The following is a 57,671-nucleotide window of genomic DNA, read 5'->3' as shown; positions in this document are numbered from 1 at the left end:
TCTCGTCGTAGTTCTCGTCCTCGTAGACGTGGACGGCGAGGAACGGGCCGAAGTACTCGGTCGTGAAGACCTCGTTGGCCGGGTCCGTGCACTCGACGACGGTCGGGCGCACGAAGTAGCCGACCGAGTCGTCGTAGGTGCCGCCCGCGACGATCGTGCAGGTGTCGTCCGCCTTGGCGCGGTCGATGGCCGCCTTGTTCTTGGCGAACGCGCGCTCGTCGATGACGGCGCCGATGAAGTTCGTCAGGTCGGTGACGTCACCCATCTTGATGCCGTCGACCTCGGCCGCGAACTCCTCCTTGAAGCCCGAGTTCCAGATGGAGGCCGGGATGTACGCGCGCGAGGTCGCGGAGCACTTCTGGCCCTGGTACTCGAAGGCACCGCGGGTCAGCGCGGTCTTGAGGATCGCGCGGTCGGCGCTCGGGTGGGCGACGACGAAGTCCTTGCCACCGGTCTCGCCGACGAGACGCGGGTAGGTGCGGTACTTCGCGATGTTCTCGCCGACCGTCTTCCACAGGTGCTGGAAGGTCGGGGTCGAGCCGGTGAAGTGGATGCCGGCCAGGTCGCGGTGGTTCAGGGCGACCTCGGAGACGGCGATGCCGTCACCGGTGACCAGGTTGATGACGCCCTTGGGCAGCCCGGCCTCCTCCAGGAGCTGCATGAGCAGCACGGCGGCGTGGGTCTGCGTCGGGGACGGCTTCCACACGACCACGTTGCCCATCAGGGCCGGGGCGGTCGGAAGGTTGCCCGCGATGGCCGTGAAGTTGAACGGCGTGATCGCGTAGACGAAGCCTTCGAGCGGGCGGTGGTCCAGGCGGTTCCACACGCCGGGGGCGTTCGCCGGCGGCTGCTCGGCGAGCAGGTCACGGGCGTACTTGACGTTGAAGCGCCAGAAGTCGACGAGCTCGCAGGGGGTGTCGATCTCGGCCTGCTGGGCGGTCTTCGACTGACCGAGCATGGTGGAGGCGGCCAGCGTCTCGCGCCACGGGCCGGACAGCAGCTCGGCGGCGCGCAGGATGATCGCGGCGCGGTCGTCGAAGGACATCGCGCGCCACGCCGGGGCGGCGGCCAGGGCGGCGTCGATCGCGTCCTGGGCGTCCTGCTGCGTGGCGCCGCGGCCGGTGCCGATGACGGCCTGGTGGTTGTGCGGCTGCACGACCTGGAAGGGCTCGCCGCCGCCGAGGCGCTTGACGCCACCGATGGTCATCGGCAGCTCGATGGGGTTCTCGGCCAGCTCCTTGAGCTTGATCTCCAGGCGGGCGCGCTCGGGGGAGCCGGGGGCGTAACCGTGCACCGGCTCGTTGACCGGGGCGGGGACCTGAGTGACAGCGTCCATGAGTTCCGTATCTCCTTAAAAGGGTCGAGGGGGGTGGGAGCTCAGCCCTTGGTTCAGTCCTTGGTGAGGATGGAGCGGGCGAAGAAGAGCAGGTTCGCCGGCTTCTCCGCGAGACGGCGCATGAAATAGCCGTACCAGTCGGTTCCGTAGGCCGTGTAGACGCGCATCCGGTGGCCCTCGGCGGCCAGCCGCAGGTGCTCGTCGCTGCGGATGCCGTACAGCATCTGGAATTCGTACTCATCCAGTTTGCGCCCCGCACGCCGCGCGAGCTCCTGTGCGATGGAGATCAGGCGCGGGTCGTGGGACCCGATCATCGGGTACCCCCCGCCCTCCATCAGGATGCGCAGGACACGGACGTACGCCTTGTCGATCTCGGCCTTGTCCTGGTACGCGACCTCGGCGGGCTCCTTGTAGGCGCCCTTCACGATACGCACACGGCTGCCGTTGGCGGCGAGGCGGCGGGCGTCGGCCTCCGTACGGAAGAGGTAGGCCTGGATGACGCAGCCGGTCTGCGGGAAGTCCTCGCGCAGCGCGTCGTGGATGGCGAACGTCGAGTCGAGGGTGGTGTGGTCCTCGGCGTCCAGGGTGACCGTGGTGCCGATGGCGGCGGCGGCCTCGACGACGGGGCGGACATTGGCGAGGGCCAGCTCGTGGCCGCCCTCCAGCGATTGGCCGAACATCGACAGCTTCACGGACATCTCGGCCTTCGTGCCGAGGCCCAGGTCCTTCAGGCGGTCGATGAGCTCCAGGTAGGCGTCGCGGGCCGCGTGGGACTGCTCGACGGTGGTGATGTCCTCGCCCACCACGTCGAGGGTGACCTCAAGGCCCTTGTCGGCGGCGTCCACGATGATCGGGACGACCTGGTCGACGCTCTCACCGGCGATGAACCGGGCCACGACCTGCTTGGTGCCGGGGGCCGCCGAGACGAAACGGCGCATCTTGTCGCTGCGTGACGCGGCGAGAATCACGGGACCCAGCACGGGGCACCTCCACGGGTGTACGAAATCGAGTGCCCTACCGCCATAGTCCTACGGGGAGGTGACTCGGCGGTACGGCACGGAGAACCACCGTGAAATCTAAGGATCACCCCCGCCCCGAACCATCGACACCTGTCACGCATCCGTGCCCTGGATCTCATACAGATGTCTGAGAAACCGGGCGCCCTGGGCGAGAATGGACAGGTGAAGGGCGACTACCAAGAACTGGTCGACGAGATCTCGGCGCTGCTCGGCGCTCCCGCGACCCTGGAGAACCGCGATTTCGAGCTGATCGCCTTCGGCGCGCACGACGGCGGGGGCGACGGGGACAGCGGCTTCGACGCGACCGCCCTCGACCCGGTCCGCACCCGCTCGATCCTGACGCGCCGCTCCACGGCCGAGGTCCGCGCCTGGTTCGAGGGCTTCGGCATCACCCGCGCCACCGGCCCGGTCCGCATCCCGCCCACCCCCGAGGCGGGCGTCCTGCGGGGCCGGATCTGCCTGCCGGTGCGCCATCGGGGCTTCGCCCTGGGGTACGTATGGCTGCTCGACGACGAGCCGGGCCCGACCGAGCGGCAGCTGGGCGCCGCCATGGAGGTGACGGCCAGGATCGGCGCGCTGCTGGCCGACGAGGCGCAGGCGGGCGCCGATCTGACCCGGGAGTTCCGCGCGGTCCTGACCGCCGAGCGCGGCTGGCAGCGGGACATGGCGGTGGCCTCCTTGCGCACCGCTCTGGGCTCCGGCGCCGACGGGCTGCACGCGGTGGTGTGCGTGGCCCCCTGGCCGTCCGCCGACCCGGAGGCCGCCCCCGCCGTCCGCACGGTGCCGTCCGCCGCGGCGATCTGCACGGTGCCGTGGGGCACGACGGGCCAGTCCCTCGCGGCGCTGGTCCGCCTCCGCTCGGCCGACGTGCTCTCCCCCGCGCACACCGCGGCCGCGCGCCTCCTGGAGACCGCGCGGGGCGCCGCTGCCGGGAGTGCCGCCGGGATCGCCGGGGCCCGGCAGGGCCTGGAGGACCTGGGCGCCGCCTGGTGGGAGGCGTCCGGGGCGGCCCGCGCGGCGCTCGCCGAACGGCGCTTCGGGCCGGTGGCGCAGTGGTCGGACGTGGGTCCCTACCGGCTCCTCACGGCCCTGCCCCCGGAGGCGGCGCACGATCCGGTGGCCCGCGCGCTGCTGTCCCCCGCCCACCGCGAACTGGCCCGCACCGCCGAGGCGTTCCTGGACTGCGCGGGCCAGGCGGGCCGCACGGCGGCGGAGTTGGGCATCCACCGGCAGACGCTCTACTACCGCCTCTCGCGCGTGGAGCAGCTCACGGGCCTGGACCTGGACGAGGGCGAGGACCGGCTGCTGCTGCACATGGTCCTGAAGTCGTCACGACTGTGATTACGGGACAGCCCGGGTGGTCGTCATGAGTCGCAGACAGGTCTTGGGGATTGACCCGGCAGGTACAGCGACCATTCCTGCTGGGTGAGATCGCGGACAACTGCCTTGCAGATCTTCCGAATCGACTCGGCGGGACGCGGAAGGTGGACATCCCACAGTCGAACCGGGGTCGAGTTGCTGTCACTGGTGGCGAGAGTACGCCCGTCCGGACTGAAGAACAGGCCGTTCGTGGTGCCACTGTCATGCAGGGTGGCCCAGACGTGGTCGATGGTGATGTCCCACAGCAGCACGTCACGATCGGTCTGGACGGCCAGGATGCGGCTGTCCTTCGGATGGAATGCCACACTGCCGCTGCTGCTTGTTCCCTTGAGCGCCCGGCCCTTTCGAGACTCCGCATCCCATAACCGGACTCCCTTGTCGGCTCCCCAGGTGGCCAGGGTTTTTCCGTCCGGGCCGAACTCCAAGTCGGTCTCGCCCTTCGTTTCCGGAAGGGTCCAGGCTTTTTGGGTTCCCAGGTCCCAGATGCGGGCCCCCTTGCCGTCTGCCCAGGTGGCCAGGGTTTTTCCGTCCGGGCCGAACTTCAGGACGGTCTCGTCGTCCGTTTCCGCAAGGGTCCAGGCCTTTTGGGTTCCCAGGTCCCAGATGCGGGCCCCCTTGCCCTCTGCCCAGGTGGCCAGGGTTTTTCCGTCCGGGCCGAACTCCAGGACGGTCTCGTCGTCCGTTTCCGCAAGGGTCCAGGCCTTTTGGGTTCCCAGGTCCCAGATGCGGGCCCCCTTGCCCTCTGCCCAGGTGGCCAGGGTTTTCCCATCCGGGCCGAACTCCAGGACGGTCTCGCCGTCCGACCCCCGCAGAGCCGAAGCCTTATGAGTTTTCAGATCCCACAGCCGGACGTCCACACTGTTGGAAATGGCCAGTGTGCGGGCAACCTTGGGGTGGAAGGCAAGAGCCGCGGTCCCCGGAGGGAGCTTCTTGCTCTCGCCGCTGACCGCACTCCACAGGTGTACCTCATTATTCACTTCTTTTTTTGCGTAGGTCGGCCCGGTCGCGACGAGGCGACCGTCGGGGCTGAACTTCGCCGGCGAGCCGCCGAAAGGGCTGCCCTGCGGCGTGAGGCGCCCCAAGGGGCGGCCGGCATATGCGCCTTCGCTGTCACACCGTCGCTTTTTAGGGAATTGCTCCGAGTGGTATTCCCACAGCGTTACAGCGCTCATTGAGGGGCCTGTGCTGTAGGCAGGGGTTGAGGGAACGGTGGCAAATGTCTTCCCGGTCGAGCTGAAAGTCACCCAGTTGCTTTCGGTACAGGGAAGAACGCCACGGGCCTGGTGGATGCCGGTGTTCCAGATCCGCACCATGGCGCGGTCTTCGTCAATGGCGGCAAGAGTGCGCCCGTCCGGGCCGAACGTGACGGAACCGAAAGGTGTGCGGCTGAGAGTGGTCTGGAGCTGGCCGGTTGCCGAGTTCCACAATTGGACTCCGCTCTCGCCGCTGGTGGTCACGGTCCTGCCGTCCGGGCTGAACGCCACCGAGACGAAGCCGGTGGCGTCCAGGGTGGCCGTGCTCAGACCGATGGTGGCATCCCACAGCTTCGCCTTCCCTCCCACCGCTCCGCCGGGTCCGGTCGCGAGCTTCTTTCCGTCAGGGCTGAACGCGACAGATGCCGCGGACCCTTCGGAGTCCTCCCCCGGAGATTCGCTCGACAACACTTCTCCGGTCGCGACATCCCATAGCCAGGCCAAATCGTTACCTGCGGCAAGCGTGCGCCCATTGGGGCTGAAGGCCACAGATTCGATGGTCCCGATTAACGAAGCTTCTGAGAAGTCGAATCTCCGGATAAAACTCCCGGTGCTTATGTCCCACAATTCGGCTTCGCCGTCGACGCTTCCCGTGGCTAAGGCATTCCCCTTCGAATCCACGGCTACAGCGGTGATACTCTTGCTGCGAGCGACGGTTCTTAGAACTTTCCCAGTGACCGTGTCCCTGATCTGCACCCCCTTGGACCCGGCAATGGCAAGGAATCGACTGTTTTTGGGGTCGAACGCAATTGACTTAACGGTGTCGCCGTAGGTGAAGGTGCGCAAGGTTTCACCGGTTGCCGCATCCCGTAGTTGCACACCGGTGTCGCGAGCAATCGCGAGGGTGTTTCCGTCGTGGGGGTCGAAGGCCACCGAGTGGGCGTCCTTGGGGACACCGAAACTCCGTGTCAGAGGGAATTGGGATGCGCTCTGAAGGCTGGCGATCGCCTCGGCCGTGGGGCTCACGCGATACGCCTGGACGGCCAACAGCAACGCGAGATCGGCGTTCTCGGTGAGGAGGCTTGCCGATTGGGCGGAGAGCTGCCGGGACAGGGCCTGCCGCTCTGCGGTGGCGGCGCTGCGCTGTTGCTGGAAAGCGATGCCCGTGGCGACCAGTGCGAGGACGACCAGGACGATGAGAGCGACGTTGATGCGCCGCGTGCGACGGATGGTTCTTTGGTGGTGGCGCCGACTGGCCGTGACGATCGCGGAGACATCGGCCGGCAGCGGCCGCTGTCCGACCCACTGCAGGCCTTCGGCCAGTAGGGAACCGTCCAGAAGATCACCTGGCAGGCCACTGCGGGAATAGCGGATCTGATGTTCGGCGACACGGTGCAGCCAGAGGTGGAACCGCTGATCGCGGGCGACCCACTCACGGAGGCCGGCCCAGTCCCGGACGAGCGCGTCGTGGATGAGTTCGGCCGCCGGTTCCCCCGCAGTCTCACCACGGGTGGTGGTGACTCCGGTGATGACGATCCGGTAATGGGTGAGGGATGCCAGCACTGCTTCGAAGGCGGTCTCGGCGTCCGGACCTCCCCGGTGGGCGTCGACCACCAGGGAGCGCAGACGGCTGAGAGGGACGAGGTGGCGTGTGGCGGGGATGCCGCCCGACTCGTCAGCGGGCCGGACCAGCGAGGTCAGGAGCCGTTGCGCCATGGGTCGCTGATCGGCGGGCAGTTGATTGAGAGCCGTATCGCACCACGTGGTCATGCTGCCGGTGACCTGGCCGGTTCTCTCGTACGCGGCGTGAGTCAGCCGACCGTCCTCACGGCGCCGCCACAGCTCCCGCAGAGCGAGCTCCAAGGGCGGCAGCAGGGTCACCGGTGCCTGCCGCCCCGTGGACTCGGCGTCGAGAACGTCGTTGATGATCCGCTCGGTCAGGCCCTTCTCGATACGCAGGCCGACGGCCTCGGCCGGCTTGGTGACAATCGCCTCGAGTTCCCGGCGGCTCACGGTCGCGGGCACGTTCAGCAGTCCGGGAAAGGCGGCTCGCATGAGATGAGGGGCGAAGGCGTCGAGGGGAGCATAGAAGTCGTTACGCATGATCAGCAGAATGGTCACGGCGACCGGGGAGTCACTCAGCTCCACGAGTTGAGTTGCCGCGCTCTGCCGCCTTTCGGACGCCCCGCCACCGGATGCGGGGCCCGGCTGCGTGAGAAGTTCCTCGAACTGGTCGACGACCAGCAGCAGTCGATCGAAGTCGGGCTCCGCCGCGAGGCGGGCCTCGACCGCCGCCGTCAGGCCGACGGTGGCAGCGCCGGGCAACCCCGCACCGTCCAGTTCCGCGAAGAAGTCCGGACCGGGCCGAACAACCACGGGCAGCCAGCGGTCGCTGCCCGGGAGCGCCCCGTCGGCCAGGGCGGGCAACACACCTGCGTTGACCAAAGAGGTCTTTCCTGCTCCGGAGGAGCCCAGCAGCATCAGCATCCGCCGATGCCCTCCAAGCGCCTCCAAGACCTCCTCCACCGCCGCGTCGCGGCCATGGAACCAGCCGACGTCCCCAGCGGTGAACGGCTCCAGCCCCAGGTACGGGCACACCTCGTGCTCAGCCAGCTCGGGCCGGACCTGGCGCAGCACATCGACCGGCGTGGCATACGCGATGCCCATCCCCCTCAGGTGGGCGTCAGGAGTGGTGATGGCAGTAACCATGCCGATCACCAGCCCGGTCGCCCCGTCCACGACCGGCCCGCCGCTGAACCCGGTCGTCAGGCTGTTGGCCCCCGTCAGCTGCAACAGCTCGCCCGTACCGGTGCTGTCGGGCAACAGATCACCGACCGTGCCGAAGCCGAAATGGCCGCCGGGGGGCGCCTGGGCGGGGAACCCGAACGAGGAGACCCTGTGCCCCTGGCACCCCGCCCCCGACCCCAGCGGTAACGCCCGTACGCCTGTGGGAACACTGCTCAGCTCCACGAAGGCGATGTCTTCGGCCTCCGGTTTCCGCCACTGCTCTGCTGGTACCTCACCCCACACCCGCGGCGCACTCGGCAGGTGCGGGAAGGCGAGTTCCACCCGGCCGCCCGGTACCTGTCCGGCCGCGCGCACGACATGCGCACAGGTGACGACGACACTCTCACCAACCAGGAAACCCGCCCCGGCCACCTCGCCGTCCGTTGCCAGTACCTGGACCACCGAATCCGGCATGGACCCAGGTGCCTCACCGGGGGTTGTCGGGTGGGGGGCGGCCCCCACGGAGCGGTTGCGGCCTCCGTCTGCCGGCAGGCCTTCATCGGCCCTCATGCTCCGGCGTCTCCCGCGGCGGGCGCGGGCTCATCCTTTTTCCAGAGCAACCGGATCTTCAGGTGAACGGCTGCGCCGCTCTTGATGATGACGGCGCCGGCCTCCGACGAGAGATTGACCCCGAACTCCACCTCGGCCTCGTCCGGCCCCGCCTCTTTCAAGTGCTCCAGTACCACCCGCGCGGTCTCCCGAACCGGCACCAGAGCGGCCTGCAGTGTCTGCGGCAGCTCACGGATCGCATCCCCGACCCGCCCCGCCTTCACTGGCCCGCCGAGTTCCAGTTCCGGCCCGGCTTCGAACAGGATCACTCCGCCGCCCTCCAGCGGCACCCGCGTCAGACCTTGCATCAGATGCCTCCCCGAGAAGTCGGAACGTGCCACCCCCACGCTGCCTGACAGTCGAACACATCAGCTGTCGCGGGAGAGGCCGAACCGAAGAAGAAGGAGCAGACGCCCTCCTTGGATTTCGTGCGAACAGCCTTCATGCACGTTGCGCATCACACGGGGATTCCGGAGTTTCCGCAGGAACCACTGCTCACGATCAAGCGGAACTCACAGGGGCGGGTAACGAACTGCCGCTGCGGTGGTCTCGGAGCTGTACGTCATGCCGAATGACTACAACATCAGGGGTTACGTCCCGGCCACCTGCATGGACTGGTAGTCGCCCACACGGCGTTCCCCTCGCGCGCACCCGCGGCCGCACCTCGGCCGGCCGCCGGGTGCGCGCACCCGTTTCAGGCCTCGCCCCGCGCCCGCTCCATCACCCGCCGCAGCCCCTCGGTCAGCTGCTCGGCGGTGGTCGCCGAGTCCGGGTCGAAGAGCCACTGCACCATCAGGCCGTTGAGCAGCGTGGTGTAGAAGCGGCCCTCGCTCTCCAGCACGTCGTCGGGGAGCGCGCTCTCCTCGATGCCGGTGAACAGCGCCGCGAGTCCGCTGCGCCCCTGCTTCTGCGCCTCGATCAGCAACTCGCGGATACCCGCCAGGCGTTCGCCCTGGGTGATGACCTCCAGCGTCATCATCCAGATGGGCCGCGCCTCGGGGACCGAGCGGATGAGATGGCCCCAGACCTCCTGGAACCGCTCCAGACTCCCCTTGCCCGCGCTCCCCTCGATCCGCGAACTCTCGAAATCGTCCGCCACCGGCTCGATGAGCGCGATGTACGCCTGCGCGAGCAGCGCGTCCTTCGACCCGTAGTGGTAGCCGATGGACCCGAGGTTCGTCCCCGACTCCTTCACGATGTCGCGGGCCGTCGTCCGCGCGAACCCCTTCTCCAGCAGGCAGCGCTTGGCCCCTTCGAGCAGATCTTCACGGTGTCCCATGCGGGCAGCCTAAGCCGTTCCATACAGGTGTCCCATACCCGCGTCTTACACGGCCGATTTATACGACCGTACTAGACACCCGTATAAGACATCCGTACAGTCGCCGCCATGCAGACGAACCCGCACGCTCCCGCCCGTGCCACCCGCAAGGAGTGGACCGCCCTCGCCGTCCTGATGCTTCCGCTGCTGCTGGTCTCGATGGACGTCTCCGTCCTGTACTTCGCGATACCGCAGATCAGCGCCGACCTCGACCCCAGCGGCACCCAGCAGCTGTGGATCTTCGACATCTACGCGTTCGTGCTCGCCGGACTGCTGATGACGATGGGCTCGCTCGGCGACCGCATCGGCCGCCGCAGGCTCCTGCTGTTCGGGGCCACGGCCTTCGGCGCCGCCTCGGTCGTCGCCGCGTACGCCGACAGTGCCGAGACGCTGATCGCGGCCCGCGCGGTGCTCGGCATCGGCGGCGCCACCCTGATGCCGTCCACCATGGCGCTGGTGCGCGCCATGTTCCACGACGCGGGTCAGCGCGCGACGGCGATCGGCATCTGGTCCGGCGTCCTGATCGCCGGTATCGCGCTCGGCTCGGTGATGAGCGGCGTCCTCGTCGAGTACTTCTGGTGGGGCTCGGTCTTCCTGGTCAACCTGCCCGCGATGGTCGTGCTCCTGCTCCTCGCGCCCCTGCTGATCCCGGAGTCCAAGGACCCGGCGCCGGGCCGCTTCGACCTGCTGAGCGTGCCACTGTCGATGGCCGCGGTACTGCCGCTGGTCTGGGGCCTGAAGGAGACGGCCGCCGAGGGCATCCGGACCGAGTACGTCGCCTCGGTGGCCGTGGGCCTGGTCTTCGCCGCCCTGTTCGTCCACCGCCAGCGCACCACCGCCTCGCCGATGATCTCGCCGGACCTCTTCCGCGGGCGCGGCCGTACGTTCGGCGCCGCCGTCTCGCTGAACCTCGTCTCGGCCCTGGCGGTGATGGGCTCGACGTACTTCACCACCCAGTACCTCCAGTCCGTCCTCGGCAAGAGCGCCGTCGAGGCCGCGCTCTGGGCGCTGCTGCCCTCGGTGCCGATCGGCTTCGCGGCGCCCGTCGCCACCGCGCTGGTGCGGCGCGGCGTGGACCGTGCGCACGTCGTGGCCGCCGGTTTCGTCGTCGCCGCCGGTGGCTGCGGTCTGCTCGCCCTGGCCGGCACCGACTCCCTGTGGGTGGTCCTCGCCGGCGCGGGCGTCATGGCCTGCGGCTCGGTCGTCGTCGGCTCGCAACTGACCGACCTGGCGCTCGGCGCCGCCCCGGTCGAGAAGGCGGGCTCCGCCTCGTCACTCCTGGAGACCGGACAGGAGTTCGGCGGCGCGATGGGCATGGCGCTTCTCGGCTCCATCGGCAACGCGGTCTACCGCGACGCCATTCCCGGCTCCGCACCGGCCGAGGCCCGCGAGACGCTCGGCGGCGCGGTGTCCGCCGCCCACCACCTGCCGGGGCGGGCGGCGGACACGCTCCTGACGACGGCGCGCGAGGCGTTCACCAACGGCATGCACGCCGCGGCGCTGACCGGCGCGGTGATCCTGCTGGCGGCGGCGACCGTGGCGGCGGGGGCGTTGCGCACGAAAAAAGCCGGACGAGCCGGGGAAATATCCCCCGGCCCGCCCGGCACATCCAGCCCGTCCGGCACGTCCAGCCCGTCCGGCACATCCAGCCCGTCCGGCGTCTGAGGACGAACTCGGCGAAGCCGGTGATGACGGGGCCCGAAGCTCCAGGGCCCCTAACCCCTAGTCCGTGAGGTTCACCGCGCGCGCGGACTCCGCGCCGATCTCGGCGGCCAGCTCGGTCAGGACCGACTGCGGGACCGTGTCGTCGACGGTGAGGACCGCGAGGGCCTCGCCGCCCACATCGGCGCGCGCGACCTGCATGCCGGCGATGTTGATGCCCGCCTCGCCGAGGACGCGGCCGACGGTGCCGACGACGCCGGGGCGGTCGGCGTACCGCAGGACGACCATGTGCTCGGCGAGCGCCAGGTCGACGTCGTACTCACCGATGGCGACGATCTTCTGGAGGTGCTTCGGCCCGGCCAGGGTGCCGGAGACGGCGATCTCCTCGCCGTCGGCGAGCGTGCCGCGCACCGTGACCACGTTGCGGTGGTCGGGCGACTCGGAGCTGGTGGTGAGGCGGACCTCGACGCCGCGCTCCTGGGCGAACAGCGGCGCGTTCACGTAGGAGACGGTCTCGTCGACGACGTCCTCGAACACGCCCTTCAGCGCGGAGAGTTCGAGCACCTTGACGTCGTGCTGGGTGATCTCGCCGTACACCTCGACGTCGAGGCGGGCCGCGACCTCGCTCGCGAGGGCGGTGAAGATGCGGCCGAGCTTCTCGGCGAGCGGCAGGCCGGGGCGGACGTCCTCGGCGATGACGCCACCCTGGACGTTCACCGCGTCGGGCACGAGCTCACCGGCGAGGGCGAGACGCACCGACTTGGCGACGGCGATGCCCGCCTTCTCCTGCGCCTCGTCCGTGGAGGCGCCGAGGTGCGGGGTGCAGACGACCTGGTCGAACTGGAAGAGCGGGGAGTCCGTGCAGGGCTCCTTCGCGTACACGTCCAGACCGGCGCCCGCGACGCGGCCCTCCTTGAGGGCGGAGTACAGCGCCTCCTCGTCGACGATCCCGCCGCGCGCGGCGTTGACGATGCGGACGGTCGGCTTGACCTTGTGCAGCGCCTCGTCGCCGATGAGACCGAGGGTCTCGGGCGTCTTGGGGAGGTGCACGGTGATGAAGTCGGAGACTTCGAGGAGCTCGTCCAGGGACAGCACCTTCACGCCCATCTGGGCGGCGCGGGCGGGCTGCACGTACGGGTCGTAGGCGACGACCTTCATGCCGAAGGCGCTCATGCGCTGGGCGACGAGGGCGCCGATGCGGCCGAGGCCCACGACGCCGAGGGTCTTCTCGGCCAGCTCGACGCCCGTGTACTTGGAGCGCTTCCACTCGCCGTTCTTCAGGGCGGAGTTGGCCTGGGGGATGTTGCGCGCGGTGGCCAGGAGCAGGCCGCAGGCCAGCTCGGCGGCCGTCACGATGTTCGAGGTCGGGGCGTTCACGACCATGACGCCGGCCTTGGTGGCGGCGGACACGTCGACGTTGTCCAGGCCGACGCCGGCGCGGGCGACGACCTTCAGCTTCTTGGCGGCGGCGATGGCCTCGGCGTCGACCTTGGTCGCGGAGCGGACCAGGATCGCGTCGACGTCGGCGATGGCGGGCAGCAGCTCGGCGCGGTCCGCGCCGTTGCACTGCCGGATCTCGAAGTCCGGGCCCAGGGCGTCGACAGTGGCCGGCGACAGCTCTTCAGCGATGAGTACGACGGGTTTGCCGGTGGCAGCAGTGCTCACGTGAGTCCTCACAAGTCCCTTGCGGACGGCCGTCCCGACGGCCGCAGGCGGAGTCGCTTAGCCGCGTGGAAGACGCACGACGCTGTGGGCCCGACGCGAATGTTGAACAGAAGCATAGTGGCGCCGAACGGATCAGCATGCGCCTCTGCGGAAGGATCACCCGTCCGTGGCTGGACGGGGTGGACAAGGGCCGGGGCTTGCGCCCCGGCCCTGTGCCGTACGACTTACGCGTCGTCGTCGTTGACCCAGCTCATGAGCTTGCGCAGCTCCTTGCCCGTGGTCTCCAGGAGGTGGTTCTCGTCCTGGGTCTTGTACTCGTTGTACTTCTTCAGACCGCCGTGGTACTCGTCCATCCACTGCTTGGCGAACGTGCCGTCCTGGATCTCCGCGAGGACCTTCTTCATCTCGGCCTTGGTGGCGTCGGTGATGATCCGCGGGCCGGTGATGTAGTCGCCCCACTCGGCGGTCTCGGAGACCGACCAGCGCATCTTCTCCAGGCCGCCCTCGTACATGAGGTCCACGATCAGCTTCAGCTCGTGGAGGCACTCGAAGTAGGCGATCTCCGGCTGGTAGCCGGCCTCGGTCAGCGTCTCGAAGCCCGCCTTGACCAGCGCGGCGGTGCCGCCGCAGAGCACGGCCTGCTCGCCGAACAGATCGGTCTCGGTCTCCTCGGTGAAGGTCGTCTTGATGACGCCCGCGCGCGTGCCGCCGATGCCCTTGGCGTACGAGAGCGCCAGCGGGAAGCCGTTGCCGGTGGCGTCCTGCTCGACGGCCGCGATGCACGGGACGCCGCGGCCCTCCTCGTACTGACGGCGGACGAGGTGGCCTGGGCCCTTGGGGGCGACCATGCAGACGTCGACGCCCTCGGGGGCCTTGATGAAGCCGAAGCGGATGTTCAGGCCGTGGCCGAAGAACAGCGCGTCGCCGTCCTTGAGGTTGTCCTTGATGGACTCCTCGTAGACCTGGGCCTGGATCGGGTCCGGCACCAGGATCATGATGACGTCGGCCTCGGCCGCCGCCTCGGACGGCGTGACGACCCGCAGGCCCTGCTCCTCGGCCTTGGCCTTGGACTTGGAGCCCTCGTGCAGACCGACGCGGACGTCGACACCCGAGTCACGGAGCGACAGCGCGTGGGCGTGGCCCTGGCTGCCGTAGCCGATGACCGCGACCTTGCGGCCCTGGATGATGGACAGGTCGGCGTCGTCGTCGTAGAACAGCTCGGCCACTGGGAATCTCCTATGTGTGCTGGTGTTGCGTCCCACCGTACGGCGGGTTCAGTGAGGGAAGTTCAGGGGTCTCGGTATCCGAGAGGACCGCGGATACGGGAAGGCCCCGGGGTCAGGCGCTGCGGTCGAGCGCCCGCAGGCTGCGGTCCGTGATGGAGCGGGAGCCGCGGCCGATCGCGATGGTGCCGGACTGGACGAGCTCCTTGATGCCGAAGGGCTCCAGCATCTTGAGCATGGCCTCCAGCTTGTCGCTGCTGCCGGTGGCCTCGATGGTGACGGCCTCCGGGGAGACGTCCACGGTCTTGGCGCGGAAGAGCTGGACGATCTCGACGATCTGGGAGCGCGTCTCGTTGTCGGCGCGGACCTTGGCGAGGACCAGTTCGCGCGCCACGGCGGCGCCCGGCTCCAGTTCGACGATCTTCAGGACGTTGACGAGCTTGTTGAGCTGCTTGGTGACCTGTTCGAGCGGCAGGTCCTCGACGTTCACCACGATGGTGATGCGGGAGATGTCGGGGTGCTCGGTGACGCCCACGGCGAGGGAGTCGATGTTGAAGCCGCGGCGCGAGAACAGGGCGGTGATCCGGGCGAGGACGCCGGGCTTGTTCTCGACCAGGACGGAGAGCGTGTGCTTGGTGGACATGGCTCGTGGTCTCTCTTTCGCTCTCGGTCTCAGTCGTCTTCGTTGTCGCCGAAGTCGGGGCGGACCCCGCGGGCGGCCATGACCTCGTCGTTCGAGGTGCCGGCGGCGACCATCGGCCAGACCTGGGCGTCCTCGTGGACGATGAAGTCGACGACGACCGGGCGGTCGTTGATGGCGTTGGCCTCGGCGATGACCTTGTCGAGGTCCTCGGGGCGCTCACAGCGCATCGCCACGCAGCCCATGGCCTCCGACAGCTTCACGAAGTCCGGGACGCGCGTGCCCTTGTTGGGGCCGATGTCCTCGGGACCGCTGTGCAGGACGGTGTTGGAGTAACGCTGGTTGTAGAACAGCGTCTGCCACTGGCGCACCATCCCGAGGGCGCCGTTGTTGATGATGGCGACCTTGATCGGGATGTTGTTCAGGGCGCAGGTGGTGAGCTCCTGGTTGGTCATCTGGAAGCAGCCGTCACCGTCGATGGCCCACACCGTGCGGCCGGGCTGACCGGCCTTGGCGCCCATCGCGGCCGGGACCGCGTAGCCCATCGTCCCGGCGCCGCCGGAGTTGAGCCAGGTCGCGGGCTTCTCGTACTCGATGAAGTGCGCGGCCCACATCTGGTGCTGGCCGACACCCGCCGCGAAGATCGTGTCCTCGGGGGCGAGTTGCCCGATGCGCTCGATGACCTGCTGCGGGGAGAGCGAGCCGTCCTCGGGCTGGGTGTAGCCGAGCGGGTACGTCTCGCGCCAGCGGTTGAGGTCGTTCCACCAGGCGGAGTAGTCGCCCGTGTGGCCCTCGGTGTGCTCGGCCTGGACGGCCTGGACGAGGTCGGCGATGACCTCGCGGGCGTCACCGACGATCGGCACGTCGGCGGCGCGGTTCTTGCCGATCTCCGCCGGGTCGATGTCGGCGTGGACGATCTTCGCGAAGGGCGCGAAGCTGTCCAGCTTGCCGGTGACGCGGTCGTCGAAGCGGGCGCCGAGGGCGACGATCAGGTCGGCCTTCTGCAGCGCGGTGACGGCGGTGACCGCACCGTGCATGCCCGGCATTCCCACGTGCAGCGGGTGGCTGTCGGGGAACGCGCCGAGCGCCATCAGGGTGGTGGTGACGGGCGCTCCGGTCAGTTCGGCGAGGACCTTCAGCTCGGCGGTGGCCCGGGCCTTCAGGACGCCGCCGCCGACGTACAGGACCGGGCGCTTGGCCGCGGTGATGAGCTTGGCGGCCTCGCGGATCTGCTTGGCGTGCGGCTTGGTCACCGGGCGGTAGCCGGGCAGGTCCATCTGCGGCGGCCAGGAGAACGTGGTCCGGGCCTGGAGGGCGTCCTTGGCGATGTCCACGAGGACGGGGCCGGGGCGGCCGGTGGAGGCGATGTGGAAGGCCTCGGCGATGGTCCGCGGGATGTCCTCGGCCTTGGTGACCAGGAAGTTGTGCTTGGTGATCGGCATGGTGATGCCGACGATGTCCGCCTCCTGGAAGGCGTCCGTGCCGATGGCCTTGGAGGCCACCTGGCCGGTGATCGCGACCATCGGGACGGAGTCCATGTGGGCGTCGGCGATCGGGGTGACCAGGTTGGTGGCGCCGGGGCCGCTCGTCGCCATGCAGACGCCGACCTTGCCGGTGGCCTGGGCGTAGCCGGTGGCGGCGTGGCCCGCGCCCTGCTCGTGCCGGACCAGGACGTGCCGCACCCGGGTGGAGTCCATCATCGGGTCGTACGCGGGAAGGATGGCGCCGCCGGGGATGCCGAACACCGTGTCGGCCCCGACTTCCTCGAGAGAACGAATGAGGGACTGCGCACCCGTGACGTGCTCGACGGGGGCGGAGTGCTGTCCAGAGGATCGGGGCCGCGGCTGCGGATGGTGGGCCCCGGTGGCCTGCTCGGTCATCGGCATTCTCTTCTCGAAGCTGAGGGTTTTTGCGGGGGTTTTGCAGGGGTTTGGCGGGTGCCAGTGCAACAAAAAACCCCTCGTGCCGTGAGGCAAGCGAGGGGAGCGCGCCGGGTGCGGTCGCTGGGATCCGGTGTTCGGACCGGTCGGTCCCAGCTTCAGCCGACGCGCTTTCCAAGTACGAGAATTCGGGTGCGCATGGCATTGACCCTCCCCCCGGCACGCAGTGCCTGTCAAGTAGGTGGGATGGGGGTCTCATTATGTGAACGGGCGTAGGCCGAGAGGCCGGTGGCGTACGTCGCCGGGGAGCTCCCCGCGTACGTCCCCGTGGACCCGCCCGCGAAGGCTCCCGGCGGGCTGCCCGCGTAGGCCCCGGGGGGCCCGCCGGCGAAGACCCCGGCGGGTCCGCCCACGTACGTCGTGCCCGCGGGGCCGCCCGCGAGCACCGGCTCGGCCGGGCCGCGCGGCACCGGGTACTCGCCGAGGGAGAGCGCCCGGCGCAGCCGGTACTCGTCGAGCGGCCCGGAGAAGGCCACGCCCTGCCCGTGCGTGCAGCCCATCGCGCGCAGGGCGACCACCTGCTCGGGCAGGTCCACGCCCTCGGCCACGGAGAGCAGCCCGAGGTCGTTCGCGATGCGCAGCAGACCGGCGGTGATCTTGTGCAGCCGCGCGGACTCGACGACGCCCTCGATCAGGCTGCGGTCCAGCTTCAGCACGTCCACGGGGAGGCGGCGCAACGCCGTGATCGCGGCGTAGCCACTGCCGAAGCCGTCGAGGGCGATGCGTACGCCGAGCCTGCGCAGGGCCGTGAGGCGGCGCTCCAGGTCGTCCAGCGAGACCCGGGGGTCGTTGTCGGCCAGCTCGATGATGAGCGCCCCGGAGGGCAGCCCGTGGCGGGTCAGAAGCGCCTCGATGGAGCCGAGGGGCATGGAGCGGTCCAGCAGGCGGCGCGCGCTCATCCGGACGGCCACCGGCACCGCGTGGCCGGTGCGTCCGCGCTCGGCTGCCTGCTCGACGGCCTCTTCCAGCATCCAGCGGCCGAGCTCGGCCGTGCGGTCGCCCCCCCGGCCGTCCCCGGCCTCGGAGCCCCGCAGGAACTCGGCGGGCGTGAAGAGTATGCCCTGCGCCGAGCGCCAGCGCGCCTGCGCGGCGACCGCCGTGATCCGGCCGTCGTCGAGGGAGACCACCGGCTGGTGGAGCAGCGCGAACTCGCCGTCGTGCAGGGCGGAGCGCAGCCGGGTGGCGAGCTCCGCCTTGCGGACGACGTCGGCCTGCATCTGGGGGGCGTACAGCTCGACGCGCCCCTTGCCCGCCGCCTTGGCGCGGTACATCGCGAGGTCGGCGTTGCGCAGCAGCTCCCCGGCGCCGATGCCCGGTTCGGCGAACGCCACTCCGATGGACGCCGCGACACGTACGTCGTTGCCGTCGATGGCGTAGGGCTGGGAGAGGGTGATCCTCAGCCGGTCGGCGAGTTCGTAGATGTGCTGCTCCCTGGCGGCCTGGTCCCTGGTCCCGTCGCCGACGATGAGAGCCGCGAACTCATCGCCGCCGAGCCGGGAGGCGGTGTCGCCCGAACGCACCGCCTCCTGAAGTCTGCGCGCCGCCTGGATGAGCAGTTCGTCACCGGCCTGGTGGCCGATGGTGTCGTTGACGGCCTTGAAGCCGTCGAGGTCGATGAAGAGCACGGCCGTGCCCCGGTCGGTCACTCTGCGGCCGGTCAGGGCCTGGCTGACGCTCCGGGTGAACAGCGCGCGGTTGGGCAGGTCGGTGAGCGGGTCGTGTTCGGCGTTGTGCTGCAACTGCGCCTGGAGGCGGACCCGTTCGGTGACGTCCCTGCTGTTGAAGATCAGGCCGCCGTGGTGGCGGTTGACGGTGGATTCCACGTTCAGCCAGTCGCCGTTGCCCGACCTGAAGCGGCACTCGATGCGGGTGGTGGGCTCCTCGACGGGGTTGGCGGCGAGGAACCTGCGCACCTCGTGGACGACCCGGCCGAGGTCCTCGGGGTGTATCAGCGAGGCGAGCTCGGATCCCACGAGCTCTTCGGCGTCGCGGCCGTAGACCCCGGCGGCGGCCGGGCTCACGTACCGCAGGATGCCGTTCGGGGCGGCGATCATGATGACGTCGCTGGAGCCCTGGACCAGGGAGCGGAAGTGGTTCTCCTTCTGGGCCAGCTCCTGGGTGAGGGTGATGTTGTCCAGGAGCATGATGCCCTGGCGGGCGACGAGGGCGAGCACGACGGTGCCCGCCGTGAAGAGCACGACGCGGTCGACGCTCCGTCCGCTGAGTACGTTGTAGAGAATCCCCAAGGTGCAGACGGCCGCGGCGAGGTACGGCGTGAGGGCGGCCAGCGATCCGGCGATCGGCCGGGTGGCGGCGGCCCGCGCGTCCTCGGGGACCTCGTCCGGCACGCGCGCGTGGTCCGTCCCCGCTTCCCCGCGCAGGCGCCAGGGCGCGGCCCAGGGGGCGTAGGCGAGGAGCAGCGAGCCCGCGAACCAGCCGGCGTCGAGGAGCTGGCCGGAGCGGTACGTCGCGTGCAGCAGGGGCGAGGTGAACAGCGCGTCGCACATCACGGTCAGGGCGAGCGCGGCGATCGCGGTGTTCACCGCGGTGCGGTTGGCCGATGACCTTCTGAAGTGCAACGCCAGCACCATGCTGACCAGCGCGATGTCGAGGAGCGGGTAGGCGAGCGAGAGCGCGGCGTGCGCGACGTTGTGCCCCTCGAAGTGGGCGGTGTGCGCGAGGGCGAGGCTCCAGGAGAGCGTGAGGAGCGAGCCGCCGATCAGCCACGAGTCGAGGGCGAGGCAGCCCCAGCCCGCCTTGGTCACCGGGCGCTTGGCGAGCACGAGAAGGCCGATGATGGCGGGCGGGGCGAAGCACAGGAAGAAGAGATCGGCCAGACCCGGGCTCGGCACCTCCTGCCGGAGCACGACCTCGTACCAGCCCCAGACGCCGTTGCCGAGGGACGCCATCGCGGAGGAAACCGCGAAGAGCAGCCATGCGGGTCGAAACCGGCTGCGGCGGGTCCGGGAGTAGCGGAAGCAGGAGACCGCGGCGGCCGCGGCGGCGACGCTCAGCCCGAAGTCGCCCATGATCAGGGCGAGTCGCTCCGAACCCCAGCCGAGCGCGGAGCCCAGCGCGTACGCGCCGCAGATCAGCAGCAGCGCGAACTGGGAGACCAGGCCGCGACCGCCCGACAGGGAGCGGCGGGCCGGCGGCGTCCCCGGAGGCAGCGGGGCCGAGGAGGGGCCCGCTTCGAGGACGGTCGTGGCCGTCGGGGCGCTCACCGGACCGCCCTGGTCCGCGCCGCCCCCATGTCCGTCCGCCCCGTGCGTCGGCCGTACCCGTCCTGGCGCTGCGGGGCGCGGGGCCCCCCGCTCATGCGGTCCGCGCCGCTCCGGCGCCTGCCGACCGGTGTGCGCGAGAGTCGGCGACGGCTTTCCCGCCGCGTCGGATCGTCCGCCCATAGGCCATACATCGCCCGTCGCCCCCCTCGCTGTCCTACGTCTCATCCCCGGCGCCGAAAGGTCCACGGCGCATCCCCTGTCGGGACAATACACCAGCATCGTCACACAGGGACATAGCCGCTCTACGCTGCGTGACGATCAAGGCCCAAGCGAACACGGGGCGCACGCATACGAGCGCGTAGCGTGCAGGAAACGACCTCAGGCGATCAACTGCCTGTGGTCCGGACGACGTTGTCAAGAGGCTCGTGCGCGGCGTATCTGGTGACCTGGGCGGCGATCAGGCGCTTGGCGCGGGGCAGGAACGCGGACGTGGAACCGCCCACGTGCGGGCTGATGAGCACCTTAGGAGCGTGCCACAGGCGGTGGCCTGCGGGCAGGGGTTCCGGATCGGTCACGTCGAGGGCGGCGGTGATGCGGCCGGACTCCAGTTCGGTGATGAGCGCGGCGGTGTCGACCACGGGTCCGCGGGCCACGTTCACAAGCAGCGCGCCGTCCTTCATACGGGCCAGGAAACCGGCGTCCACCAGCCCTCGGGTGTCCTCGGTGAGCGGTGTCGAGACCACGACGACGTCGGCTTCGCGCAGCAGGGACGGCAGTTCGGCGAGCGGATGCACGGGACCGCGCTCCGTGGCACGGGCAGAGCGCGCGACGCGCGTCACCCGCGCACACTCGAAGGGGGTGAGCCTGTCCTCGATGGCGGAACCGATCGATCCGTAGCCCACGATGAGTACGGACTTGTCGGCGAGCGCCGGGTAGAACCCGGACCGCCACTCCTCCTGCCGCTGCCCCTCGACGAAACGCGGGATGCCCCGCAGGGACGCGAGGATCAGGCCGAGGGTCAGCTCGGCGGTGCTGGCCTCATGCACCCCACGGGCGTTGCACAGCCGTACTCCTGGGGCGAGGAACTTGAGCCCCGGCTCCATGTGGTCGATGCCCGCGGACAGCGTCTGCACGACGCGTACGGACGTCATCTCGGACAGGGGGCGCACGGAGATCTCCGTGCCCTTGAGGTAGGGCACCACGTAGAAGGCGCAGTCGGCCGGGTCCGCGGGGAAGTCCGGGCCGCCGTCCCAATAGCGGTAGACGAGGCCCGCCTTGGACGCGTCGGGGAGCCCCTGGATCTCGTGCGCTTCGTAGGGAAGCCATACATCTTTCGCCATGGTCAGGAGGCTAGTGCGCCCGCTCCCGGCGCCACCCGCGGGGAGGCCGCGCTCGGGCCGGGGACGGCAGCGGTTAGGTTTGGGTGATCTCCGGACGAGGGGCGGGAGGGTACGACCAGGTGGAGCGCAGGACGATCGGCGCGGGGGCGCTCGAAGTGGGCGCCGTCGGCCTCGGCTGCATGCCGATGAGCTGGGCGTACACCGGCTCACAGCAGCGCGGCGACGCGTCGATGCGCACCGTGCACGCCGCACTGGACGCCACGGGTGCCGCCGGTCCGGGGGTGACGCTCCTCGACACCGCGGACATGTACGGCCCCTTCACCAATGAGCTGTTGATCGGCCGGGTGCTGAAGGAGCGGCGTGCGGAGGCGTTCGTGTCGACGAAGTGCGGGCTGCTCGTGGGCGAGCAGCACATCGTCGCCAACGGCCGCCCCGGCTATGTGAAGCGGGCCTGCGACGCGTCGCTGCGGCGGCTCCAGACCGAGACCATCGACCTGTACCAGCTGCACCGCGCGGACCCCGAGGTGCCCATCGAGGAGACATGGGGTGCGATGGCCGAGCTCGTCGCCGCGGGGAAGGTGCGGGCCCTCGGGCTGTGCGCGGTGGGAGCGCGCTCGCATCGGCGTCCGGCGCCGGGGCGGCCGGGGGCCGGGCTGCACGATGTGACGATCCGCCAGCTGGAGCGGGTGCAGCAGGTCTTTCCGGTGAGCGCGGTGGAGGCCGAGTTGTCGGTGTGGTCGCCCGAGGCGCTGGAGGCGCTGCTGCCGTGGTGTGTGGCGCGCGGGGTGGGGTTCCTCGCGGCGATGCCGCTGGGGAACGGTTTCCTGACGGGGACGCTGACGCCCGGTCAGGGCTTCGAGCCGGACGACCTGCGGGCCCGGCATCCGCGCTTCACCGCCGAGATGATGGCCGCCAATCAGCCGCTGGTGGTGGGGTTGCGCCGGGTGGCGGAGCGGCACGGGGCGACGCCGGCGCAGGTCGCGCTGGCGTGGGTGCTCGCCCAGGGCCGGCATGTCGTGCCGATCCCCGGGGCCAAGCGGGAGCGCTGGGCGGTGGAGAACGCCGGGGCGGCGGGGGTGCGGCTGACCGGCACGGACCTGGCGGAGATCGCGGCGCTGCCGGCGGCGCTGGGGTCGTGGGACTGAGGCCATGGCGGGCGCCTCGTGATCTCGTGGTGGCGGAATGGGAACCTGCGGGGCCCGAGCGGTGTATGAACAGGAGAAGCGCTGCGTCGAAGGGACCCTGATCGTGCAACGACCTGCTGTTACGGCCGTGTTGACTGCCGCCGCCCTCGTCCTCGCGGTCGGGTGCTCGTCGGGAGGTGAGGACGCGCCGGACAACCGCAAGAGCCCCTCCGAACGGGGGAGGCAGAGCGAGTCCCCCACCGGAAAGCCGGGCGCCCAGCCCCCACCGGAGAAGGGCTCGGCGAAGGTCACCCGCACCCTCGCCACGGGCCTCGCCTCCCCATGGGGCCTCGCCGCGCTGCCCGGCGGGGACCTCCTGGTCTCCTCGCGCGACGAGGGGACGATCACCCGGGTGGACGGCACGACGGGCAAGAAGACGGAGCTCGGCTCGGTGCCCGGCGTCTCCCCCGGCGGCGAGGGCGGCCTGATGGGCCTCGCGCTCTCCCCGTCCTACGCCTCGGACCACATGGTGTACGCGTACTTCACGACGGAGTCCGACAACCGCATCGCCCGCATGCTGTACGACGAGAAGAAGCCCGCGGGCGAGCAGCTGGGCGCGCCCGACACGATCTTCAAGGGCATCCCGAAGGGCATGATCCACAACGGCGGCCGGATCGCCTTCGGCCCGGACAAAATGTTGTACGCGGGCGCGGGCGAGACGGGTGACACGGACCTGGCGCAGGACAAGAAGTCGCTGGGCGGCAAGATCCTGCGCCTGACCCCGGACGGCGAGCCCGCTCCCGGCAACCCCTTCGCCGACTCCCCCGTCTACTCCCTGGGCCACCGCAACGTGCAGGGCCTCGCCTGGGACGAGCAGAAGCGGCTGTGGGCCTCCGAGTTCGGCCAGGACACCTGGGACGAGCTGAACGAGATCAAGGCCGGGGAGAACTACGGCTGGCCCAAGGCCGAAGGCAAGGCCGGCGAGGAGGGCTTCCGCGACCCGCTCGCCCAGTGGAAGACCTCCGAGGCCTCACCGAGCGGCATCGCCTACGCCGAGGGCTCGGTCTGGATGGCGGGCCTGCGGGGTGAGCGGTTGTGGCGCATCCCGGTGAGGGACGTGGAGGGCGAGCCGAAGCCCCAGTCGTTCCTCAAGGGTGAGTACGGCAGGCTGCGCACGGTCCTCGCGGCGGGCGGCGACAAGCTCTGGCTGGTGACGAACGAGACGGACTCTCGGGGCACACCGGAGAAGGGCGACGACAAGATCCTGGAGGTGGAGGTGAAGTGAGTCAGCCGCGCGCGACCGCCTGCTCGTCGGAGTCCGGCGTCCCGGCGGGGTCCGGCGTCTCGTCCGCGCGGGGCGAGGGGACGGGTGGGCGTACGACCACCTTGCCCGATGACAGGTCGATCGGTCCGCGCCCGGGGTCACCGTCGGCGAGGTCGACGCGGGTCATCTCCAGACGCTTCTGCTCGTCGTCGGTGTGCTTGCGCCCCGGCGCGAAGAGCGCCTCGATCGCGTTGAACACTGCGCCTCCCTGGAGCCGAGTCTCTGTCGTCAAGCGTAAGCGAGGCCGCCGATAACCGACCGGGACCACAAAGGCGCAGGTCACCGCGGCAGGCTGCCGCGCGGCCGATGGGCCGGCGGTGGGCCGGCGGCTAGGTGGCGGCCTCCTGACTCGCGGTGGTCTCTCGGCCCGGTGGGAACAGCCGCAGCCGGTGGGCGAGCGCGGCGGCCTCGCCGCGGCCGGTGACGGACAGCTTGGCGAGGATGTTGGAGACGTGGACGCTCGCCGTCTTCGGGGAGATGAAGAGCTCCTCGGCGATCTGGCGGTTGCTGCGGCCCACGGCCACCAGGCGCAGGACGTCCCGCTCCCGGCTGGTCAGACCGAGCGCCTCGGCGGGGTCGGCCGGGGCGGCGGGGGCGCGGGTGGCCTCGGCGGGGTTCAGGGTGAGGCGGGCGCGCTGGGCCAGCCCGGTGATCGACTCGGTGAGCGGCCGTGCGCCGAGCCGTTCGGCCACCTCGGACGCTTGGCGCAGCAGTCGGGCGGCGCCGTCGCGGTCGGTGCCATCCGTGGCCAGGAGCGCTTCGGCCAGGCGCAGGCGGACGTGGGCGAGGTCGTAGGGCCTCTCCAGGGGTTCGACGGCGGCGACCACGGCGGCCCAGTCGGCGGGGCCGTCGCGGCCCTCGGCGCGCAGCAGTTCGGCGCGGGTCCACTCGTCGTAGGCGCGCCAGAGCGGGATGGGGGTGGCGAGGGATTTGGTGACCCGGCGGATGCGTTCGATGGCGGCGGGGCGGCCCGGCTCGGCGGCGGGCAGGCCGCGGGCGTCGGCCTCCATCGCGGCGGCGGACAGGAGGAGCGGCCAGCCGTACTTGTAGGTGCCGAAAGGGAGGCCCGATGCCAGACCGCGTTCGACCTCGGCGCGGCCGTCGAGGATGCGGCCCTCGGCCGCCGCGATCCCGAGGGAGATGCGGGCGAGCGGCAGGATGTACTGCGGCTGCGGGTCGTGGGTGCCGTAGTGGTGATAGGCGGCCTGGAGGTGGCGGGTCGCGGCGTCGTGGTCGCCGCGGAAGAGCGCCAAGCGTGCGGAGCACTGGGCGGCGGACCCCCGGGGCTTGGAGCTCTGCACGCAGCGGTGGGTCTGGGCGACGGCTTCGACGGCCTCGTCCCAGCGGCCGAGGGACAGGAGGGACTCGGCGGCGTTGGCCCACACCCAGCCCTCGGTGTCCATCAGGCCGTACTTCCGGCAGAACTCGATGCCCTCCATCGCGACCTTGACGGATTCGGCGGAGCGGCCGACGCCTTCGAGGGCGGAGGGGAGGTTGATGTGGGCGCGGCTGAGGTCGGTGACCAGTCCCTGCTCGACGACGCGGTCCCTGACCTCGTACATCTCGGCGAGGCCGGTCTCCGGGTCGCCCGCTTCGATGAGGAGGTTGCCACGGGTGAGGCGGGCGTTGAGTTCGATGGTGCCGGACTTGACCATGCGGGCGTACTCGACGGCCCGTTCGGCGGCGGCCAGGGTCTCCGGGCCCGGGTCGTGCAGCATGCCCCAGGAGGCGCGGTGGACGAGGACGTCGGCGTGCACCTCGGAGGGCGGCAGGCCGCGCATCAGCTCCTGGGCCCGCGCGATCTCGTCCCAGCCGTCGCCGCGGCCGAGGGTGGAGACGAGGCGGGAGCGCGAGACCCAGAACCAGGCGGAGCGCAGGGGGTCGTTCTCGCCCTCCAGGAGGCGCAGGGCGCGCTTGGTGATCTTCAGGGCGCGCTCGCGTTCGCCGCAGAGGCGTCCGGCGACGGTGGCCTCGGCCATCAGGTCCAGGAAGTGCAGCGGGGTGGTGGCGGGGTCGCAGCCGCAGGCGGGGTAGCCCTCGACGTAGTCGGCGGGGCGGAGTTGCTCGCGTACGCCGTCGGGGGCGTCGTCCCACAGCTCCATCGCCCGTTCGAGGAGGCGCAGTTGCTCGGCGTAGGCGTGCCGGCGGCGGGCCTCGACGGAGGCGCGCAGGACGGCGGGCAGGGCCTTGGCGGCGTCGTGCGCGTAGTACCAGTAGGTGGCGAGGCGGGCGGCGCGCTGGTCGGCGGCGACGAGCGAGGGGTCGGCCTCCAGGGCCTCGGCGAAGCGGCGGTTGATGCGGGAGCGTTCGCCGGGCAGCAGGTCGTCGCTGACGGCCTCGCGGACCAGGGAGTGCCGGAAGCGGTAGCCGTCGCCTTCGGGCGAGGCGAGCAGGATGTTCGCGCCGACGGCGGCCCGCAGGGCTTCGATCAGCTCGTCCTCGCCGAGCCCGGCGACCTCGGCGAGCAGTTGGTACTCGACGGTGGAGCCGCCCTCGGCGACGATCCGGGCCACCCGCTGGGTGTCCTCGGGCAGTTCCTCGACACGGACCAGGAGGAGGTCGCGCAGGGAGTCCGTCAGGCTCGCGCAGCTGCCGCCGTGGGAGGCGACGGCGAGTTCCTCGACGAAGAAGGCGTTGCCGTCGGAGCGGTCGAATATGTCGTCGACCAGGGCCTGTTCGGGTTCGGCCGCGAGTATTCCGGCCATCTGGCGGGCGACTTCGTCCTTGCTGAAGCGGCCGAGCTCGATGCGGCGCACCGTGCGCAGCCGGTCCAGCTCGGCGAGGAGGGGGCGCAGCGGGTGGCGGCGGTGGATGTCGTCGGCGCGGTAGGTGGCGAGCAGGACGAGGCGGCCGCCGCGCAGGGTGCGGAAGAGATAGGCGAGGAGATGGCGGGTCGAGGCGTCGGCCCAGTGCAGGTCCTCCAGGATGACGACGACCGTGCGGTCACGGGAGAGCCGCTCCAGGAGGCGGGCGGTCAGCTCGAACAGGCGGGCCACGTCCTGCTCGTCGGACCTGCTGGCGGCGCCGTATCCGTGGCCGTTTCCGTAGGTGGCGGCGCCGGCCAGTTCGGGCAGGATCCGGGCGAGTTCCTCCTCCTGGCCCTCGGCCGCGGCGGCCAGTTCGTCCGGAAGCTGTCGGCGCAGGGCGCGCAGGGCGGTGGAGAAGGGGGCGAACGGCAGGCCGTCGGCCCCGATCTCCACGCAGCCGCCGAGCGCGACGACGGCGCCCTGCTTCCGGGCGGCCTCGGTGAACTCCTCGACGAGGCGGGTCTTGCCGACGCCCGCCTCACCGCCGAGCAGCAACGCCTGCGGCTCGCCCGTGCCGGGGCCCCCGGCTCCTTCGAGCGGGGTGCCCGTGGCGCGGGCGAGCGCTTCGTTCAGTACGCCCAACTCGTCGGCGCGGCCGACGAACACCGGGCTGACGGACCTGGTCTCCACGTCCGCGAGCATCGCACAGTGCACGGACGGCACGGCACCCGCAGTCCGCGAACCGGTCACCGCCGCGCAGGACGTCTCGCGCGCCCGTCCGGCCGGCGGCGCCGCGGGCGCCGGCGCCGCTCGGGTCACCTCAGGCGGCCCGGGTGAAGCGGGACTTCCAAAGGGGCACGCTCACCCGCCCCTCGGCTTCGTCGCCGGTCGAGCGGCGGGCCTCGGCGCGGTGGCTCCGGCGGATCTCGCGGATCAGGTGGCGGCGGTCGGCCTCGCGGGCCAGCTCGGCGGCGCGCATCTGGTGCATCTCGTACTCGAACATCTCGTACCCCTTGGATGGTTGGTGGTGCCATCGCTCTCTGCGATGTCTCCACTCTCGTCTCCCAGGGGGGTCCCCCACATCGGGCGAGTGCCGCATCTCCTGCGGGCGGGGGTCCTTAGGCACGGCAAAGGGCGGGCCGGAGGCCTTAGCCCCTGACCCGCCCCTGCCTTACGTACGTACGGAATGACTCAGGAAGGTGCCGACGGGAGGCCGAGCAGCAGGTCCGAGTACTTGGCGACGGCGAGGATCAGTCCGATCACGCCCAGCACGACACCCGCCCACGCCACGGACTTGATCCACGGCGCCTGCTCCTGGCCGGGGGCGCCGAACGCGGGCCTGACCAGGACCACGAAGCCGGTGACCAGCGCCGAGAGCGCGAAGATGCCCGCGATCAGGGCGGTGATCTTCCAGGAGTCGCCGTACAGGACCTGGATCTGCTTGGCGACGCTCGCGGACCGGGCGGTCTCCAGCTGCCCGACGATGTTCGAGCGCGCGGCGGCGACCGTGCCGAGCCAGCCGCCGGAGAGGCCGATCACGCCGAGCGCGGCGGAGACCACGGCGGCGGCGCCCTGGCCGACCCCGGAGGACTTGGCGGGCCCGGCCACGACCACGACGTCGTCGGCATCGGCGTCCTCCACGCCGTCCGCGCCGTCGGTGCTCCCCGCTCCGTCCAGGTCGCCGGACGCCTCCGTGCCGGCGCTGTCCCCGGACTTCGTGACGTCGACCTCGGCCGCCTCCGTCGCCGGCGCCGACTCCTCGGCCCCGGTCACTTCCCCGGTCCCGGCGGCATCCTTGGCCCCGGCCGCGTCCTCTGTCTTAGTACCCATGCGCCGCACCGTACAGACGGAGTCTGAGAGCCGTCTTAACGAACGCCGTCCGCGGCCTCCCGCCCCGCCCGCCACTCCGGCGCGAGCACGGACCACACCTCCATGTCGTGCCGCACCCCCTGCCAGGGGAAGCTCTCCCGCAGCACACCGTCCCTGGTGAATCCGAGGCGCTCCGCGGCGGCCTTGCTGCGTTCGTTGCGGGACGACACCAGCCACTCCACGCGGTGCATGCCGCGCTCTTCGACCGCCCAGTCGATGAGGATCCGCGAGGCCTTGTTCACCAGGCCGCGCCCGGCGGCCGACGGCTGCAGCCACACGCCGATCTCGCAGCTGTCGGAGCCTGTGTCGAAGATCCGGAAGAGGACGCCGCCGACCAGGGCGCCCTCCAGCCAGATGCCGTAGAGGCGCCCGGTGTCGGAGGCCTGCTTGTCGGCGTACGACTGGAGGAAACCGCGCGCCGTCTCCAGGTCCTTCACCGTCACGGTGAAGGGCACCCACGCGCCCGCGTACTCCCGCGCGCGCTCGATGTGTCCGAGAAATTCCTGCGCCTGCCACGGCTCGATCGGCCGCAGCTCAGCGCCCTCGTCCAGCGATATCGCGAACATCCCGCTCCCGTTCCTCAGGTTGACTCACGTCCTCGTGCGGCTCCTGCCTTCCGCACTGCCCGGGGATACTCGCACGGTCGTGGCGCTCGTTCGAACGAGATTCGGGCGGCTCGATGCTGATGCGCGGCAGGAACCGGTCCAGGCTCCGCGGCAGCCACCAGTTGGCGCCGCCGAGCATGTGCATGAGGGCGGGGACGAGCAGGGTCCGCAGGACGAAGGCGTCGAGGGCCACGGCCGCCGCGAGGGCGATGCCGAACATCGCGATGACGCGGTCGCCGCTGAGGACGAAGGCCAGGAAGACCGAGATCATGATGACGGCCGCGGAGTTGATCACACGGCTCGTCTCGGCGAGGCCGACGCGGACGGCCCGCCGGTTGTCACCGGTCTCCAGCCACTCCTCGTACATCCGGCTGACCAGGAACACCTGGTAGTCCATGGAGAGTCCGAAGAGGACGGACACCATGATCACCGGCAGGAAGGGCTCTATCGGCCCGGCCGCGCCGAGTCCGAGCAGTTCGCTCCCCCAGCCCCATTGGAAGATCGCGACGACGACCCCGAACGCGGAGGCGACGGCGGCGACGTTCATCACGGCGGCCTTGAGCGGGATGCCGACCGAGCGGAAGGCGAGCAGGAGCAGGACGCAGCCGAGCGCGATGACGACGCCCACGAAGAGCGGCAGCTTCCCGACGATGATCTCCGCGAAGTCGTCGTAGCTCGCGGTGACGCCGCCGACCGCCACGTCCAGGGAGCTGCCCGCCTCGGCGCCGGGCAGGACGTCGTCGCGCAGCCGGTCGACGAGGTCGCTGGTCTCCTTCGCCTGCGGGGCCGAGTCGGGGACGACGGTGAGGAAGGCCGTGCGGCCGCCTTCGTCGTACGTCGCCGGGCTGACGGAGGCGACGCCCTCTGTCGACCTCAGCGTCGTGCCGAGGTCGTTCAGGGCGTTGCGGTCGCCTGCGCCGTAGACCTCGGTGACCAGCGTCAGGGGGCCGTTCACGCCCGGCCCGAAGCCGTCGGCGAGCAGGTCGTAGGCCTGCCGGGTGGTGGCGGACGCGGGGTTGTTGCCCTGGTCGGAGGTGCCGAGGTGGAGGGCGAAGGTGGGCAGCGCGAGCACGGCCATGACCAGGACCGCGATGCCACCGAGGAGCTTGGGGTGGCGTTCGACGAAGGCGGCCCAGCGGGCGGCGAGCCCGGTCGGCAGCTCCGGAGCCGGCCCGTGCTCGGCGAGCCTGCGTCGTTCGCGGCGGCTCAGGGCGCGCGGCCCGATCCAGGAGAGCAGGGCGGGCAGCAGCGTGACGGAGGCGGCGACGGTGAGGACGACGGTCAGCGAGGCGGCGATCGCGACGCCGTTGAGGAAGCCGAGCCGCAGGATGAGCATGCCGAACAGGGCGATGCAGACGGTGGCGCCCGCGAAGACGACGGCGCGCCCGGTGGTGGCGACGGCGCGCTCGGCGGCGACGGCCACGGGCAGGCCGCGTTTGAGGCCCTTGCGGTGCCTGGTCACGATGAACAGGGCGTAGTCGATGCCGACGCCGAGGCCGATCAGCGTGCCCAGCATCGGGGCGAAGTCGGCGACGGTCATCACATGGCCGAGCAGGACTATGCCGGCGTACGCGGTGCCGACGGAGACCAGCGCGGTGGCTATGGGCAGGGCGGAAGCGGCGAGCGAGCCGAAGGCCAGGAAGAGCACGACGGCGGCGACGGCGATTCCGACGACCTCGGCGACCTGGGCGCTCTTGGACTCGGTGAGGCCGATGGCGGTACCGCCGAGCTCGACCTCCAGGCCGTCGGACTCGGCGGCCTTGGCCGTGTCGACGACCCGCTGGGCGTCGGCCTTGTCGATGTCGTCGGCCTGCTCGCGGAAGGTGACGGTGGCGTAGGCGGTGCGGCCGTCCCGGCTGATCTGGCTCGCGCCCTGGCTGTCGTAGGGGCTCGCCACGGAGGCCACGGCGGGCAGTGCGGCGATGCCGTCCAGGGTGTCGGACATGGTCCGCTCGACGTCGGCCGCGCGGACGGTGCCGCCGGGGCCGGTGTGCCAGACGACGGTGTCGCTGTCGCCGCCGAGGCCGTGGAAGCCCCGGTCCAGGAGCTGGGTGGCGCGGCCGGACTCGGTGCCGGGGACCTCGTAGTCGTTCGAGTACGCGGATCCGGCGACGGCGGCGGCGGTCGTGGCGCCGCCGAGGGCTATGAGCCAGAGCAGGACGGCGAGAAGACGGTGCCTGACACACCACCGTGCGAGTGCTGCCACGTACTGGCTCCCTGGGTGATTTGTGGATCTTCATCGGGAACCGCAGTGGATCGACTGAACAGCCCGTAAAGAACGCATGTGAGACGACATGAGCGCCTCAGTCACCTTGACAGCCGCTTAAGATCGTTGGTCTCTTTCGTGGCCATGCTCACAAGAACACGAGGTGTGCGCGGAGGTACGTGGGGCACCTCCGCGCACCCGCGCGCGCTGGGGCGTCAGCCCGAGACGCTCGCGCGGCCGTTCTCGATGTGGCCCATGAGGCGGCGACGGAACGCGCTGTCGCGGTCCGTCGTGATCTCGACGTCGTACCAGCCGTGCTCGTCGTCGGTCCGCCAGGCGACGGTGCGGCTGCTGCCCGCCTTGACGCGGACGGTGCGCGTCCGGCGCCTGACGTCGGACTCGTCCACGTATCCGAGCGGCTTGACCGTGAAGACGAGCTCCCCTCGGCCGCGATTGGCGAGGGTGAGGTGGATCTCGCGGCGGGTGATCGCGGAGGCGAGCCGCGCGCCGCCGTCCTTGCCGCCCTTGCCCGGTGCGCCGCCCTCGAACTCCCGCCGGAAGCCGTTGGGCCCGGTGACGGTGAAGTCGTACGCGTCGCCGGGCACCGGCACGGTCCAGGAGCCCTTGCGGACGACGTCCTGGTGCCGGGGGATCGTGAACTCACCGGCGTAGGGGTAGAGGGCGAAGTGCGCGCTGGAGCGGCCGCCGTTGCGCAGCCGCACCGTGAGCGTGCCGTCCTCGGCGGGCCGCACGTCGGCGTCGGGCTGGTACGGCAGCGGGCGGGCACGCCGGACGCCCGGCTCCTGCACCGGCATGGACTGCTTCAGGGGCGGCTGGGGCCTCCAGCGTCCGCTGAACACCGGGATCGGTCCCGGCCGCTCGACGTCGGGCTGCCGGTGGCCGCGCCGGAAGTCGAAGGCGCCGGTGAGGTCGCCGGTGACCTTGCGGCGCCAGGCACTGATGTTGGGTTCCTCGACGCCGGTCCACTTCTCCAGGAAGCGCACGACGGAGGTGTGGTCGAAGACCTCGGAGCAGACGTAGCCGCCGACGGTCCACGGCGAGACGACGAGCATCGGCACGCGCGCGCCCAGCCCGGTCGGCCTGCCCTCCCAGCGCTCCTCCCGCTCCTCGGCCGAGTCGCCGCCGGGGACGGGCGGCGGCACGTGGTCGAAGAAGCCGTCGTTCTCGTCGTAGTTGATGAAGACGGCGGTGCGGCGCCACACCTCGGGGTGCGAGGCGAGCGCGTCGAGGATCTTGTAGACGATGGTCGCGCTGTGGATCGGCGACGAGACGCTGGGGTGCTCGGAGTCCACCGCTGAGGGCACCAGATAGGTGACCTTCGCGAGCTTGCCGCCCGCGACGTCCTTGGCGAACTCCTCGGCCAGCTTGCCGGTCGGCACGCGCCGCAGGCCGCGCTCGAACAGCGACCGCTCGTGCTTGGTCAGCGTGGCGACGCCCTCGTCCAGGGTGGCGAGCAGCTTGGCGCGCTCGGCCTCGTCCTTGGCGTCGCGCACCTTGGCGTAGAAGGCCTCCATGAAGGTGAGGCCGGTCTTGGCCAGGGCCTTGCGGGCGATGGCCTTGAAGGTGGTGAAGAACTCGATCTGGTTGTCGGTGAAGTTCTCCCACTCCGTGTACGTACGCCAGCTCACGCCCGCCTTCTCCAGGCGCTCGGCGTACGTCCCCCAGCCGTAGCCGGGGTGGGTGCCCTCGGCGTACGCGTCGTTGCCGACGGCCCGCTTGCCGTTCGCCTCGTGGCCCGTCTTCCCGCTCCACAGGTGGTTGCGGTTGGGGCTGGTGGAGGTGTGGATGGAGGAGTGGTAGGCGTCGCAGACGGTGAAGGTGTCGGCGAGTTCGTAGTGCAGCGGTATGTCCTCGCGCGTGTAGTACGCCATGGTCGCCGCGGTCTTGGCGGTGATCCAGCCGTCCATCCAGCCGTCGTGCCAGGCCTTGGCGCCGCCGCTCCAGGAGTGGTCGAGGTCGCCGATGTACTGGAGGTCCTTCTTCTGCGTCCTTGCGGCCTCCCGCACGGGGAAGGGCAGGACGGTGCGCAGGGCGTCGGGCTGCTCGAACACGGACTTGCCGCTCGGCAGCCGGATGACGTTGCGGTCGCCGAAGCCGCGCACGCCCCGCAGGGATCCGAAGTAGTGGTCGAAGGACCGGTTCTCCTGCATGAGGATCACGACGTGCTCGATCGAGTCGAGACCGCCGCCACGCGGCGGCTCGTGCGCGAGCGCCTCCTGCAACGACGGTGGCAGGAAGGAGCCGGCGGCGGCCGCGCCGAGCGCGCCGCCGCCGATCGCCATCAGGCGTCTGCGCGAAATCTCCGGAGTCACGTACGACCTCCCAGTAGTGCTGGCCGACAGCCAATGGTTCTCTGCTGATCCATTGCCTTGTACGGCGGGGACGCTAGTGACGTCTGGTTTCGTTGTGAAGGCCGCCGGCCGAAGTCGGGGTGAACGTCCGAAAGGTCCCGGACGCGGAGGCCGGCGGCCCGCTTCGGCGGCGCTCGGCGCGGGCGTTGTCAGTGGCGGGTGCCATCCTCGAAAGCATGGAGATCACCGCACGCGTCGCCGCTTTCACGGACCTGGTCGGGCCGCCGCCCGACCCTGTGCCCGCCGTCGACTGGACGGCCGTGGAGGCCTGGCTGGAGACCCCGCTCCCGGCCGACTACAAGGCGCTCGTGTCGGCGTACGGCCCGGCCGAGATAGGCGACCCCGATGCCACGTCCGTCCGGCTGCACACCCCGTGCGTCAGCGCCGACGGCCGGTATGAGTACGCCGCCTGGGTTCTGGAGACCCACCGCCATTCCGCGATCAGGCCGGGCATGTTCACCCGGGAGCGGCGCCGCTTCCTGCCCGACGAGGGTGGTCTGCTGGCCTTCGCCACGACCTCGGGCGGCGACCACCTCTTCTGGGACACCTCGGTCTCGAAGGACCCCGACGCGTGGCCCGTGGTGCTCCTGACCACCTCCGTCGCGGTAGGCGTCGCCGAGCCCTGGGTGGCGTACGAACTCCCCTTCCTGGAACTGCTGTTGACGGCGCTCGGCACCGGCGTGCCGAACCCCGGCGGGCCCGGCGGTCTCCTCGGCCCCCTGCCGCCCTCCGTGCGCACCTGGGCACCCCTCGCCGCCGCCACGCCCTGGACACCCCCGGCCCGGGGGACGTACGTGGACGCGCGCCAGCACGCCGCGCTCACCGAGGGCGAGGGTCTGGAGGCGGTCGCCGCGCTGATACCCCCGCCGCTCGCTCCCCACCTGGGCAAGGGCACCTGGGAGCAGGTCTTCGAGCGGCTCGGCACTCGGCTGCCGGCGGACTTCGTGGCGCTGAGCGAGCGGTACGGCGCGGGGAACTGGAGCTGGTGGCTCGACATGCCGGCCCCGCTCGACCTCGACCACCGGCTCGGCCTGGCGGCGGGCGTCGAGGAGATGCTGGAGGGGTACCGGAGCCTGCGCGAGGCGCATCCCCAGTACTACCCCATGCCCGCCTGGCCCGAGCCCCGCGGCTTTCTGCCGGTCGCCTCGACCATCGACGGGGACATGATCGGCTGGTGCGCCGAGGGCGAGCCCGAGCAGTGGCGCGTGGCCGTCAACCCCCGGCACGTGGACCAGGGCCCGCCCCTGGAGGGCAACTTCACCGAGACGCTCCTGAACTGGCTGCGCGGCGGCCCCGGCAACGCCGGCTTCTACGGCCTGCGCAAGGACCAGGACCCGCTGGAGGAGATGTTCTTCGAGCCGTTCGGTCCGCCGCGGCCCGACGACCGGTAGCGGCCCTGGCGGTACGGAGCGCGGTACGGAGAAGGGGCGGCGCCCCCTTTCGGGTGCGCCGCCCCTCACCTGGCCGGACCGGACTCAGCCTTCGCTGACGCCCAGCTTCTCCAGGATGAGCTCCTTGACGCGGGCCGCGTCGGCCTGGCCGCGGGTGGCCTTCATGACCGCGCCGACCAGCGCGCCGGCCGCGGCGACCTTGCCGCCGCGGATCTTGTCCGCGACGCCCGGGTTGCCGGCGATGGCCTCGTCGACGGCGGCGGTGAGCGCGCCCTCGTCCGAGACGACCTTCAGGCCGCGCTTCTCGACGACCTCGTCCGGGGTGCCCTCGCCCTTCAGGACGGCCTCGATGACCTGACGGGCCAGCTTGTCGTTCAGGTCACCGGCGGCGACCAGCTCGGTGACGCGGGCGACGTGCTCCGGCGTGATCGGCAGCGAGCCGAGGTCCACGCCCTGCTCGTTGGCGTGCCGGGCCAGCTCGCCCATCCACCACTTGCGGGCCGACGCGGCGTCCGCGCCCGCGTTGATGGTGGCGACGATCGGGCCGATCGCGTCGGCGTTGAGGATCGACTGCATGTCGTGCTCGGAGATGCCCCACTCCTCGCGGAGGCGGTTGCGGCGCAGCCGCGGCAGCTCCGGGAGGCCGGCGCGCAGCTCCTCGACCCACTCACGGGACGGGGCGACGGGGACGAGGTCGGGCTCCGGGAAGTACCGGTAGTCCTCGGCGTTGTCCTTGATGCGGCCGGAGGTCGTGGAGCCGTCGTCCTCGTGGAAGTGACGGGTCTCCTGGAGGATCGTGCCGCCCGAGGAGAGCACCGCGGCGTGGCGCTGGATCTCGTAGCGGGCCGCGCGCTCCACGGAGCGCAGCGAGTTGACGTTCTTCGTCTCGCTGCGGGTGCCGAACTCCTGCTGCCCCTTGGGGCGCAGCGAGAGGTTGACGTCGCAGCGCATCTGGCCCTTGTCCATGCGGGCCTCGGAGACGTCGAGCGCCTTGATCAGCTCGCGCAGCTCGGCGACGTACGCCTTGGCGACCTCGGGGGCCCGCTCGCCCGCGCCCTCGATCGGCTTGGTGACGATCTCGATCAGCGGGATGCCGGCGCGGTTGTAGTCCAGGAGCGAGTGCGAGGCGCCGTGGATGCGGCCCGTCGCGCCGCCCACGTGGGTGGACTTGCCGGTGTCCTCCTCCATGTGGGCGCGCTCGATCTCCACGCGGAAGACCTCGCCGTCCTCCAGCTGGACGTCCAGATAGCCGTTGAAGGCGATCGGCTCGTCGTACTGGGAGGTCTGGAAGTTCTTCGGCATGTCCGGATAGAAGTAGTTCTTCCGGGCGAAGCGGCACCACTCGGCGATCTCGCAGTGCAGCGCGAGGCCGATCTTGATGGCGGACTCGACGCCGATCTCGTTCACGACCGGCAGCGCGCCGGGCAGGCCGAGGCAGGTCGGGCAGGTCTGGCTGTTCGCCCCCTGCTTGAGCGTCGTCGAGCAGCCGCAGAACATCTTGGTCTTGGTGCCCAGCTCGACATGGACCTCAAGGCCCATGACGGGGTCGTACGTCGCGAGGGCTTCCTCGTACGACACCAGGTCGGTAGTGACAGTCACGGTGAAACTTTCCCTCTCAGCCCAGCAGGACGTCGTCGTCGCCGAGGCGCTTGAGCTCCCGCAGGAGCAGCGCGACGCCGGTGGCGATGGCGGCAGCGGAGACGACGGCGTCCACGAGGCGGAGCGTGTCGTGTTCGCGGCGGGCCAGCTTGGCCTGCTTGAGCACGGAGACCGCGCCGAACGCGGTGGTGCCGATCGACAGATACGTACCGGTCTTGGACTTCTTGAAGCCCTTGGCCTTGTTCAGAGCGCTCACAGCGACGGTGCCTCCTCCAGCAGCGGGTGCCCCCACTTTTCCACGAAGGCGGCCTCGACGGCGGCTCCCACCTTGTACAGGCGGTCGTCCTTCATGGCGGGGGCGATGATCTGCAGTCCGACGGGCAGGCCGTCCTCCGGCGCGAGGCCGCAGGGCAGCGACATGGCGGAGTTGCCCGCCAGGTTGGTCGGGATGGTGCACAGGTCGGCCAGGTACATCGCCATCGGGTCGTCGGCGCGCTCGCCGATCGGGAAGGCGGTGGTCGGCGTCGTCGGGGAGACGATCACGTCGACCTGTTCGAAGGCCTTCTCGAATTCCTGCGTGATGAGCGTGCGGACCTTCTGGGCGCTGCCGTAGTACGCGTCGTAGTAGCCGGAGCTGAGCGCGTACGTGCCGAGGATGATGCGGCGCTTGACCTCGTCGCCGAAGCCGGCCTCGCGGGTGAGCGCGGTGACGTCCTCGGCGGACCTCGTGCCGTCGTCGCCGACGCGCAGGCCGTAGCGCATGGCGTCGAACCGGGCGAGGTTCGAGGAGCACTCGGAGGGCGCGATCAGGTAGTACGCCGACAGGGCCAGGTCGAAGGAGGGGCAGTCCAGCTCGACGACGGTCGCGCCGAGGGACTTGAGCAGCTCCACCGACTCGTTGAAGCGCTGGACGACACCGGCCTGGTAGCCCTCGCCCGAGAACTGCTTCACGACACCGACGCGCATGCCCTGTACGGAGCCGTTGCGCGCGGCCTCGACGACCGGCGGGACCGGGGCGTCGATGGACGTCGAGTCCAGCTCGTCGTGCCCGGCGATGGCCTCGTGCAGCAGAGCGGCGTCCAGGACGGTGCGGGCGCAGGGGCCGCCCTGGTCCAGGGAGCTGGAGAAGGCCACCATGCCGTAGCGGGAGACGCCGCCGTAGGTGGGCTTGACGCCGACCGTGCCGGTGACGGCCGCGGGCTGGCGGATGGAGCCGCCGGTGTCCGTGCCGAGGGTGAGGGGGGCCTCGTAGGCGGCGAGGGCGGCGGCGGAACCGCCGCCGGAGCCGCCGGGGATGCGGGTGAGGTCCCAGGGGTTGCCGGTCGGGCCGAAGGCGCTGTTCTCGGTGGAGGACCCCATGGCGAACTCGTCCATGTTGGTCTTGCCGAGCAGGACGACGTCGGCCGCCTTCAGCTTCTTGGTGACCGTCGCGTCGTACGGCGGGATCCAGCCCTCGAGGATCTTGGAGCCGACCGTGGTCGGAACGCCCTCGGTGGTGAAGATGTCTTTGAGCGCGACGGGGACGCCGGCCAGCGGGCCGAGCTTCTCGCCCCTGGCGCGCTTCTCGTCGACGGCGCGGGCCTGCGCGAGGGCGCCCTCGCGGTCGACGTAGAGGAAGGCGTGCACCTTCTCGTCGACGGCGTCGATGCGGGCCAGGTGGGCCTCGGTGACCTCGACGGCCGTGAGCTCGCCGGAGGCGATCTTCGACGCGATCTCGGCGGCGGTGAGCTTGATGATGTCCGTCATGTTCTTTAGTCCTCCCCCAGGATCTGCGGCACCTTGAAACGCTGCTGCTCCTGGGCCGGGGCGCCAGAGAGCGCCTGCTCGGGGGTGAGCGACGGACGGACCTCGTCCGCGCGCATGACGTTCGTCAGCGGCAGCGGGTGCGAGGTCGGCGGTACGTCTTGGTCGGCGACCTCCGAGACGCGGGCGACCGCGCCGATGATGTCGTCGAGCTGTCCGGCGAAGTGGTCGAGCTCCTCGGCCTTCAGCTCCAGACGTGCAAGGCGGGCGAGGTGGGCGACCTCCTCGCGCGTGATGCCAGGCATGCGGCGATCCTCAGGGGTGAGTGTGCGGGTTGTGACCCCAATCCTATGGGGCCGGGTGGTGTGCCCGTTAAACGGTTTCCCCGCGGGGGCCCGGCGGCCCTCGGCCCTCCGCATCGGGAGGGCCGAAGGCGGGCGGTCAGTTCACCACGTGGTCCGAGGACTGGGACTGTCCCACGTCGGAGCCCTCGGCGAGCGCCGCCGCCGCTTCCGCCGCCACGTCCGCGGGCCGGCGCCAGCCGCGGGAGCCGCGCGCCCGCAGCCACGCGGTGGTCTCCTCCGGCGGCATCGCCGCGGCGACCAGCCAGCCCTGCACCGCGTCGCAGCCGAGGTCGCGCAGCCGCTCCCAGGTCTCGTCGTCCTCGACGCCCTCGGCGACGACGAGCAGACCGAGGGAGTGCGCGAGGTCCACCGTGCAGCGGACGATCTCCGCGTCCTCGTTGTCCACGGCGAGCCGCGCCACGAAGGAGCGGTCGATCTTCAGCTCGCTGACGGGCAGCCGCCGCAGGTGGACGAGTGAGGAGTAGCCCGTGCCGAAGTCGTCCAAGGACATCTTGACGCCGTGGCCGGTGAGCCCGGCGAGGGTGTCGGCGGCGCGTTGCGGGTCCTCCAGGAGCACGTGTTCCGTTATCTCCAGTTGCAGCGCTCCCGCGGGGACCCCGTGCCGGGCGAGCCGCGCCGCGACCGAGCCCGCGAAACCGGGTGTGTGGACGTCGCGCGGCGAGACGTTCACGGCGACGGGGACCTTCAGGCCCTGGGCCTGCCACTTGGCCACCTGACCGAGGGCCGACTCCAGGACGTACTCCGTCAGGTGCGGCATCAGCCCGGACGACTCGGCGATGGCGATGAACTCGTCCGGCGGGACCTTCCCGCGCTCGGGGTGCACCCAGCGCACCAGCGCTTCGAGGCCGGCCACCTTGCCGTCGAAGCGGACCTTGGGCTGGTAGTGCAGTTCGACGTCGCCCGCGTCCAGCGCCCGCCGCAGGTCGCCCAACAGGCCCAGACGGTCTGGGGTGTTGGAGTCCCGCTTGGACTCGTACACCTCGACGCCCGTGCGGTCCCGCTTCGCCTGGTACATCGCCACGTCCGCCCGCCGCAGCAGCCCCTCGGCGTCGAGCGCGTGGTCGGGGAAGACGGCGAGGCCCGCGCTGGCCTCCAGGACCAGGGTGAGGCCGTCGAGGTCGAGCGGCGAGCCGAGGGCCGCGACCAGTTGGCGGGCCACGCGCGTGGCGGAGGTCGTGGAGTCGGCGATGGGGAGCAGTACGGCGAACTCGTCGCCGCCGAGCCGGGCCGCCTCCGCGCCGCGCGGCAGCGCGAGCCGCAGCCGGTCCGCTATCTGCAACAGCAGCCGGTCACCGGCGAGGTGCCCGAGGGTGTCGTTCACCGAGCGGAAACGGTCCATGTCGATCAGCATCAGGGCGGAGCGCGCCCCGATCCGCTCGGCGTCGTCGAGGGCCGTCCAGGTCCGCTCCAACAGCCACTGGCGGTTGGGCAGTCCGGTGAGCGGGTCCCTCAGCTGCTCCTCCGCGCGGGCGCGGGCGATCCACAGGGTGGAGTCGAGCGCGACCAGGGGGATCGCGAAGAGCGGCAGCAGGATCGGCAGGGAGATCGCCACCACACAGATCAGCGGGGCGATGCCGAGCAGCGCGATGCCGAGGAGGCCCTGGCGCACCAGGGCCGTTCGGGTGACGGTGGGCAGGGCGCCGGTGCGCGGCGCGTGGACGTACCAGAGCAGTACGCGCGTGACGACGAGGTAGGCGACGGCGACCAGGGCCACCTCGGGGGCGGTGTACAGGTCCCAGGTCTCGGGCAGCCAGGGCGACTCGGCGGTCGGTGAGGTGCCGAACGCGGCCATGGTGAGCGCGCCCGCGCCGATGCCGAGGATGTCGACCGCGCCGTGCAGCACGCCCTGGCGCCAGCGGTGTCTGCGCGCGGCGCCGACCAGGACGACGACGGTGAGGCTGACCATGCCGGCCGGCACCCAGCCGTACAGCAGCAGGACGGCGACGGTGAGCGCCCCGCCGGAGCCCGTGCCGCCCCACCATCGGTCCCGGCCGAGGGCGACGAGGTGGCCGACGATGAGGCCGGTGAGCACGGCGAAGGACCAGCCGGCGGCGCCGGAGGGGAACAGCGTGTGCCGGCCCGTGAAGGCCTGGAAGAAGCCGGTGCCCAGCAGGACCGCGGCCGCCGTGACGACCACGACGGGCAGCAGCGGCCAGGCGTCGCGCGGGTCCGGCTCGGTGGGGCCGCCCGCCAGGGCCACGGCGCTCTCCGTGCCGCGACCTGTGGTGGGGGCCGTCCAGGCCCGCTCACGGGGTTCGATGGCCGTGCTCAGCGCCCCGGTCGAAGACCCGCTCGGGGTGGCGGAATCGGTGTCCTGTGCTGTCCGGCGTCCGCGCAGCCAGGTGCCCGGCGTGTGCCACCGGCGCGCGCGCAGCGGTGAGTCCGGGGCGGCGCTCTCGGTCGGTTCCATTCCCGTCCCTCTCACAGCCGGCGGTGCCCACGCCATACGGACTCGGCCCGGATTCGGCCGCGTCCACAAATCCGTCCCCTCGCTCTCGACGAGCAAGGGGCTGCTCTGCTCCCGAGCCCGTGTCGAGCAGGGGATGCTCCCTTCCAAGCTCTTGTTGAGCAGGAGATACCCCGTTCGCAGCGGGGCACGGCAGGCGCACACCTCAACAGTAGGCCGCAGAAGGCTTCCACGGGCAGCGGTCGACTACGGTTGCCCGAATGCGACCCGGCCACCCGTATGCATCTGGTATGCGCTGAACGGGTGGCCTTCAACCGCTACTCCTCGGTCGGAAGCGCGACTTCCCGCGCCGCGTCCGGTCCCTGTTCCAGCAGCACAACGAAGCCTTCCTCGTTGAGAACCGGAACCTTCACCTGCATCGCCTTGTCGTACTTGGAACCGGGGTTGTCCCCGACGACCACGAACGACGTCTTCTTCGAAACGGAACCGGTCACCTTCGCGCCCCGGGTCTGGAGCGCCTCTTTCGCGCCATCCCGGGTGTAGTGCTCGAGCGTTCCGGTCACGACGACGGTGAGGCCCTCCAGGGGGCGGGGGCCCTCGTCCTCGCCGCTCGACTCCTCCTCCATGCGCACCCCGGCCGCCCGCCACTTGCGGAGGATCTCGCGGTGCCACTCCTCGGCGAACCACTGTTTGAGGGAGGCCGCGATGACCGGGCCCACTCCCTCCGTCGTGGCCAGCTCTTCCTCGGTGGCCTGTTCGATGCGGTCGATGGAGCGGAACTCGCGGGCCAGCGCCTCGGCGGCCACCGGGCCGACGTGCCGGATCGAGAGGCCGGTCAGGACGCGGGCGAGGGGGCGCTCCTTGGCCGCCGCGATGTTCTCCAGCATGGCGAGGGTGTTCTTCTTCGCCTCGCCCTTCTGGTTGGCGAAGAAGGTGACCACCTTCTCCTCGCCGGTCTTGGGGTCGCGCTTGGGCAGGCCGGAGTCCTGGTCGAGGACGTAGGACTTGATGGGGAGCAGCTCCTCGACCTTGAGGTCGAAGATGTCGCCCTCGTCGAGGATGGGCGGCTCGGCGGGCTCCAGGGGCCTGGTCAGCGCGGCCGCGGCGACGTATCCGAAGTTCTCGATGTCCAGGGACTTGCGGCCCGCCAGATAGAAGAGGCGTTCACGCAACTGGGCGGGGCACGTCTGGGCGTTGGGACAGCGGAGGTCGATGTCGCCCTCCTTCATGGGCCGCAGCGCCGTGCCGCACTCGGGGCACTCGGCGGGCATCACGAACTCCCGCTCGGTGCCGTCCCGCAGGTCCACGACGGGGCCGAGGATCTCCGGGATGACGTCGCCGGCCTTGCGGATCACGACGGTGTCGCCGATCAGGACGCCCTTCTTCTTCACGACGTCCTGGTTGTGCAGGGTCGCGAACTCGACCTCGGAACCGGCGACGGTGACGGGCTCCACCTGGGCGTACGGCGTGACGCGGCCGGTGCGGCCGACGCCGACACGGATGTTGATCAGCTTGGTGTTGACCTCCTCCGGCGCGTACTTCCAGGCGATCGCCCAGCGCGGCGCGCGCGAGGTGGAGCCGAGACGGCCCTGGAGCGGGATCTCGTCGAGCTTGACGACGACGCCGTCGATCTCGTGCTCCACGGAGTGGCGGTTCTCGCCGAAGTACGCGATGAAGTCCCGCACGCCCTCGATGTCGTCGACGACCTTGTTGTGCTTGGCGGTGGGCAGGCCCCATTCGCGCAGCAGGTCATAGGCGTGGCTGAGGCAGTCGGTGTCGAAGCCCTCGCGGGCGCCGATGCCGTGCACGACCATGTGCAGCGGGCGGGTCGCGGTGACGCGGGGGTCCTTCTGGCGCAGTGAACCCGCTGCGGCGTTCCGCGGGTTGGCGAAGGGCTTGTCGCCCGCCTCCACCAGGCGGGCGTTCAGCTCCTCGAACTTCTCCATCGGGAAGAAGACCTCGCCGCGGATCTCCACGAGGGCGGGGACGCGCTCGCCCTTGAGGCGCTGCGGGATGTCCGCGATCGTACGGACGTTCGGCGTGATGTCCTCGCCGGTGCGGCCGTCGCCCCGGGTGGCGGCGCGGGTCAGCCTGCCGTGCTCGTAGGTGAGGTTGACCGCGAGGCCGTCGACCTTCAGCTCGCACAGGAAGTGGTAGCCCGGCGAGCCGACGTCCTTGGCCACGCGGTCGGCCCAGGCGGCCAGCTCGGCGTCGTCGAAGGCGTTGTCCAGCGAGAGCATGCGCTCGCGGTGCTCGACCGCCGTGAACTCCGTCTCGTACGAACCGGAGACCTTCTGGGTGGGCGAGTCCGGCGTCCGCAGCTCCGGATGTTCCTCTTCCAGGGCTTCGAGGGTACGCAGGAGCTTGTCGAACTCGGCGTCGCTGACGACCGGTTGGTCCTTCACGTAGTACCGGAAGCGGTGCTCCTCGATCTGCTCGGCCAGCTGGGCATGCTGATCCCGTGCCTCGGCGGGCACAGAGCCTTGCTGTTCGACAGCCACCGTAAAGTCCTCCCGTTACGTCATACCCAATTACTCAGGGTTGTCTGCGAGCGATCTCGCCGCCTTGACGCAGTGGGCGAGCACCGCGCGCGCGTACGCGGGAGACGCCCCCGCGAGACCGCACGACGGAGTGACCACGACCGACTCCGCGAGTGATCCCGGATTCAGCCCCAGCCTGCGCCACAACGTCCTGACACCCATGACGCTACCGGCAGGGTCTGACAATCGGCCGTCCACGCCCGGCACGACACCGGCGAAGAGCTTCGTGCCGCCCTCGACGGCCTCGCCGATGGTCTCGTCGTCACGCTCGGTGAGGAGCGAGGCATCGAACGAGATCGCGTGGGCACCGGCGCGGCGCAGCAGCGCGAAGGGCACGTCCGGCGCGCAGGAGTGGACGACCGTCGGGCCCTCGCCCTGTACGGCCAGGACGGCCCGCAGGGTGTCCTCCACGACCTGGCGGTCCACGGCCCGGTGGGTGCGGTACTCGCTGGCCGTCTTGACCTGCCCGCGGAGCACGGCGATGAGCGAGGGCTCGTCGAGTTGCAGCACCACCTGGGCGCCGGGCACCCTGCGGCGCACGTCGGCGAGGTGCTCGCGCAGGCCCTCGGCTAGCGATCCGGCGAGGTCGCGGCAGGCGCCCGGGTCGGAGAGCGCCGCCTCGCCGTTGCGCAGCTCCAGCGCGGCGGCGAGCGTCCACGGGCCGACGGCCTGGACCTTCAGCGGGCCCTCGTACCCTTGCGTGAACTCCTCCAGGGCGTCGAGGTCCTCGCCGAGCCAGGCCCTGGCCCGCTTGGTGTCCCGTCCGGGGCGGTCGCCGACGCGCCAGCCGCTGGGCTCCACGCGCGCGTACACGTCGACGAGCAGGCCGGCCGTGCGGCCGATCATGTCGGCGCCGGGTCCGCGCGCGGGCAGCTCGGCGAGGTAGGGCATGCCCTCCCGCGGTCCGTCGAAGCTGCCGGTGACGGTTTTCGCGGCCTCGCGGGCGTCCCCGCCGGGCATGGACCCGACGCCGGTGGCCGCGCCCCAGGTGAAGGTGTCGCTCATCGGCCCGGCCGCACCGTCAGGTCGTTGACCTCCGCGTCGCGCGGCAGGTCCAGGGCCATGACGATCGTCGTGGCGACCGACTCGGGGTCGATGAAGCGCGAGGCGTCGTACTCCTTGCCCTCCTGCTGGTGCACCTTGACCTGCATGGCGCTCGCCGTGCGGCCCGGGTAGACCGAGGTGACCCGGACGCCGTTGCCGTGCTCCTCCTGGCGCAGCGAGTCGGCGAGGGCCTTCAGGCCGTGCTTGGAGGCGGCGTACGCGGACCAGTCGGCGTGGGCGTTCAGGCCCGCGCCCGAGTTGACGAAGACGACGTGCCCTTGGGCGAGGCGCAGTTGCGGCAGGAAGTGGCGGGTCAGCTCGGCGGGGGCGATGAGGTTGACGTTGAGCTGGTGGCGCCAGGACTTGGGGGTCAGTTCACCGACCGGGCCGAGGTCGACGACGCCCGCGATGTGCAGGAGCGAGTCCACGCGCGAGGGCAGCGATTGGTGCCCGAAGGCCCAGGAGAGCTTGTCGGGGTCGGACAGGTCGCCCACCAGCGTGCTCGCGCCGGGGAACTGGGCGGCGAGCTCCTTGGCGCGGCCCGCGTCGCGCGCGTGGAGGACGAGTTCGTCGCCGCGTGCGTGCAGGCGGCGGGCGACGGCCGCTCCGATGCCGGAGCCGGCCCCGGTGATCACATGTGTTGCCATACCCGCCATGCTCGCATCACTGGGTGCCGATCGATTCCTCCAGGTAGGCCAGTGCGCCGACGGGCTCCTCGGCGAAGAAGACCAGGTCGGTGAGGGGCAGCGGCAGGAAGCCCTCGTCCTCCATGCGGCGGAACTGCTCCTTGAGGCCGTCGTAGAAGCCCGCGGAGTTCAGCAGGACCACCGGCTTGGTGTGCTTGCCGTGCTTCTTGAGCTCCAGGATCTCGGTGGCCTCGTCGAGGGTGCCGGTGCCGCCGACCATGATCACGATCGCGTCGGCCTTCTCCAGGAGCAGCGCCTTGCGCTCGGCGAGGTCGCGGGAGATCACCATCTCGTGGGGCTCGGCGACGGCCCTGGCCTTGGCCGCGAGGAAGTCCACGGAGACGCCGACGAGCCGGCCTCCCGCCTCCTCGACGCCGTCCGCCACGACCTTCATCAGGCCGCTCTCGGAACCGCCCCACACCAGGGTGTGCCCACCCTTGCCGAGCAGTTCGGCGAACTCCCGGGCGGGGCGGGTGTAGCGGTCGTCGAGGTCGGCGGCGGAGAGGAAGACGCAGATGTTCATGCGCTCACGGTACGGTCCGACACTGACAGCACCTGTCGAGGAGGGTACGTCGTGACCAAGGGACACCGGATCACCGTCGAGCAGGGCACGGACCACGTGCGGGTGGTGCACGAGGGGCAGGTGGTGGCGGAGAGCAGCCGCCCGCTCCTGCTGCGCGAGACGGGCTACCCGGCGCGCCACTACCTCCCGCCGGAGGACGTGCGCACCGACTTGCTGACGCCGTCCGGGACCACCACGCACTGCCCCTTCAAGGGCACGGCCTCCTACTGGTCGCTGCCGGGCGCGCCGGACGCGGTGTGGGCGTACCGGGAGCCAAAGCCGGAGGTGGCGGCCATCAAGGACCACTACTGCTTCTACGACGCGGAGATCACCGCTCAGCAGGGGTAGTCACCGGACGGCGGGGGCGGTCACCGGGGCGGCGGAGGCGAACGTCCTGCGGTAGGCGGCCGGTGAGACGCCGAGCACGGAACGCATGTGCTGGCGCAGGGAGTTGCCCGTGCCGAAGCCCGCGCGGTGGGCGACCACGTCCACGGGCAGGTCGCTGGACTCCAGGAGCCCGCGGGCCAGTTCGATGCGCTGGGCGGTCAGCCAGCGGCCCGGCGGCATGCCGACCTCCTCCTGGAAGCGGCGCGTGAAGGTGCGCAGGCTCATGCGCGCGTGCGCGGCGAGCTCGCCGAGGGGAAGCGGCTCCTGGAGCCGTTCCAGCGCCCACGCGCGCGTGGCGGCCGTCGTGGCGAGCGTCGGCTCGGGGACGGGCCGTTCGATGTACTGCGCCTGGCCGCCCTCGCGCCAGGGCGGGACCACGCACAGGCGCGCGACACGGTGGGCGACGGCGCTGCCGTGGTCGCGGCGCAGCAGGTGCAGGCAGAGGTCGACGCCGGCGCCGACACCCGCCGCCGTCAGGACGTCGCCGTCGTCCACGAAGAGGACGTCCTCGTCGACGTCGACCCGGGGGAAGGTCCGCCGGAAGTGGTCGGCCTCCTTCCAGTGCGTGGTCGCGGGGCGCCCGTCGAGCAGCCCGGCCGCGGCGAGGACGTACGAGGCGGTGCAGATCGACACCCAGCGCGTGCCGGGCCGCACCCGGGCGAGGGCGGCGGCGAGCGGTCCGGGCAGGACGCCGTCCTGGGTGCCGCCGCAGAGGCGGTCCGTGGGCGGGATCACCACCGTGTCCGCCTCGGCGAGCGCCTCGGGGCCGTGCTCCGCCATCACCTGGAACCCGGCGTCGGTGCGCACCGGGCCGCCGTCCACCGTGCAGACGACGACGTCGTAGAGCGGTTGCCCCTCGGCGTCCTGCGCGGCTCCGAAGATCCGGGGTGGGATGCCCATCTCGAAGGCGTACGCGCCGTCCAGCGCGAGGACCGCCACCCGGTGTCGTCCGTCTGCCGAAGCCATGGCCGAATCCTGTCACATCATGGCCGGACTGCCGGCACTGTGATCGGCGGACCCGCCCGCACTCTGGGTTCTCTGGCCGTTTTCGAACGAGGATTCAAGAGGATGATCATGAAGATGCGTGCCGTGAGCCCCCGCGCGTGGGGCGCCCCCGAGAACCTGGTCCCCGTGGAGGTCGACCGCCCCGAGCCGGGCCTCACGGAGGTCCTCGTCCGGGTGCACGCGGCGGGCGTCAACCCCGTCGACTGGAAGACCCGCGCGGAGGGCACCTTCGGTACCTGGGGCGACACCCCGATCCTCGGCTACGACGTGTCGGGCGTCGTCGAGGAGGTCGGCCCCGGAGTGACGCTGTACGCCCCCGGCGACGAGGTGTTCGGCATGCCGCGCTTCCCGGAGCAGGCCGGTGGGTACGCCGAGTTCGTCGCGGCGCCCGCCCGGCGCTTCGCGCCCAAGCCCGCGGGCATCGACCACGTCCAGGCCGCCGCCCTGCCCCTCGCGGCGCTCACGGCCTGGCAGGGGCTGGTGGAGACGGCCGGGCTGCGGGCCGGGCAGCGGGTGCTGGTCCACGCGGCGGCCGGCGGCGTGGGGCACCTGGCGGTGCAGATCGCCAAGACTCACGGGGCGTACGTCATCGGGACCGCCCGCGCCGAGAAGCACGACTTCCTGCGCGCCCTCGGCGTCGACGAACTCGTCGACTACGCGCGCGTGGACTTCACCGAGGCGGTGAGCGACGTGGACATCGTGCTGGACGGGGTGGGTGGCGCGTACGGCACGCGGTCCCTGGAGGTCCTGCGCCCCGGCGGCCATCTGGTGACGCTGCCCGATCCCGGCGGTCTGCCGGACGCCGGTCTCGCGCGGGAGCGCGGCATCCGCACGGGCTGGACGGTCGTCGAGCCGGACCGGCTGGGCCTGCTGGAGATCGCGCGCCTGGTGGACGAGGGCAGGCTGCGCGCCGAGATCGACACCGTGCTGCCCCTGGAGGACGCCGCGAAGGCGCACGCGTACGGCGAGCGGGGCCGCACGCGGGGCAAGATCGTGCTCCGGGTCGCGGACTAGCGAGGGGCAGGCCCTAGACGCCCGCCGTCACCCGGTCCGTCGTCGCGATCGTCGCCGAGCCCACCACGCGCGTGCCGTCGTACAGGACGATCGCCTGGCCGGGGGCCACACCCCGGACGGGCTCGGTGAAGGAGACGTTCAGGGTGCCGTCGACGAGCTCCGCGGTGACCTCCGTCTCGCCGCCGTGGGCCCGCAGCTGTGCCGTGTACGTGCCGGGCCCGGTGGGGGCCGCTCCGCACCAGCGGGGCCTGATGGCGGTCAGGGCGGTCACGTCCAGGGCGGCGGCCGGGCCGACCGTCACGGTGTTGTTCACCGGGGAGATGTCCAGGACGTAGCGCGGCTTGCCGTCCGGTGCGGGGGTGCCGATCCGCAGGCCCTTGCGCTGGCCGATGGTGTAGCCGTACGCCCCTTCGTGGGTGCCGAGGACCTCCCCGGACTCGTCCACGATGTCGCCCTCCGCCTTGCCGAGGCGGGCGGCGAGGAAGCCCTGGGTGTCGCCGTCGGCGATGAAGCAGATGTCGTGGCTGTCGGGCTTCTTGGCGACGGCGAGGCCTCGGCGCTCGGCCTCCGCGCGGATCTCCTCCTTGGTGGTGACCGTGTCACCGAGGGGGAACATCGCGTGGGCGAGCTGACGGTCGTCCAGGACCCCGAGGACGTAGCTCTGGTCCTTGGCCATGTCGGAGGCGCGGTGCAGCTCGCGCGTGCCGTCCTCGCGGACGATCACCTTGGCGTAGTGGCCGGTGACGACCGCGTCGAAGCCGAGGGCGAGGGCCTTGTCCAGGAGCGCGGCGAACTTGATCTTCTCGTTGCAGCGCAGGCACGGGTTGGGGGTGCGCCCCGCCTCGTACTCGGCGACGAAGTCCTCGACCACGTCCTCACGGAACCGCTCGGCGAGGTCCCACACGTAGAACGGGATGCCGATGACGTCCGCGGCGCGGCGGGCGTCGCGCGAGTCCTCGATGGTGCAGCAGCCCCGCGCGCCCGTGCGGAACGACTGGGGGTTGGCCGAGAGCGCGAGGTGCACTCCCGTCACGTCGTGTCCGGCCTCGGCCGCGCGGGCGGCTGCGACGGCGGAGTCCACGCCTCCGGACATGGCGGCCAGGACACGGAGGGGGCGCTGGGCGGGCTGCGGGGTCTCGGTCAAAGTCATAGCCCTAACAGAGTACGGGCCCGCGGGAACCGGATGCCCGTGAGTAAGCGTTGACGATCACATGGGGGAACCAGAGGCGCAGAAGCCGGGAGGCCGCGGAGTCAGCCGGCGCACCCTGCTGATCGGTGGCGGCGTGGCCGCCGCCGGCACGGCCGTACTCGCCCAGGACGAGCTGGGGCGGCTGTGGTGGCGGCTGCCCGGGGTCGTCAAGAGACGCAAGGAGGGCGAGGTCGACGCCAAGGGCGCGCAGTGGACCGCCGCATCGGACTACAACTGGCGGCGCGCCGACCGCCCCGACGACTACGGCATCGACCGCGTCATCATCCACGTCGTCCAGGGCGGGTACGCCACGGCGCTGCGCGTCTTCAAGGACCCGAGCCACGGCGCCGCCACGCACTACGTGGTCCGCAAGGACGGGCATGTGGCGCAGATGATCCGCGAGCTGGACGTGGCGTTCCACGCGGGCAACAGGAGCTACAACGAACGCAGCGTCGGCATCGAGCACGAGGGCTTCGTCGACGACAAGTCGTCGTTCACCGACGCGATGTACGCCTCGTCCGCGCGGCTGACGGCCGGGATATGCGAGCGGTACGACATCCCGGTCGACCGGGAGCACATCATCGGGCACGTGGAGGTGCCGGGCACGGACCACACGGACCCCGGCCCGCACTGGGACTGGGACCGGTACATGCGCCTGGTGCGGGCCGCCCGCGACGGGTCGGCGGAGAAGCGGAAGAAGGCCTAGCTCAGGCCCGCCGTCCGCGCCCGCTCCACCGCCGGGCCGATCGCCGCGGCCACCGCGTCGACGTCCGCCTTCGTCGACGTGTGGCCGAGCGAGAAGCGGAGTGTGCCGCGCGCCAGGTCGGGGTCGGTGCCCGTGGCGAGCAGGACGTGGCTGGGCTGGGCCACGCCCGCCGTGCACGCCGACCCGGTGGAGCACTCGATGCCCTGCGCGTCGAGCAGCAGCAGGAGCGAGTCGCCCTCGCAGCCGGGGAAGGAGAAGTGCGCGTTGGCGGGCAGCCGGCCCGCCGGGGACGGGTCACCGCCGAGGACCGCCTCGGGGACCGCCGAGCGGACCGCGGCCACCAGGTCGTCGCGGAGCGCGCCGATCTCGGCGGCGAAGCGCTCGCGGTGCTCGGCGGCGTACTCCCCCGCGACGGCGAAGGCCGCGACGGCGGGCACGTCGAGCGTCCCGGAGCGCACATGCCGCTCCTGGCCGCCGCCGTGCAGCACGGGGACGGGGCTGTACTCACGGCCGAGCAGCAGCGCCCCGATGCCGTAAGGACCGCCGATCTTGTGTCCGGAGACGGTCATCGCGGCGAGCCCGGAGGCCCCGAAGTCGACGGGGACCTGGCCGTAGGCCTGCACGGCGTCGGCGTGCAGCGGGACGCCGAACTCCGCGGCGACGTCGGCGAGTTCGCGGACCGGCTGGATCGTGCCGATCTCGTTGTTGGCCCACATGACGGTGGCCAGGGCGACGTCGTCGGGGTCGCGTGCGATCGCCTCGCGCAGGGCGTCGGGGTGGACGCGGCCGTGGGCGTCGACCGGGAGGTACTCGACGGTGGCGCCCTCGTGCTCCCCGAGCCAGTGGACGGCGTCGAGGACGGCGTGGTGCTCGACGGGGCTGGCGAGGACGCGGGTGCGGGCCGGCTCCACGTCGCGGCGGGCCCAGTACAGGCCCTTCACCGCGAGGTTGTCGGCCTCGGTGCCCCCGGAAGTGAAGACCACCTCGCTGGGGCGTGCGCCGAGCGACTCGGCGAGTGTCTCGCGGGCCTCCTCGACGGTGCGGCGCGCCCGGCGGCCCGCCGCGTGCAGCGAGGAGGCGTTGCCGGTGACGGCGATCTGCGCGGTCATCGCCGCGATCGCCTCCGGGAGCATCGGAGTGGTCGCTGCGTGGTCGAGGTAGGCCATGGTGCGACGATTCTACGAGTCGTACGGCGCCGTATGACCCGGCGGTATCAGCCTGCGAGACCCCAGGACACGGTGCCGTCCATCGAGACGAGCACGCCGAGGACGACGAGGTCGGCCACGCCGAGCCCGAGTCCGAGCAGCGCACGGCCGCTTCGGCCGGTGCCGCGCCACAGGGCGAGGCCCGCGAGGACGATCGCGAGGGGGCCGAGGAAGACGTTCAGGACGAGCAGTCCGAGCAGGCCGCAGACGAAGGAGGCGACGGCCATGCCGTCGGTGTCACGGCGTCCGGTGGGGCGCTCCGGGGCGCGGCGGCCGACGGGGCGCTCGGCGGCAGGACGTTCGGCGGAGCGCTCAGCAGCAGGGCCTGCGGCGGAGCGCTCAGCGTCGGTACGTTCGGCGGTGCGCTCGGCAGCGCGTTCGGTGGTGAGTGCCATGGTCGGGCTCCTTCCGGCTCAGTGGTGGTGGCGCGTGCGGCGCTCGCGGACCGCGAAGACCGCGAGCCACGCACCGATGGCCGCGGCGGCGACCAGCGTGGCCGTCAGCGGGAGGTGGGCCACGGAACCCATGGCGACACCCAGCAGGAGCAGGGCGGCGACAACGAAGAGCATGAGATCCCTCTCCAATCGGCGAACGCACCCCGGAGGCCGGGGCCAGTTCGGTGAACGCTTGTGGTAACAACTGTTCACTGACTTACAGGGTAGCCGCCCCCGCGCTTCCAAAACTCGGAGAACAGTTGTTAACTGCATGGCATGAGTCACACGCTCGGCGTCCGGCAGGCCCAGAAACAGAAGACCCGGCAGGCACTCCTCGACGCGGCGCTCCAGCTGCTCGAGGAGCAGAGCCTGAGCAGCCTCGGCCTGCGTGAGGTCACCCGCGCCGTGGGCGTCGCCCCCACCGCCTTCTACCGCCACTTCCGCGACATGGCCGACCTCGGCGTGGCGCTCGTCGAGGAGGCGCTCGGCAGCCTGCACACGGCGCTCACCGCCCTGCTCTCCGCGACCGGCGACAGCGCGGGCGAGGACGACGGGGAGGAGCGCATCGCGGCCACCGTCGAACTGATCGCCGCGTACGTCCGCACCCACCCCGCCCACGTCCGCTTCATCGCCCGCGAACAGCACGGCGGCGTACAGGCGGTGCGCGCCGCGATAGGCGGCCAGCTCGCCCTGTTCACCCAGGAGGTCAGGGACCAGTTCGCCCACGAGCCCCAGGCGGCGGGCTGGGCCGAGGACGATCTGCTGATGCTCGCCGGGATGTACGTCGACCACATGGTGATGACCGCGTCGGCACTCCTGGAAGCGGGCGAGGCGGGCGCCGACCCCGAGGCCGCGGAACGGGTAGCGGCCACGGCGCGCCGCCAGCTGCGCCTGGTCAGCCTCGGCCGCCGCCACTGGCTGGACGAGCACTGACCGCCGGCGAGCGACGGGGCAGCACCCTCTCGACTCCCGCGTAAGGGGCAACTAGCCTCTACGGTCATGACGACCGCACAGGACACCTGGACCCTCGACCAGACCTTCCCCAGCTCCTCGGGCACCGTGCGCTGGGCCGCGCTCGGCCCCGCCGACGCCCCGCCCGTCGTGCTGGTCCACGGCACTCCCTTCTCGTCGTACGTCTGGCGGGCCGTCGCCCGCACCCTCGCGCGCGAACACCGCGTGTACGTCTGGGACCTGGCCGGATATGGCGCCTCGGAGATGCGGCAGGGGCAGGACGTCTCGCTCGCCGCGCAGGGCCGGATCCTCACCGAGCTGCTCGGCCACTGGGGCCTGGCGCGGCCCGCCGTCCTCGCCCACGACTTCGGCGGCTGCGTGGCCCTGCGCGCGCACCTGCTGCACGGCGCCCGCTACGCCCGCCTCGCCCTCGTCGACCCCGTGGCCCTCGCCCCGTGGGGCACCGCCACCTACCGGCTCCTCGGCGCGCACGCCGAAGTCTTCGGGCGGCTGCCGGCCGATCTGCACGAGGCGCTCGTACGCGAGTACGTGAGCTCGGCGAGCCACCGCGGTCTGCACCCGGCCGTGCTCGACCGGCTCGTGGCGCCCTGGTGCACGGCCGAGGGGCAGCCCGCCTTCTACCGGCAGATCGAGCAGAACGACCAGCGGTACACCGACGAGATCCAGGGCAGGTACGGGGAGTTGGACCTGCCCGTACTGATCTGCTGGGGCGCCGACGACACCTGGCTCCCGGTGGCGCGCGGCCATGAACTGGCCGCGGCGATCCCCGGCGCCGAGCTGTGCCTGATCGAGGGCGCGGGCCACCTCGTACAGGAGGACGCGCCCGCCGAACTCACCGGGGAGCTGGCCCGTTTCCTGCGGGCAGGGGCTTCTCCGCGTACAGGCGGGTGACCGCGGCGGCGGCCCGGACGAGTTCGTCGCGCACCTCGGGCGGCGAGAGCACCTCGACGTCGTCGGCGAACGGCAGCAGGGTCCGCGCCTCGCCCACGGCTTCGAAGGCGAGGGGGACGGTGAGCCACTCGCTCTCGCCGTCGTGGTCCGGCGGCAGCCGGGTGACCGACTTGCCGTTGATGCGCAGGAACAGGTCGTAGCGGACGCGCCGCACCCGGACCGTCACCTGGAGGCCGCCCGGCCGGTTCTCCACCGCGTGCTTCAACACGGCCCAGACGTCGGACAGTTCGACGCCCGGGCGCCGCCGCACCGGAGCGTCGGTGACGGTGGCCGAGCGGATCCGGTCGGCCCGGAAGAGGCGCGGGGCGCCGCGCCGGTCGGCGACGAGGTACCAGATGCCGGCCTTGCACACGAGGCCGTACGGGTCGACGGTGTACGTACGCGCCTGCGCGGCGCCGCTGTGCCGGTAGCGCAGCCGCAGCCTGCGGTCGGCGAAGACCGCGTCCTGGAGCACCTCCAGGTCGACGGGCAGCGGCCCCTTCATCCAGCGCGAGGCGTCCACGAGGATGCGGCGGCTCGCCAACTCCGCGCCCGGGCGGTGCGGTTCGGGCAGCGCGGCCATCACCTTGCGCAGCGCGGAACCGAGCGCCTCGTCCAGGCCGAGCGCGGCGTGCGCGCCCTGCGCGGCGAGGACGAACAGGGCGCGTGACTCGTCGGCGGTCAGCCCCGTCACGTCGGTGCGGAACCCGGCGAGCAGTGCGATGCCGCCGTGCCGCCCGCGCTCGGCGTAGACCGGGACACCGGAGGCGGACAGGGCCTCGATGTCCCGGTAGATCGTGCGGACGGAGACTTCGAGACGGGCGGCAAGCTCGTGCGCGGGCACCCGGCCGCGCGTCTGGAGCAGCAGCAGGATCGAGAGCAGCCGGTCGGATTTCACGCGGACCAGGATCTCGTACGCCTGCCCGACCCGAGGGCCGCGGGGACCCGCAGGACCCAGGACCCCGAGGAGCTAGGAGAGCCGAACCCGGGCGAGCTGGCGTGACTGGGCCACCAGCCGGTCCTCGCTGTCCCAGACCTCCGCGTCCTCCTCCAGGAAGCCGCCCGCGAGGTTCCGCGTGGTGATCGCGACGCGCAGCGGGCCGGGGGCGGGGCGGTGGCGGACGTGCACCGTGAGCTCCACGGTGGGCACCCAGCCGGTCAGTCCCATCTCGAAGGCGGTCGGCGGCAGCGCGTCCACCGCGAGCAACAGCGACAGCGGGTCGGCGTCGCGGCCGTCCGCGAGGCCGAACCAGCCGCGCATCTCCCCCTTGCCGGACGGCTGCCCGAGCGCCCAGCCGAGCGTGGCGGGGTCGAGCTTCAGGAAGAGGCGGTCGGCGATGGCGGAACTGCCGGGCACCGGGCGGTGGTCGGGAGCGTCCTGCGCGCCGAAGCACTGGTCGAGCGGCGGGATCGCGGGCGGCTCGGCGGTGGTGCGGACGTCGTCGGGGAGCGCGTCGAGGTCTCCGTACGAGGCGAGCACGCGGATCCGCTCGACCTCGCGGCCCTCCTCGTCGTACTGGAAGAGGGAGGCCTGCCCGGTGGAGAGGGTCCGGCCGGCGCGCACCACGTCCGTGCGGATCACCGCGGGGCCGGGGGCCGAGGCGGTGAGGTAGTGCGCGGAGATGGTGAAGGGGTCGGCGTGCGGCAGCGCGTCGGCGAGGGCGCGGCCGAGGACGGCCAGGAGATAGCCGCCGTTGACGGCGTTGATGATCGTCCAGCCGGCGGAGAGCTCGGTGTCGTAGACGCCGGGCTCGCGCCGCGTGACCGCGGTGTCGCGGTCGAACTCGCTGTCGCCGATGCGCGCGGTCGCCGATGCGGGGAGTGAGGCTGCCGAGGGTGCCGATGCTGCCGTTGCCATGGCAGCAACGTACAACATTAGATTACTGAGCGGTAGCTTTTTCTCGCTACGGCGTCTACGGCGTCTTGTCGGTCTCCGCCTCGACCGCGGTCGACCGCCGGTTCCAGGCACGCGGCGCCCGCCAGTGATAGCGCAGCGCCAGCAGCCGCAGGACGAACGTCGTCACGACGGCGAGGCCGCTGGTGAACGCCGTCAGCTCATCGAAGCGGATGCACAGGGCGACCATCGTCGCGCCCACGATGGCGGGCACGGCGTAGAGATCGCGGTCCCAGCGGACCAGCGAGGGCACTTCGTTGGCGACGATGTCCCGCAGTACGCCGCCGCCCACCGCGGTCATCAGGCCGAGGGCGGCCGACGCCGTGAGGCCGAGGCCGTAGTCGTACGCCTTGGTGGTGCCCGCGACGCAGAAGAGGCCGAGCCCGGCGGCGTCGAAGACGTTCACCGCGAGCTGGGTGCGCTCCACCTCCGGGTGCAGGAAGAAGACCAGGGCCGCCGCGAACAGCGGGGTGATGAAGTACCCGAGGTCGGTGAAGGCGGCCGGCGGGACCGCCCCGATCACCAGGTCGCGGAAGAGTCCTCCGCCCAGCGCGGTGACCTCGGCGAGGACGGCGATGCCGAAGACGTCGAAGTTCTTGCGCACGGCGAGCAGCGCGCCGGAGATCGCGAAGACGAAGATCCCCACGATGTCGAGCGCGTGCTGGACGGAGGGGGTGAACAGATCCTGGAGCACGCGCCATTCTTACCCGCGCCCGGCCCGGCCTCGCCGCAGGCCTCACCCCCATTTGAGGGTTGGCCGCCCATCGTCCCTGCTAGACAGCGGGGCGTGTCCGAAAAGTCTCACAAAGGACTTCAATGAGAAAGTTGAAGCACCGGTGACGAGAGGAGCGAGGCAGCCATGAAGTTCCTGCTGGAGGTCGACATGGGCGAGGACGCGTTCGAGGGGAAGGCGGCGGAGGAGCTCGGCCGGATCCTGCGGTACTGGGGCGGCAACCTCCGCCATTACGCGCTGACTCCCGGGGACGGCGAGAGCGTCCACGACTCCGCGTACCGGGAAGTGGGGCGCTGGACCGTCACGGAGTGACACGCACGAAGGGAGGGCACGCGCCCCTGCGCGTGCCCTCCCTTCACTACGACTACTTGTCGGCCTGCTCCGCCGCCGCCGTCTCCTCGGCCTTGGCGACCACCGTCACCACCTCGATCGCCTCCTTGGCGGCCGAGAGGAGCGTGGTGTCCTCGGGCGCCTGGTCCGGCGCGTTCTCCGGGTGGTGGCACGCCACCTGGTGCCCGGAGGCGAGCGGGATCAGCGGCGGCTCCTTCGTCTTGCAGATCTCCGTCGCCTTCCAGCACCGCGTGTGGAAGCGGCAGCCGGAGGGCGGGTCGATCGGCGAGGGGACGTCACCGCGGAGCAGGATGCGGTCGCTCTTGACGCCGCGCCGCTTGGGGTCGGGCACCGGCACCGCGGAGAGCAGCGCCTTGGTGTACGGGTGCATCGGCGTGGAGTAGAGGTCCTTGCGGTCCGCCAGCTCCACGATCTTGCCGAGGTACATCACCGCGATGCGGTCCGACACGTGCCGGATGACCGACAGGTCGTGCGCGATGATCACGTACGTCAGGCCCAGCTCGTCCTGGAGATCGTCCAGGAGGTTGACCACCTGGGCCTGGATGGAGACGTCCAGGGCCGAGACCGGCTCGTCCGCCACCACCAGCTTGGGCCGCAGGGCGAGCGCCCGCGCGATGCCGATGCGCTGGCGCTGGCCGCCGGAGAACTCGTGCGGGTAGCGGTTGTAGTGCTCGGGGCTGAGCCCGACCCGCTCCAGCATCTCCTGCACGGTCTTCTTCACGCCGCCCTCGGGCTTGACGCCCTGGAGCTTGAAGGGCGCGCCGACGATCGTGCCGATGGTGTGCCGCGGGTTCAGCGACGAGTACGGGTCCTGGAAGATCATCTGCACGTCGCGGCGGAGCGGACGCATCCTGCCCGTGTTCAGGTGCGTGATGTCCGTGCCCTCGAACTCGACGCGGCCGCCGGTCGGTTCGAGCAGGCGGGTGATCAGCCGGCCCATCGTCGACTTGCCGCAGCCGGACTCGCCGACCACACCGAGCGTCTCCCCGGG

47 protein-coding genes (2 of these 47 cut by a window edge) are annotated in these 57,671 nt (G+C 71.2%); 11 read left to right on the top strand and 36 right to left on the bottom strand.

Annotated features, from left to right (window positions below; all coding sequences use genetic code 11):
* On the bottom strand, positions 1-1,336 hold the 5' portion of the coding sequence (gene pruA, locus KKZ08_RS27240) for an L-glutamate gamma-semialdehyde dehydrogenase (protein ID WP_223776940.1). Its footprint begins 296 nt before the window's first position; the window shows 1,336 of its 1,632 coding nt (coding positions 1-1,336); its start codon is at positions 1,334-1,336; its stop codon lies off the left edge, out of view.
* Positions 1,337-1,389: 53 nt separating this feature from the next.
* On the bottom strand, positions 1,390-2,316 hold the full coding sequence (locus KKZ08_RS27235) for a proline dehydrogenase family protein (protein ID WP_223776939.1): 927 nt from the start codon (positions 2,314-2,316) through the stop codon (positions 1,390-1,392).
* 162 nt (positions 2,317-2,478) lie between these two features.
* Here KKZ08_RS27235 and KKZ08_RS27230 point away from each other — a divergent pair, with 162 nt between their 5' ends.
* Positions 2,479-3,696, top strand: a complete 1,218-nt coding sequence (locus tag KKZ08_RS27230; protein WP_223776938.1) for a helix-turn-helix domain-containing protein — start codon at positions 2,479-2,481, stop codon at positions 3,694-3,696.
* A gap of 23 nt (positions 3,697-3,719) precedes the next feature.
* Here the strand turns inward: KKZ08_RS27230 and KKZ08_RS27225 are convergent, their stop codons facing one another.
* From KKZ08_RS27225 to KKZ08_RS27215, 3 genes are all read right to left on the bottom strand, one after another.
* On the bottom strand, positions 3,720-8,129 hold the full coding sequence (locus tag KKZ08_RS27225) for a trypsin-like peptidase domain-containing protein (protein WP_223776937.1): 4,410 nt from the start codon (positions 8,127-8,129) through the stop codon (positions 3,720-3,722).
* Positions 8,130-8,221: 92 nt separating this feature from the next.
* The gene (locus tag KKZ08_RS27220) at positions 8,222-8,572 is read right to left on the bottom strand and encodes a CU044_2847 family protein (RefSeq protein WP_223776936.1); all 351 of its coding nucleotides are present in this window, start codon (positions 8,570-8,572) and stop codon (positions 8,222-8,224) included.
* A gap of 386 nt (positions 8,573-8,958) precedes the next feature.
* Positions 8,959-9,543: a TetR/AcrR family transcriptional regulator gene (locus KKZ08_RS27215; RefSeq protein ID WP_223776935.1), complete on the bottom strand. Its 585-nt coding sequence runs from the start codon at positions 9,541-9,543 to the stop codon at positions 8,959-8,961.
* 108 nt (positions 9,544-9,651) lie between these two features.
* On the opposite strand from KKZ08_RS27215, the gene KKZ08_RS27210 reads away from it, so the two are divergent.
* A complete protein-coding gene (locus KKZ08_RS27210) occupies positions 9,652-11,247 on the top strand; it encodes an MFS transporter (RefSeq protein ID WP_223776934.1) in 1,596 nt (531 codons plus the stop codon).
* A gap of 57 nt (positions 11,248-11,304) precedes the next feature.
* Here the strand turns inward: KKZ08_RS27210 and serA are convergent, their stop codons facing one another.
* From serA to KKZ08_RS27180, 6 genes are all read right to left on the bottom strand, one after another.
* The gene (serA, locus tag KKZ08_RS27205) at positions 11,305-12,909 is read right to left on the bottom strand and encodes a phosphoglycerate dehydrogenase (RefSeq protein WP_223776933.1); all 1,605 of its coding nucleotides are present in this window, start codon (positions 12,907-12,909) and stop codon (positions 11,305-11,307) included.
* Between the two features lie 224 nt (positions 12,910-13,133).
* A complete protein-coding gene (ilvC, locus tag KKZ08_RS27200; protein ID WP_127909881.1) occupies positions 13,134-14,135 on the bottom strand; it encodes a ketol-acid reductoisomerase in 1,002 nt (333 codons plus the stop codon).
* A gap of 112 nt (positions 14,136-14,247) precedes the next feature.
* Positions 14,248-14,775 carry an acetolactate synthase small subunit gene (ilvN, locus tag KKZ08_RS27195; RefSeq protein WP_030785263.1) on the bottom strand — a complete coding sequence of 176 codons (528 nt, stop codon included), beginning with the start codon at positions 14,773-14,775 and terminating at the stop codon, positions 14,248-14,250.
* Between the two features lie 29 nt (positions 14,776-14,804).
* The gene (locus tag KKZ08_RS27190) at positions 14,805-16,652 is read right to left on the bottom strand and encodes an acetolactate synthase large subunit (protein WP_223776932.1); all 1,848 of its coding nucleotides are present in this window, start codon (positions 16,650-16,652) and stop codon (positions 14,805-14,807) included.
* A gap of 233 nt (positions 16,653-16,885) precedes the next feature.
* Positions 16,886-19,936, bottom strand: a complete 3,051-nt coding sequence (locus tag KKZ08_RS27185) for an EAL domain-containing protein (RefSeq protein WP_223776931.1) — start codon at positions 19,934-19,936, stop codon at positions 16,886-16,888.
* Positions 19,937-20,322: 386 nt separating this feature from the next.
* Positions 20,323-21,276, bottom strand: a complete 954-nt coding sequence (locus tag KKZ08_RS27180) for a 2-hydroxyacid dehydrogenase (protein WP_223776930.1) — start codon at positions 21,274-21,276, stop codon at positions 20,323-20,325.
* 119 nt (positions 21,277-21,395) lie between these two features.
* On the opposite strand from KKZ08_RS27180, the gene KKZ08_RS27175 reads away from it, so the two are divergent.
* Both KKZ08_RS27175 and KKZ08_RS27170 read left to right on the top strand, forming a co-directional pair.
* Positions 21,396-22,421, top strand: coding sequence for an aldo/keto reductase (locus KKZ08_RS27175; protein WP_223776929.1), 1,026 nt, complete (start codon positions 21,396-21,398; stop codon positions 22,419-22,421).
* A gap of 37 nt (positions 22,422-22,458) precedes the next feature.
* Entirely contained in the window at positions 22,459-23,685 is a 1,227-nt protein-coding gene (locus KKZ08_RS27170) for a PQQ-dependent sugar dehydrogenase (protein WP_223776928.1), read from the top strand.
* Between the two features lies 1 nt (position 23,686).
* On the opposite strand, the gene KKZ08_RS27165 is transcribed toward KKZ08_RS27170, so the two are convergent.
* The 7 genes from KKZ08_RS27165 to KKZ08_RS27135 all read right to left on the bottom strand — a co-directional run bounded on the left by KKZ08_RS27165 (position 23,687) and on the right by KKZ08_RS27135 (position 33,484).
* A complete protein-coding gene (locus KKZ08_RS27165; RefSeq protein WP_223776927.1) occupies positions 23,687-23,923 on the bottom strand; it encodes a DUF6191 domain-containing protein in 237 nt (78 codons plus the stop codon).
* Positions 23,924-24,053: 130 nt separating this feature from the next.
* Positions 24,054-27,173 (bottom strand): LuxR family transcriptional regulator, encoded by a 3,120-nt coding sequence (locus KKZ08_RS27160; RefSeq protein ID WP_223779211.1) that lies wholly within the window; start codon positions 27,171-27,173, stop codon positions 24,054-24,056.
* A 118-nt stretch (positions 27,174-27,291) separates the two neighbouring features.
* Positions 27,292-27,474, bottom strand: coding sequence for a hypothetical protein (locus tag KKZ08_RS27155; protein WP_223776926.1), 183 nt, complete (start codon positions 27,472-27,474; stop codon positions 27,292-27,294).
* 188 nt (positions 27,475-27,662) lie between these two features.
* Complete coding sequence (locus tag KKZ08_RS27150) at positions 27,663-28,301, bottom strand: hypothetical protein (protein WP_223776925.1); 639 nt, start codon at positions 28,299-28,301, stop codon at positions 27,663-27,665.
* A gap of 35 nt (positions 28,302-28,336) precedes the next feature.
* Entirely contained in the window at positions 28,337-28,906 is a 570-nt protein-coding gene (locus KKZ08_RS27145; RefSeq protein WP_223776924.1) for a GNAT family protein, read from the bottom strand.
* Positions 28,875-31,151 carry an MMPL family transporter gene (locus tag KKZ08_RS27140; protein WP_223776923.1) on the bottom strand — a complete coding sequence of 759 codons (2,277 nt, stop codon included), beginning with the start codon at positions 31,149-31,151 and terminating at the stop codon, positions 28,875-28,877. The genes KKZ08_RS27145 and KKZ08_RS27140 overlap by 32 nt, the downstream gene beginning before the upstream one ends.
* Before the next feature lie 215 nt (positions 31,152-31,366).
* Complete coding sequence (locus KKZ08_RS27135) at positions 31,367-33,484, bottom strand: phospholipase C, phosphocholine-specific (RefSeq protein WP_223776922.1); 2,118 nt, start codon at positions 33,482-33,484, stop codon at positions 31,367-31,369.
* A gap of 215 nt (positions 33,485-33,699) precedes the next feature.
* On the opposite strand from KKZ08_RS27135, the gene KKZ08_RS27130 reads away from it, so the two are divergent.
* On the top strand, positions 33,700-34,914 hold the full coding sequence (locus KKZ08_RS27130) for an SMI1/KNR4 family protein (RefSeq protein WP_223776921.1): 1,215 nt from the start codon (positions 33,700-33,702) through the stop codon (positions 34,912-34,914).
* An 84-nt stretch (positions 34,915-34,998) separates the two neighbouring features.
* Here KKZ08_RS27130 and gatB read toward each other — a convergent pair whose 3' ends face one another.
* From gatB to KKZ08_RS27085, 9 genes are all read right to left on the bottom strand, one after another.
* Positions 34,999-36,513: an Asp-tRNA(Asn)/Glu-tRNA(Gln) amidotransferase subunit GatB gene (gene gatB, locus KKZ08_RS27125; protein WP_223776920.1), complete on the bottom strand. Its 1,515-nt coding sequence runs from the start codon at positions 36,511-36,513 to the stop codon at positions 34,999-35,001.
* Between the two features lie 16 nt (positions 36,514-36,529).
* The gene (locus KKZ08_RS27120; RefSeq protein ID WP_223776919.1) at positions 36,530-36,769 is read right to left on the bottom strand and encodes a hypothetical protein; all 240 of its coding nucleotides are present in this window, start codon (positions 36,767-36,769) and stop codon (positions 36,530-36,532) included.
* A complete protein-coding gene (gene gatA, locus KKZ08_RS27115) occupies positions 36,766-38,259 on the bottom strand; it encodes an Asp-tRNA(Asn)/Glu-tRNA(Gln) amidotransferase subunit GatA (RefSeq protein ID WP_223776918.1) in 1,494 nt (497 codons plus the stop codon). The genes KKZ08_RS27120 and gatA overlap by 4 nt, the downstream gene beginning before the upstream one ends.
* Before the next feature lie 5 nt (positions 38,260-38,264).
* Positions 38,265-38,561: an Asp-tRNA(Asn)/Glu-tRNA(Gln) amidotransferase subunit GatC gene (gene gatC / locus KKZ08_RS27110; protein ID WP_010984178.1), complete on the bottom strand. Its 297-nt coding sequence runs from the start codon at positions 38,559-38,561 to the stop codon at positions 38,265-38,267.
* 136 nt (positions 38,562-38,697) lie between these two features.
* Entirely contained in the window at positions 38,698-41,031 is a 2,334-nt protein-coding gene (locus KKZ08_RS27105; RefSeq protein WP_223776917.1) for an EAL domain-containing protein, read from the bottom strand.
* Positions 41,032-41,345: 314 nt separating this feature from the next.
* Positions 41,346-43,529 (bottom strand): NAD-dependent DNA ligase LigA, encoded by a 2,184-nt coding sequence (ligA, locus tag KKZ08_RS27100; RefSeq protein ID WP_223776916.1) that lies wholly within the window; start codon positions 43,527-43,529, stop codon positions 41,346-41,348.
* A gap of 30 nt (positions 43,530-43,559) precedes the next feature.
* Positions 43,560-44,573: a methionine synthase gene (locus KKZ08_RS27095; protein ID WP_223776915.1), complete on the bottom strand. Its 1,014-nt coding sequence runs from the start codon at positions 44,571-44,573 to the stop codon at positions 43,560-43,562.
* The gene (locus KKZ08_RS27090) at positions 44,570-45,268 is read right to left on the bottom strand and encodes an SDR family oxidoreductase (protein ID WP_223776914.1); all 699 of its coding nucleotides are present in this window, start codon (positions 45,266-45,268) and stop codon (positions 44,570-44,572) included. Before KKZ08_RS27090 ends, KKZ08_RS27095 begins: the two co-directional genes overlap by 4 nt.
* 7 nt (positions 45,269-45,275) lie before the next feature.
* Positions 45,276-45,821: a TIGR00730 family Rossman fold protein gene (locus KKZ08_RS27085; RefSeq protein ID WP_223776913.1), complete on the bottom strand. Its 546-nt coding sequence runs from the start codon at positions 45,819-45,821 to the stop codon at positions 45,276-45,278.
* Between the two features lie 51 nt (positions 45,822-45,872).
* Here KKZ08_RS27085 and KKZ08_RS27080 point away from each other — a divergent pair, with 51 nt between their 5' ends.
* Positions 45,873-46,208, top strand: a complete 336-nt coding sequence (locus KKZ08_RS27080; protein WP_223776912.1) for a DUF427 domain-containing protein — start codon at positions 45,873-45,875, stop codon at positions 46,206-46,208.
* Here KKZ08_RS27080 and KKZ08_RS27075 read toward each other — a convergent pair whose 3' ends face one another.
* Positions 46,209-47,213, bottom strand: coding sequence for a helix-turn-helix domain-containing protein (locus KKZ08_RS27075; protein WP_223776911.1), 1,005 nt, complete (start codon positions 47,211-47,213; stop codon positions 46,209-46,211).
* Between the two features lie 114 nt (positions 47,214-47,327).
* Between KKZ08_RS27075 and KKZ08_RS27070 the strand changes: the two genes are divergently transcribed.
* Entirely contained in the window at positions 47,328-48,266 is a 939-nt protein-coding gene (locus tag KKZ08_RS27070; protein WP_223779210.1) for an NADP-dependent oxidoreductase, read from the top strand.
* Positions 48,267-48,279: 13 nt separating this feature from the next.
* On the opposite strand, the gene mnmA is transcribed toward KKZ08_RS27070, so the two are convergent.
* The gene (gene mnmA, locus KKZ08_RS27065; RefSeq protein WP_223779209.1) at positions 48,280-49,410 is read right to left on the bottom strand and encodes a tRNA 2-thiouridine(34) synthase MnmA; all 1,131 of its coding nucleotides are present in this window, start codon (positions 49,408-49,410) and stop codon (positions 48,280-48,282) included.
* A gap of 67 nt (positions 49,411-49,477) precedes the next feature.
* On the opposite strand from mnmA, the gene KKZ08_RS27060 reads away from it, so the two are divergent.
* Positions 49,478-50,161, top strand: a complete 684-nt coding sequence (locus KKZ08_RS27060; protein ID WP_223776910.1) for an N-acetylmuramoyl-L-alanine amidase — start codon at positions 49,478-49,480, stop codon at positions 50,159-50,161.
* Here KKZ08_RS27060 and KKZ08_RS27055 read toward each other — a convergent pair.
* The 3 genes from KKZ08_RS27055 to KKZ08_RS27045 form a co-directional block, all read right to left on the bottom strand.
* Entirely contained in the window at positions 50,158-51,327 is a 1,170-nt protein-coding gene (locus KKZ08_RS27055; protein WP_223776909.1) for a cysteine desulfurase family protein, read from the bottom strand. The two genes, KKZ08_RS27060 and KKZ08_RS27055, sit on opposite strands and share 4 nt — an antisense overlap.
* A 47-nt stretch (positions 51,328-51,374) precedes the next feature.
* Complete coding sequence (locus tag KKZ08_RS39025; protein WP_320591924.1) at positions 51,375-51,593, bottom strand: DUF4190 domain-containing protein; 219 nt, start codon at positions 51,591-51,593, stop codon at positions 51,375-51,377.
* A 186-nt stretch (positions 51,594-51,779) separates the two neighbouring features.
* Positions 51,780-51,935, bottom strand: a complete 156-nt coding sequence (locus KKZ08_RS27045) for a hypothetical protein (protein WP_223776907.1) — start codon at positions 51,933-51,935, stop codon at positions 51,780-51,782.
* A gap of 141 nt (positions 51,936-52,076) precedes the next feature.
* Here KKZ08_RS27045 and KKZ08_RS27040 point away from each other — a divergent pair, with 141 nt between their 5' ends.
* Together KKZ08_RS27040 and KKZ08_RS27035 are read left to right on the top strand one after the other, a co-directional pair.
* Positions 52,077-52,733 (top strand): TetR family transcriptional regulator, encoded by a 657-nt coding sequence (locus tag KKZ08_RS27040; RefSeq protein ID WP_223776906.1) that lies wholly within the window; start codon positions 52,077-52,079, stop codon positions 52,731-52,733.
* Positions 52,734-52,799: 66 nt separating this feature from the next.
* A complete protein-coding gene (locus tag KKZ08_RS27035; protein ID WP_223776905.1) occupies positions 52,800-53,663 on the top strand; it encodes an alpha/beta fold hydrolase in 864 nt (287 codons plus the stop codon).
* Here KKZ08_RS27035 and KKZ08_RS27030 read toward each other — a convergent pair.
* The 3 genes from KKZ08_RS27030 to KKZ08_RS27020 form a co-directional block, all read right to left on the bottom strand.
* Positions 53,605-54,600 carry a YafY family protein gene (locus KKZ08_RS27030; protein WP_223776904.1) on the bottom strand — a complete coding sequence of 332 codons (996 nt, stop codon included), beginning with the start codon at positions 54,598-54,600 and terminating at the stop codon, positions 53,605-53,607. The genes KKZ08_RS27035 and KKZ08_RS27030 overlap by 59 nt on opposite strands.
* A gap of 72 nt (positions 54,601-54,672) precedes the next feature.
* The gene (locus KKZ08_RS27025) at positions 54,673-55,560 is read right to left on the bottom strand and encodes a thioesterase family protein (RefSeq protein ID WP_223776903.1); all 888 of its coding nucleotides are present in this window, start codon (positions 55,558-55,560) and stop codon (positions 54,673-54,675) included.
* Between the two features lie 55 nt (positions 55,561-55,615).
* Positions 55,616-56,290 carry a trimeric intracellular cation channel family protein gene (locus KKZ08_RS27020; protein ID WP_223776902.1) on the bottom strand — a complete coding sequence of 225 codons (675 nt, stop codon included), beginning with the start codon at positions 56,288-56,290 and terminating at the stop codon, positions 55,616-55,618.
* Positions 56,291-56,455: 165 nt separating this feature from the next.
* Between KKZ08_RS27020 and KKZ08_RS27015 the strand changes: the two genes are divergently transcribed.
* A complete protein-coding gene (locus tag KKZ08_RS27015) occupies positions 56,456-56,641 on the top strand; it encodes a hypothetical protein (protein WP_223776901.1) in 186 nt (61 codons plus the stop codon).
* Between the two features lie 52 nt (positions 56,642-56,693).
* Here the strand turns inward: KKZ08_RS27015 and KKZ08_RS27010 are convergent, their stop codons facing one another.
* A protein-coding gene (locus KKZ08_RS27010; RefSeq protein ID WP_223776900.1) for a dipeptide ABC transporter ATP-binding protein crosses the window boundary here: on the bottom strand, positions 56,694-57,671 show its 3' portion. Its footprint extends 147 nt past the window's final position; only the last 978 of its 1,125 coding nucleotides appear in the window; its start codon lies beyond the right edge, outside the window; its stop codon occupies positions 56,694-56,696.

This window comes from Streptomyces sp. 135, assembly GCF_020026305.1.
GTDB lineage: Bacteria > Actinomycetota > Actinomycetes > Streptomycetales > Streptomycetaceae > Streptomyces.
This window is presented reverse-complemented; position numbering and strand designations above follow the sequence as displayed.

Coding starts and splice junctions, on each gene's coding strand:
- KKZ08_RS27075 (WP_223776911.1), bottom strand. CDS start 47,213: ATGGCTTCGGCAGACGGACGACACCGGGTGGCGGTCCTCGCGCTGGAC.
- KKZ08_RS27180 (WP_223776930.1), bottom strand. CDS start 21,276: ATGGCGAAAGATGTATGGCTTCCCTACGAAGCGCACGAGATCCAGGGG.
- KKZ08_RS27060 (WP_223776910.1), top strand. CDS start 49,478: ATGGGGGAACCAGAGGCGCAGAAGCCGGGAGGCCGCGGAGTCAGCCGG.
- KKZ08_RS27160 (WP_223779211.1), bottom strand. CDS start 27,173: ATGCTCGCGGACGTGGAGACCAGGTCCGTCAGCCCGGTGTTCGTCGGC.
- KKZ08_RS39025 (WP_320591924.1), bottom strand. CDS start 51,593: ATGGCCGTCGCCTCCTTCGTCTGCGGCCTGCTCGGACTGCTCGTCCTG.
- KKZ08_RS27155 (WP_223776926.1), bottom strand. CDS start 27,474: ATGTTCGAGTACGAGATGCACCAGATGCGCGCCGCCGAGCTGGCCCGC.
- KKZ08_RS27145 (WP_223776924.1), bottom strand. CDS start 28,906: ATGTTCGCGATATCGCTGGACGAGGGCGCTGAGCTGCGGCCGATCGAG.
- ilvN (WP_030785263.1), bottom strand. CDS start 14,775: ATGTCCACCAAGCACACGCTCTCCGTCCTGGTCGAGAACAAGCCCGGC.
- KKZ08_RS27045 (WP_223776907.1), bottom strand. CDS start 51,935: ATGCTCTTCGTTGTCGCCGCCCTGCTCCTGCTGGGTGTCGCCATGGGT.
- KKZ08_RS27190 (WP_223776932.1), bottom strand. CDS start 16,652: ATGACCGAGCAGGCCACCGGGGCCCACCATCCGCAGCCGCGGCCCCGA.
- KKZ08_RS27150 (WP_223776925.1), bottom strand. CDS start 28,301: ATGGGTACTAAGACAGAGGACGCGGCCGGGGCCAAGGATGCCGCCGGG.
- KKZ08_RS27070 (WP_223779210.1), top strand. CDS start 47,328: ATGCGTGCCGTGAGCCCCCGCGCGTGGGGCGCCCCCGAGAACCTGGTC.
- KKZ08_RS27130 (WP_223776921.1), top strand. CDS start 33,700: ATGGAGATCACCGCACGCGTCGCCGCTTTCACGGACCTGGTCGGGCCG.
- KKZ08_RS27015 (WP_223776901.1), top strand. CDS start 56,456: ATGAAGTTCCTGCTGGAGGTCGACATGGGCGAGGACGCGTTCGAGGGG.
- KKZ08_RS27210 (WP_223776934.1), top strand. CDS start 9,652: ATGCAGACGAACCCGCACGCTCCCGCCCGTGCCACCCGCAAGGAGTGG.
- gatC (WP_010984178.1), bottom strand. CDS start 38,561: ATGCCTGGCATCACGCGCGAGGAGGTCGCCCACCTCGCCCGCCTTGCA.
- KKZ08_RS27040 (WP_223776906.1), top strand. CDS start 52,077: ATGAGTCACACGCTCGGCGTCCGGCAGGCCCAGAAACAGAAGACCCGG.
- KKZ08_RS27035 (WP_223776905.1), top strand. CDS start 52,800: ATGACGACCGCACAGGACACCTGGACCCTCGACCAGACCTTCCCCAGC.
- KKZ08_RS27055 (WP_223776909.1), bottom strand. CDS start 51,327: ATGGCCTACCTCGACCACGCAGCGACCACTCCGATGCTCCCGGAGGCG.
- KKZ08_RS27215 (WP_223776935.1), bottom strand. CDS start 9,543: ATGGGACACCGTGAAGATCTGCTCGAAGGGGCCAAGCGCTGCCTGCTG.
- KKZ08_RS27090 (WP_223776914.1), bottom strand. CDS start 45,268: ATGGCGGGTATGGCAACACATGTGATCACCGGGGCCGGCTCCGGCATC.
- KKZ08_RS27225 (WP_223776937.1), bottom strand. CDS start 8,129: ATGCCGGATTCGGTGGTCCAGGTACTGGCAACGGACGGCGAGGTGGCC.
- KKZ08_RS27105 (WP_223776917.1), bottom strand. CDS start 41,031: ATGGAACCGACCGAGAGCGCCGCCCCGGACTCACCGCTGCGCGCGCGC.
- KKZ08_RS27170 (WP_223776928.1), top strand. CDS start 22,459: ATGGGAACCTGCGGGGCCCGAGCGGTGTATGAACAGGAGAAGCGCTGC.
- KKZ08_RS27220 (WP_223776936.1), bottom strand. CDS start 8,572: ATGCAAGGTCTGACGCGGGTGCCGCTGGAGGGCGGCGGAGTGATCCTG.
- KKZ08_RS27085 (WP_223776913.1), bottom strand. CDS start 45,821: ATGAACATCTGCGTCTTCCTCTCCGCCGCCGACCTCGACGACCGCTAC.
- KKZ08_RS27230 (WP_223776938.1), top strand. CDS start 2,479: ATGTCTGAGAAACCGGGCGCCCTGGGCGAGAATGGACAGGTGAAGGGC.
- KKZ08_RS27025 (WP_223776903.1), bottom strand. CDS start 55,560: ATGGCAACGGCAGCATCGGCACCCTCGGCAGCCTCACTCCCCGCATCG.
- KKZ08_RS27095 (WP_223776915.1), bottom strand. CDS start 44,573: ATGAGCGACACCTTCACCTGGGGCGCGGCCACCGGCGTCGGGTCCATG.
- gatA (WP_223776918.1), bottom strand. CDS start 38,259: ATGACGGACATCATCAAGCTCACCGCCGCCGAGATCGCGTCGAAGATC.